The 56880-nt window shown below is 60.5% G+C and carries 46 protein-coding genes and 10 pseudogenes; 33 read left to right on the top strand and 23 right to left on the bottom strand.

What is annotated here, in order from left to right; translation table 11 throughout:
• Positions 1-427: 427 nt before the first annotated feature.
• Both RALTA_RS27110 and RALTA_RS29395 read right to left on the bottom strand, forming a co-directional pair.
• On the bottom strand, positions 428-1306 hold the full coding sequence (locus tag RALTA_RS27110; RefSeq protein WP_012354492.1) for an ImmA/IrrE family metallo-endopeptidase: 879 nt from the start codon (positions 1304-1306) through the stop codon (positions 428-430).
• Positions 1306-1668, bottom strand: coding sequence for a helix-turn-helix domain-containing protein (locus RALTA_RS29395; protein WP_012354491.1), 363 nt, complete (start codon positions 1666-1668; stop codon positions 1306-1308). Before RALTA_RS29395 ends, RALTA_RS27110 begins: the two co-directional genes overlap by 1 nt.
• Positions 1669-1801: 133 nt before the next feature.
• Here RALTA_RS29395 and RALTA_RS27100 point away from each other — a divergent pair, with 133 nt between their 5' ends.
• From RALTA_RS27100 to RALTA_RS31120, 6 genes are all read left to right on the top strand, one after another.
• Entirely contained in the window at positions 1802-2086 is a 285-nt protein-coding gene (locus RALTA_RS27100) for a DUF3892 domain-containing protein (protein WP_025586725.1), read from the top strand.
• Between the two features lie 28 nt (positions 2087-2114).
• A complete protein-coding gene (locus tag RALTA_RS30850) occupies positions 2115-2300 on the top strand; it encodes a hypothetical protein (protein ID WP_012354489.1) in 186 nt (61 codons plus the stop codon).
• A 170-nt stretch (positions 2301-2470) separates the two neighbouring features.
• On the top strand, positions 2471-2707 hold the full coding sequence (locus RALTA_RS27095) for a multiubiquitin domain-containing protein (protein WP_012354488.1): 237 nt from the start codon (positions 2471-2473) through the stop codon (positions 2705-2707).
• Positions 2682-3854, top strand: coding sequence for a ThiF family adenylyltransferase (locus RALTA_RS27090; protein WP_081479539.1), 1173 nt, complete (start codon positions 2682-2684; stop codon positions 3852-3854). The genes RALTA_RS27095 and RALTA_RS27090 overlap by 26 nt, the downstream gene beginning before the upstream one ends.
• A complete protein-coding gene (locus RALTA_RS29385) occupies positions 3851-4303 on the top strand; it encodes a DUF6527 family protein (protein ID WP_012354486.1) in 453 nt (150 codons plus the stop codon). The genes RALTA_RS27090 and RALTA_RS29385 overlap by 4 nt, the downstream gene beginning before the upstream one ends.
• A gap of 389 nt (positions 4304-4692) precedes the next feature.
• Complete coding sequence (locus RALTA_RS31120; RefSeq protein WP_012354485.1) at positions 4693-5544, top strand: hypothetical protein; 852 nt, start codon at positions 4693-4695, stop codon at positions 5542-5544.
• Here the strand turns inward: RALTA_RS31120 and RALTA_RS27080 are convergent.
• Positions 5519-7723 (bottom strand): annotated as a pseudogene (locus RALTA_RS27080) (SNF2-related protein); the annotation flags it as partial. The gene RALTA_RS31120 and the pseudogene RALTA_RS27080 sit on opposite strands and share 26 nt — an antisense overlap.
• An 832-nt stretch (positions 7724-8555) precedes the next feature.
• Here RALTA_RS27080 and RALTA_RS27075 point away from each other — a divergent pair.
• Together RALTA_RS27075 and RALTA_RS27070 are read left to right on the top strand one after the other, a co-directional pair.
• Positions 8556-8921, top strand: coding sequence for a toxin-antitoxin system TumE family protein (locus RALTA_RS27075; RefSeq protein WP_012354483.1), 366 nt, complete (start codon positions 8556-8558; stop codon positions 8919-8921).
• A complete protein-coding gene (locus RALTA_RS27070; protein WP_012354482.1) occupies positions 8918-9268 on the top strand; it encodes an HVO_A0114 family putative DNA-binding protein in 351 nt (116 codons plus the stop codon). The genes RALTA_RS27075 and RALTA_RS27070 overlap by 4 nt, the downstream gene beginning before the upstream one ends.
• A 912-nt stretch (positions 9269-10180) precedes the next feature.
• Here RALTA_RS27070 and RALTA_RS27065 read toward each other — a convergent pair.
• Both RALTA_RS27065 and RALTA_RS27060 read right to left on the bottom strand, forming a co-directional pair.
• The gene (locus RALTA_RS27065) at positions 10181-11647 is read right to left on the bottom strand and encodes an ATP-binding protein (RefSeq protein WP_012354480.1); all 1467 of its coding nucleotides are present in this window, start codon (positions 11645-11647) and stop codon (positions 10181-10183) included.
• 420 nt (positions 11648-12067) lie between these two features.
• A complete protein-coding gene (locus RALTA_RS27060; RefSeq protein WP_012354479.1) occupies positions 12068-12877 on the bottom strand; it encodes a PIN domain-containing protein in 810 nt (269 codons plus the stop codon).
• Positions 12878-13389: 512 nt separating this feature from the next.
• Here RALTA_RS27060 and RALTA_RS29370 point away from each other — a divergent pair.
• Together RALTA_RS29370 and RALTA_RS30990 are read left to right on the top strand one after the other, a co-directional pair.
• On the top strand, positions 13390-13536 hold the full coding sequence (locus tag RALTA_RS29370) for a DUF3096 domain-containing protein (protein WP_081479560.1): 147 nt from the start codon (positions 13390-13392) through the stop codon (positions 13534-13536).
• Positions 13537-13766: 230 nt separating this feature from the next.
• Positions 13767-13898 carry a hypothetical protein gene (locus RALTA_RS30990; protein ID WP_256461665.1) on the top strand — a complete coding sequence of 44 codons (132 nt, stop codon included), beginning with the start codon at positions 13767-13769 and terminating at the stop codon, positions 13896-13898.
• Between the two features lie 477 nt (positions 13899-14375).
• On the opposite strand, the gene RALTA_RS30460 is transcribed toward RALTA_RS30990, so the two are convergent.
• Entirely contained in the window at positions 14376-14570 is a 195-nt protein-coding gene (locus RALTA_RS30460) for a hypothetical protein (protein WP_116311481.1), read from the bottom strand.
• Between the two features lie 229 nt (positions 14571-14799).
• Between RALTA_RS30460 and RALTA_RS29365 the strand changes: the two genes are divergently transcribed.
• Complete coding sequence (locus RALTA_RS29365; protein WP_012354477.1) at positions 14800-14997, top strand: hypothetical protein; 198 nt, start codon at positions 14800-14802, stop codon at positions 14995-14997.
• Here the strand turns inward: RALTA_RS29365 and RALTA_RS31115 are convergent.
• Positions 14965-15171: an ADP-ribosylglycohydrolase family protein gene (locus RALTA_RS31115; RefSeq protein WP_370820324.1), complete on the bottom strand. Its 207-nt coding sequence runs from the start codon at positions 15169-15171 to the stop codon at positions 14965-14967. The genes RALTA_RS29365 and RALTA_RS31115 overlap by 33 nt on opposite strands.
• 574 nt (positions 15172-15745) lie before the next feature.
• Here RALTA_RS31115 and imuA point away from each other — a divergent pair.
• The 4 genes from imuA to RALTA_RS27040 all read left to right on the top strand — a co-directional run bounded on the left by imuA (position 15746) and on the right by RALTA_RS27040 (position 21442).
• Positions 15746-16453 (top strand): translesion DNA synthesis-associated protein ImuA, encoded by a 708-nt coding sequence (gene imuA / locus RALTA_RS27055; protein WP_012354476.1) that lies wholly within the window; start codon positions 15746-15748, stop codon positions 16451-16453.
• Positions 16377-17843, top strand: a complete 1467-nt coding sequence (locus tag RALTA_RS27050) for a Y-family DNA polymerase (RefSeq protein ID WP_012354475.1) — start codon at positions 16377-16379, stop codon at positions 17841-17843. Before imuA ends, RALTA_RS27050 begins: the two co-directional genes overlap by 77 nt.
• 5 nt (positions 17844-17848) lie before the next feature.
• Entirely contained in the window at positions 17849-21001 is a 3153-nt protein-coding gene (locus tag RALTA_RS27045; protein WP_012354474.1) for an error-prone DNA polymerase, read from the top strand.
• A 117-nt stretch (positions 21002-21118) separates the two neighbouring features.
• Positions 21119-21442, top strand: a complete 324-nt coding sequence (locus tag RALTA_RS27040) for a helix-turn-helix domain-containing protein (protein WP_012354473.1) — start codon at positions 21119-21121, stop codon at positions 21440-21442.
• Between the two features lie 264 nt (positions 21443-21706).
• Here RALTA_RS27040 and RALTA_RS27035 read toward each other — a convergent pair whose 3' ends face one another.
• Complete coding sequence (locus tag RALTA_RS27035; protein ID WP_012354472.1) at positions 21707-22156, bottom strand: zinc-finger-containing protein; 450 nt, start codon at positions 22154-22156, stop codon at positions 21707-21709.
• Between the two features lie 58 nt (positions 22157-22214).
• Complete coding sequence (locus tag RALTA_RS27030; protein ID WP_012354471.1) at positions 22215-23180, bottom strand: SOS response-associated peptidase family protein; 966 nt, start codon at positions 23178-23180, stop codon at positions 22215-22217.
• A 184-nt stretch (positions 23181-23364) separates the two neighbouring features.
• Here RALTA_RS27030 and RALTA_RS27025 point away from each other — a divergent pair, with 184 nt between their 5' ends.
• From RALTA_RS27025 to RALTA_RS27015, 3 genes are all read left to right on the top strand, one after another.
• On the top strand, positions 23365-23586 hold the full coding sequence (locus RALTA_RS27025) for a DUF2188 domain-containing protein (protein ID WP_018003845.1): 222 nt from the start codon (positions 23365-23367) through the stop codon (positions 23584-23586).
• 33 nt (positions 23587-23619) lie between these two features.
• Positions 23620-26157 carry a DNA ligase D gene (gene ligD / locus RALTA_RS27020; protein ID WP_012354470.1) on the top strand — a complete coding sequence of 846 codons (2538 nt, stop codon included), beginning with the start codon at positions 23620-23622 and terminating at the stop codon, positions 26155-26157.
• Positions 26158-26648: 491 nt separating this feature from the next.
• Positions 26649-27749 carry an IS5 family transposase gene (locus tag RALTA_RS27015; RefSeq protein ID WP_012354469.1) on the top strand — a complete coding sequence of 367 codons (1101 nt, stop codon included), beginning with the start codon at positions 26649-26651 and terminating at the stop codon, positions 27747-27749.
• Positions 27750-27891: 142 nt separating this feature from the next.
• On the opposite strand, the pseudogene RALTA_RS27010 reads toward RALTA_RS27015, so the two are convergent.
• The 3 genes and pseudogenes from RALTA_RS27010 to RALTA_RS31165 form a co-directional block, all read right to left on the bottom strand.
• Positions 27892-29190: pseudogene (locus RALTA_RS27010) on the bottom strand (Tn3 family transposase); the annotation flags it as partial.
• Positions 29191-29245: 55 nt separating this feature from the next.
• Positions 29246-30205 (bottom strand): IS5-like element ISRta5 family transposase, encoded by a 960-nt coding sequence (locus tag RALTA_RS27005; protein ID WP_012354468.1) that lies wholly within the window; start codon positions 30203-30205, stop codon positions 29246-29248.
• Between the two features lie 117 nt (positions 30206-30322).
• Positions 30323-31309, bottom strand: a pseudogene (locus RALTA_RS31165) (DUF4158 domain-containing protein); the annotation flags it as partial.
• 297 nt (positions 31310-31606) lie between these two features.
• Here RALTA_RS31165 and ltrA point away from each other — a divergent pair.
• Positions 31607-33319: a group II intron reverse transcriptase/maturase gene (ltrA, locus tag RALTA_RS26990; protein ID WP_018003737.1), complete on the top strand. Its 1713-nt coding sequence runs from the start codon at positions 31607-31609 to the stop codon at positions 33317-33319.
• A gap of 348 nt (positions 33320-33667) precedes the next feature.
• Here ltrA and RALTA_RS26985 read toward each other — a convergent pair whose 3' ends face one another.
• Positions 33668-35386, bottom strand: a complete 1719-nt coding sequence (locus RALTA_RS26985) for a tannase/feruloyl esterase family alpha/beta hydrolase (RefSeq protein WP_012354465.1) — start codon at positions 35384-35386, stop codon at positions 33668-33670.
• 324 nt (positions 35387-35710) lie between these two features.
• On the opposite strand from RALTA_RS26985, the gene RALTA_RS26980 reads away from it, so the two are divergent.
• The gene (locus RALTA_RS26980; RefSeq protein ID WP_012354464.1) at positions 35711-36361 is read left to right on the top strand and encodes a TetR/AcrR family transcriptional regulator; all 651 of its coding nucleotides are present in this window, start codon (positions 35711-35713) and stop codon (positions 36359-36361) included.
• A 383-nt stretch (positions 36362-36744) separates the two neighbouring features.
• Positions 36745-37431, top strand: a complete 687-nt coding sequence (locus RALTA_RS26975; protein WP_012354463.1) for a Crp/Fnr family transcriptional regulator — start codon at positions 36745-36747, stop codon at positions 37429-37431.
• 58 nt (positions 37432-37489) lie between these two features.
• Here the strand turns inward: RALTA_RS26975 and RALTA_RS26970 are convergent, their stop codons facing one another.
• Both RALTA_RS26970 and RALTA_RS26965 read right to left on the bottom strand, forming a co-directional pair.
• Positions 37490-38692 (bottom strand): acetyl-CoA C-acyltransferase, encoded by a 1203-nt coding sequence (locus RALTA_RS26970; RefSeq protein WP_012354462.1) that lies wholly within the window; start codon positions 38690-38692, stop codon positions 37490-37492.
• A 7-nt stretch (positions 38693-38699) separates the two neighbouring features.
• Positions 38700-39473: an SDR family NAD(P)-dependent oxidoreductase gene (locus tag RALTA_RS26965; protein ID WP_012354461.1), complete on the bottom strand. Its 774-nt coding sequence runs from the start codon at positions 39471-39473 to the stop codon at positions 38700-38702.
• 15 nt (positions 39474-39488) lie between these two features.
• Here RALTA_RS26965 and RALTA_RS30710 point away from each other — a divergent pair, with 15 nt between their 5' ends.
• The 3 genes and pseudogenes from RALTA_RS30710 to RALTA_RS26950 all read left to right on the top strand — a co-directional run bounded on the left by RALTA_RS30710 (position 39489) and on the right by RALTA_RS26950 (position 41433).
• Positions 39489-39692 carry a hypothetical protein gene (locus RALTA_RS30710; protein WP_018003739.1) on the top strand — a complete coding sequence of 68 codons (204 nt, stop codon included), beginning with the start codon at positions 39489-39491 and terminating at the stop codon, positions 39690-39692.
• Positions 39664-40146, top strand: a pseudogene (locus RALTA_RS26955) (AMP-binding enzyme); the annotation flags it as partial. The gene RALTA_RS30710 and the pseudogene RALTA_RS26955, both read left to right, overlap by 29 nt.
• Before the next feature lie 27 nt (positions 40147-40173).
• Positions 40174-41433, top strand: coding sequence for an IS256 family transposase (locus RALTA_RS26950; RefSeq protein ID WP_012354364.1), 1260 nt, complete (start codon positions 40174-40176; stop codon positions 41431-41433).
• A gap of 472 nt (positions 41434-41905) precedes the next feature.
• Here RALTA_RS26950 and RALTA_RS30845 read toward each other — a convergent pair whose 3' ends face one another.
• The gene (locus RALTA_RS30845; protein WP_018003705.1) at positions 41906-42514 is read right to left on the bottom strand and encodes a restriction endonuclease; all 609 of its coding nucleotides are present in this window, start codon (positions 42512-42514) and stop codon (positions 41906-41908) included.
• A gap of 556 nt (positions 42515-43070) precedes the next feature.
• Here RALTA_RS30845 and RALTA_RS26940 point away from each other — a divergent pair.
• Positions 43071-43643 (top strand): DUF1294 domain-containing protein, encoded by a 573-nt coding sequence (locus RALTA_RS26940; RefSeq protein ID WP_012354459.1) that lies wholly within the window; start codon positions 43071-43073, stop codon positions 43641-43643.
• 257 nt (positions 43644-43900) lie between these two features.
• Here the strand turns inward: RALTA_RS26940 and RALTA_RS26935 are convergent, their stop codons facing one another.
• The 3 genes from RALTA_RS26935 to RALTA_RS26925 form a co-directional block, all read right to left on the bottom strand.
• Positions 43901-44473: a PIN domain-containing protein gene (locus RALTA_RS26935; RefSeq protein ID WP_018003706.1), complete on the bottom strand. Its 573-nt coding sequence runs from the start codon at positions 44471-44473 to the stop codon at positions 43901-43903.
• A 2-nt stretch (positions 44474-44475) separates the two neighbouring features.
• Positions 44476-44937, bottom strand: a complete 462-nt coding sequence (locus RALTA_RS26930; protein WP_012354456.1) for an excisionase family DNA-binding protein — start codon at positions 44935-44937, stop codon at positions 44476-44478.
• 365 nt (positions 44938-45302) lie between these two features.
• The gene (locus tag RALTA_RS26925) at positions 45303-45704 is read right to left on the bottom strand and encodes a PliI family lysozyme inhibitor of I-type lysozyme (RefSeq protein ID WP_370820323.1); all 402 of its coding nucleotides are present in this window, start codon (positions 45702-45704) and stop codon (positions 45303-45305) included.
• Between the two features lie 193 nt (positions 45705-45897).
• On the opposite strand from RALTA_RS26925, the pseudogene RALTA_RS30840 reads away from it, so the two are divergent.
• Positions 45898-46273, top strand: a pseudogene (locus RALTA_RS30840) (ISKra4-like element ISBte1 family transposase); the annotation flags it as partial.
• 467 nt (positions 46274-46740) lie between these two features.
• On the opposite strand, the gene RALTA_RS26915 reads toward RALTA_RS30840, so the two are convergent.
• The gene (locus tag RALTA_RS26915) at positions 46741-47904 is read right to left on the bottom strand and encodes a porin (RefSeq protein WP_012354452.1); all 1164 of its coding nucleotides are present in this window, start codon (positions 47902-47904) and stop codon (positions 46741-46743) included.
• 308 nt (positions 47905-48212) lie between these two features.
• On the opposite strand from RALTA_RS26915, the gene RALTA_RS26910 reads away from it, so the two are divergent.
• On the top strand, positions 48213-48575 hold the full coding sequence (locus tag RALTA_RS26910; protein WP_012354450.1) for a CREC-EF hand family protein: 363 nt from the start codon (positions 48213-48215) through the stop codon (positions 48573-48575).
• A gap of 243 nt (positions 48576-48818) precedes the next feature.
• Here RALTA_RS26910 and RALTA_RS26905 read toward each other — a convergent pair whose 3' ends face one another.
• Both RALTA_RS26905 and RALTA_RS26900 read right to left on the bottom strand, forming a co-directional pair.
• Positions 48819-49088 (bottom strand): hypothetical protein, encoded by a 270-nt coding sequence (locus RALTA_RS26905; protein WP_012354448.1) that lies wholly within the window; start codon positions 49086-49088, stop codon positions 48819-48821.
• Positions 49089-49333: 245 nt separating this feature from the next.
• Positions 49334-50422 (bottom strand): patatin-like phospholipase family protein, encoded by a 1089-nt coding sequence (locus RALTA_RS26900; RefSeq protein WP_012354447.1) that lies wholly within the window; start codon positions 50420-50422, stop codon positions 49334-49336.
• A gap of 114 nt (positions 50423-50536) precedes the next feature.
• On the opposite strand from RALTA_RS26900, the gene tnpA reads away from it, so the two are divergent.
• The 4 genes and pseudogenes from tnpA to RALTA_RS26885 all read left to right on the top strand — a co-directional run.
• Complete coding sequence (tnpA, locus tag RALTA_RS29345) at positions 50537-50995, top strand: IS66-like element accessory protein TnpA (RefSeq protein WP_012354446.1); 459 nt, start codon at positions 50537-50539, stop codon at positions 50993-50995.
• Positions 50995-51345, top strand: a complete 351-nt coding sequence (gene tnpB / locus RALTA_RS26895; RefSeq protein WP_012354445.1) for an IS66 family insertion sequence element accessory protein TnpB — start codon at positions 50995-50997, stop codon at positions 51343-51345. The genes tnpA and tnpB overlap by 1 nt, the downstream gene beginning before the upstream one ends.
• Positions 51346-51376: 31 nt before the next feature.
• Positions 51377-51784 (top strand): annotated as a pseudogene (locus tag RALTA_RS26890) (transposase domain-containing protein); the annotation flags it as partial.
• 55 nt (positions 51785-51839) lie between these two features.
• Positions 51840-52933, top strand: a pseudogene (locus RALTA_RS26885) (IS256 family transposase); the annotation flags it as partial.
• Here RALTA_RS26885 and RALTA_RS29340 read toward each other — a convergent pair.
• Positions 52929-54166, bottom strand: a pseudogene (locus RALTA_RS29340) (IS110 family RNA-guided transposase). The pseudogenes RALTA_RS26885 and RALTA_RS29340 overlap by 5 nt on opposite strands.
• Positions 54167-54402: 236 nt before the next feature.
• Here RALTA_RS29340 and RALTA_RS26875 point away from each other — a divergent pair.
• Positions 54403-54624, top strand: a pseudogene (locus RALTA_RS26875) (transposase); the annotation flags it as partial.
• A 54-nt stretch (positions 54625-54678) separates the two neighbouring features.
• A pseudogene (gene tnpC / locus RALTA_RS26870) lies at positions 54679-55869 on the top strand (IS66 family transposase); the annotation flags it as partial.
• Positions 55870-56880 lie beyond the last annotated feature (1011 nt).

The following is a 56880-nucleotide window of genomic DNA, read 5'->3' as shown; positions in this document are numbered from 1 at the left end:
ACTGGAGTAGTCCGGCTAATTCCGGTTTCCTACAATCGGGTCATATGGCAAACGACAGCAGCAACAAAGGCGCTCCCCTCTCACGGTTTTTGACATAGCCCCCCCGTATGTCTATTGCCGATCGCGGGGCAACACCAAGGCCGGCCAGAAGGCAAGGCGCGGCGCGGGGCCGACCGACATTCCACGACCTTCCGCGGCAGATGTCGCCAAAGGGCAACGCGCTTCGTGTGTCTGGCGGCCAGTCTCGCATTGACGTTGAGCGCTGTTGCCGTTCCGAGCGCGACACGGGGATGGTCCTTTTGCTGCAATTGGATAGCCGATGGTAGTAAGTCGCCAAGCATACGTCCTTCCCGTTTATCGATATAGTGGGCGGCTAAACGCCGCCCACTATATCGATAAAAATTCGCTAGGCTGCATCGTCCGCCTACTATCGCTTGAATCGCGGGGTCCAAGACTCGATAAGAGATCGCTCTTCCTCCTCGTCTTCTGGGGAGGGTAGGTCGATGTCGTAAAGCACTGTCAGTGTTTTGCCATAGCGGCCAAGACCAACAACGTCTTCGCAGATCTCGATGCTGCGTCGGCCGCCGAACCAGTGTTGGAGATTTGAACCTTCTTCGACGCGGTTCCCGTGTCGCACATTGACCGGGTCCTGGTTGAACGCGTAGGTGGCTGTATTTTGCGGTACCGCTTTCCGCTTCCTAAGCCAATCAATCCCATCAAGATTCCTTAGCGCCTCAGACATAAAACAGTGGTCAATGATGCCGCTGCGGCTAACGATGATCGCCACAGCCTCGCGAGTGCATTGCGCATATCGAATTGCCGTGGCATGGATGGACGTCTTGCACAGCACCGCAAGTCTTTCGATAGCCGCAAGACCGACACCGGCACGCTCAAGTGCCGGAAAGAACAGATGGCGAGGCATCAGGAAGCTTGCGGCAAAGCGATCGGCCTCCGCTTCATACTTGTCTCCAGACAAATATCCTGCGCGTGACACATGCGAGCCGGCGTCGCCAACGATGACGGCATCTACGTGGCCGGGCAGGTAGTAGTGGCCTAGCTCGTGACCGACGCTGAAGTTCTCAAAGCCTTCATTCTCATGGTGCGTGGCATAGGCAATGGCGAAGTCATTGCCATACCGGACAAGCATTCCTGAGACACCTTCATTTTCCATGGGCTTCGCGACCACCTCGATGCCGCAGTCGCGAGCGATTGCTTTAGGGTCGACCGGAAGTGCAGCGATCCCAAGGCCCTTGATGATCTGTTCCGCGGCGAGAGAGGCAAAGGCATAGGGATCGGCTTTTATCATTATTTGCCTTTTTCCTGCGCGCGCTTGGCAAGCATGGTTATCAGATCGTCGGCCATCTTTCGGTCCGATGGTTGAAGTGACCCATAATGCCTATGAAGGCGATCCGCTCCAGCCAGAGCCTTGAAGTCCTCAACACGGCCTAGAAGGTAATCAGTAGTGACATCAAGGCTGTCAGCCAAGATGCGCAAGTTATCAAAGGATGGTTTTCGGGTGCCAGTTTCGAAGTGAGAAATCGCGGACGGCTGCATCCCGGCCTTTTGGGCTAGTTCGCCCTGGTTCAGGCCGCGATACTCACGCGCCGTTCGCAATCGACTTGGAAAGACGGCGGACGGTGAGGTGGGCGGGGGTGTTGACTGCGACATGACGAAAGCGTATAGTAAAAATTGACTGATTCGTCATGGCCCCGCGGGGCCTCTCTTTCGGTCAGGAGCATGACGAATTCGTCATATTGTAGATGACGCTTCTGGCAGCAGCAAGAAAGAAAGGAAGATTGTTATGGCTGACGCACGTGTAACTTGTATCAGTAAGCCCAACCCACAGAGCCCGCACGAACACATCACACATCTGGGTAATCCAGCCGCGGATTGGATGTGGACACGCGAACAGGTAATCCAAAGCATCGATGCCAAGACCAACACGTTCTATGTGTTGGACCCGTCTACAGGCAAGCGCGCCGACATTGGCGTGGTCCGGGACGCTGGGAAGGCACCGTATCTGCGCACACATGCGGACGGCCGCTGGAACAACAACCTGCTGGCGCTGAACCAGTGTCCGTTGTAGTAACGCCAATCTACCTAAGGAGGTCCCTATGGTGACCACGAAGAAGCCGGGTGAAAGCACCGGAAACAAGGGCGGGATCTACCAGGAGATTGGTCCGCGCGGTGGCAAGCAGCGGAACTACGCCACAGTGCCAGACAACAGGTCACTGCCCACGACGACTAAGCCTGGGCGTACCTGGACTCCAGTAAAGATCACGCCGAACAGCAGTCGCTAATCATCGCGTCACTTTCTACGGGCAGCTGGAATGCCCGGTTTGAGGCCGACACCGTTCACCAGTGCAATGGGGGCCGAGTTAACTTGCATTGAAGTGATGTGTTGTATGCATTGTTGTGCGTGCAATGACGCACGTTTAGACCTTTGAATTACTGCCTAACGAGGACCACTATGAATCCCCATGAGTTTCAGATTTTCATCAACACGGACCCCAAGAAGGTGACGGGCCCACAAATCACTTTCGAGAAAGTTTTGGAGTTGGCCAACATTAACGTGTCGGGCGTTGACCTTGGCTTGTATGACGTGGATTGGAAGCACGGTCATAAGGTGGGAAGCTTGACGCCCGGTCAATCGGTGGATCTCGAGAATGGGATGAAATTTGATGCTGGCAAATCGAACCGCTCCTAATGCCGACTTGCAGCGTCTCGTTGACGAGGGTTACGAGATCAGCCTTGAAGGCAGCCACCTGATCGTCCACAGGGTGCCTTATGTCAAGCAGTCCCGTACGCTTGGCTATGGGACTATGATTTCGACGTACGCCGAGCATGCCGGCGTACCCGCGATCCTCGACCACTGGGTGTTTTTTACTGGGTCGATTCCATACAGGGATGACGGTGTTTCGCTGGAAAGTGCGATGGTGGCTAATTCCACTCCCCAGACTGTGGCGGGGCGAACTGCACTTTGCCAACTTTCATATAAGCCGGAACCAATCGGCGATATGCTCAGTTGCTATTACAACAAGCTGACCCACTACATTCGCAAACTAGGCAGCTACGCTTCGGCCATTGATTCCACGGCTAGTGCGCGCGGGAGGGGTAGCTTTACACGCCGGGACACGGCGTCGGTTTTTCACTATCCGAACTGGGCCACTGCGAGGGCCGGGCTCGAAGCATACGAGGCCAAACTTGAGCTTAAAAAGGTGGCGATCGTCGGGCTAGGTGGAACCGGGGCTTATATTCTCGACGGTCTGGCGAAGACGCCGGTGGCAGAGATTCACCTGTTTGATGGTGATATCATCGAGCCACATAATGCGTTCCGGGTGCCGGGCGCACTGCCAATAGAAACTGTGTACGGTAAGCACAAGAAGACGGACCTTCTGCAGCAAACCTTCAGCCAGTTCAGAACCGGCATTGTTAGTCATCCGGAGATGGTGGCCGAAGCCAACCTCGGGCAATTGCACGATTGTCAGTTTGTATTTATTGCGGTCGACCATGGCCCGTCGCGCGGTCTCATCGCACGGTACTTGGCGAACGCCCGTATCCCGTTCATTGATGTAGGCATTGGTGTGGACAAGAAGCCGGATCTTCTCAAGCTACACGGCCGGGCGCGGGTAACATTGGTCACACCAGACACCGCGTATCTGGTTGACTCCCTTCCGACTGCCGATGATTCCGATGAGGCAGTCTATGGCAACATTCAATTGGCTGAGCTCAATTCGATCAACGCAAATTTAGCCTTAATCCGATACAAGCAGCATCTGCAGTTCTTTACGGATGAAATCTCGCCAAACGTGATCAATTATAAGTGCTCCTGGAACCAGTGCACCCATCAATGAAGATACGCACGATCCGCCCGGAATATGTGGAACATTTTCCAGCCAATTTAGAAGAGGGCGTCCTTTATATTAGTGAGGAGTTCGAGACTGCTGCCCATCTTTGCTGCTGTGGTTGCGGTGAAAAGGTTATCACACCGCTAAACCCAGCGAAATGGCGAATCCGGAAAGAGGGAGAGGCGGTGACCCTTTTGCCATCTGTTGGAAACTGGAAATACGCCTGTAAGTCACACTACAACATAATCCGGAACCAGGTAATCAAGGCCGGAGCATTCGATGCCAAAGCCATTGAATCGGTACGGCAGCGTGATCGGCGCGACATGGAGCGCTATGTCAGTCGAACCAATGCCGCGTCGGAAAGGCAGACTGGGAACAACCCTCCAACCTCGGGAACAGCGCCGGGACTTATTCGTCAGCTGATAGATTTGCTGCGCAAGTGGTGGAACACTTAGTTCTGCGCCTTTATCGGTAGGCGCCAGACCCCGCTAGTCGGTGGTTGAGGGGGATTTCGAACTACGATATAAGGGGCAATACCTGAAGCCGAGAGAGGGCGCTGTGGTGCACGCAAGGACCAAAACCGAAGTGGCAACCATCAAGCTAACGTTGCAATTCCGGGGGGGCTTGGGAGGCGGCGACCGTTGGAAAAGGTCGCCGATTTGCCAACATGTTTGAAGTGCTTATCCTTGGCTACCGCCAGTGCCACAGCATTGAGGTGCTGGCCATCGATCATCGGACGACGAGCCCGTGCCGCTCAAGAAGTCTGTCGCCAAGAAGGTGGTGAAATGAGGGACCTCGTTCCTCAGGTCGTCTCGCTGCCGCCGCTGCACGGGGGAAATATTCCATGAGTCAACCCGTGTTCTTCGAGGCCGAGCGCAAACGTTTCTTCAGGCCCCTGAACAGCTCACGTCGGGAGCTCGTTGTCGCTTGCTTGCGCGCTTTGTACGAGCGCCTGCACGGGCCAGCAGCCGACTATGCGCACACAATGACGCGTGACTTGCTACGCGAACTGCTCATGGCGGTCGTGCGTGACAACCCCGACCGGCTGACCACGGAAGCTGAGCCCGACGAATTCAGCAGCGCAGACGGTGAGCCAGTGCAACTGACGAACCTGCTGATGCGGGCCCTTCTGACCGACGGCTGGCTTGAACAGTTCGCAGACCGGCATGGCCTGGTCACGGCATTTCGATTCTCGCGCCCGGGCAAACTCCTTGCCGAGGCGCTCTGGATGCTTGACCGGCCGGGTCGAAGTCGCCAGCGAAACATGCGCGGCTGCCGCAATGCGCTCGAAGCAGCGCTTCAAGCCCGCGGCGATGCTCACGACCTGGTCGACGCCTACGAGTACGCCGAGAAGGTTATCGAGGACCTAACCGAAGGCATCGATTACTTCCAGGAACTCGTGCGCCACCTAATGCAGACAGCCTCGGTCCAACGGCAATGGAGCGAATTCGTCGAATTTCTTGACCGTTTCCAGCGCGAGTACTCCAAGCAGTTGACCGCGGACAATGCGATGCTCAACCGGGAAGCCATTCGACAGAACCTCGAGCGACTGCGCCAGGTAAACGATGCGAAGTTTCGTCGGATTGACGAGCAGTTGCACGACATCGCCCACTGGGCGGCAAAGGAGCACACTGGACCAACCGTCTACGAATGGCTACTGGGTCGAATCGAAGCAAAGCGTAGGTGGTCAGGATGAGATCATGCTCGCCGATCTGGTCAAAGCGCTCGTGACGCTGGGATCCGTGCAGAGCCAGCACGCGTAGCCTCGGAGTGAAGCGCTGCGCTTCCTCGCACCAGTTGTGCATGAGCGTGGTCGGCACGACGATCAGTGCTGGCCGGTCCAGCCTGCCACGTTCCTTTTCGGTGAGGATGTGTGCAAGTGCCTGGATGGTCTTGCCGAGGCCCATATCGTCGGCAAGCACGCCGGATAGCCCGTGCTCGCGCAGGAACTGCATCCAGGCAAGTCCCTGGCGCTGGTAAGCACGCAGGTCGGCCTTCAGCCCACGCGGCACTGGCACGTCCGTCACGCCACGACCCGCCATCAGACGCTGCGCGAGCAATCGGATCGATGCGTCGCCATGAAACTGCCAGCGCCCGGTCTGATCCAGGGCATGGAGTCGCGCCGCATCCCACTTGGAAATGCGCATGCCGGTGCCCAGCGAGTCGAACAGGTCGATCAGCACGCGCACGACCGGCTTGAGCCGGTCCGCCCGTAGGCGCAGCCGTTCGTTGCGATCGGTTTTCAGGTCGATCGCTTCGTCGTCAGCGATGGTCTCGAGCTGGCCTGACAGCCAGCGCGAGTCCCGACGAAAGAGGTCTGCCAGCAGTAGTTCCAGGCGCACCGTGCGACCATTGACGGTGATGCCCATCTCGACGTCAAACCAGCCATCGCCGGTCGGACGCAAGTTGCCGTCAATGGCCTCGATCTCGATCACGTTGTGTCGAAACGCGTCGGTCATGACGACGCGCCAGCCGCTTGCCCGGAGCGCGGGCAATACCAGCGTCATGAGGTCTGGCCAGCCGCCGTCATCCTCGGGGCCCAGCAAGCCAGGCGGAAACGCTTTCGGGCCCTGAGCGCGATGGGCCGGAATCTTTCGGAAACCGGCCTTCTGTAGCTCTGTCAGACGTTTGCGCTCGAGCTCAGTTGACCTTCGGATCTGTATGACTTCACCGCCAGCGGTTCGAACCAGGGTCGTGTTGCTGTTTGCGGGAAGGCTGTGACTCGCGTAATCAAAGCTGACCGTCGCAAAATCCAATCCGCCCTGGGAAGCAGACGGCGACCAGCCCGCGCCCCAGACCGGCAGGGTATCCAGAGCCAGGACTGGGACCGGTACGGAGTCGATCATCTGAATGGACGACGCGTCGGCCGCTGGTGGCGCAGGGAGGTCCGGGGCAATTTCACGTAGCACACTGCCAACGAGTGCCGCTTCGTCGAGCGTGATGGCCGGCATCGACAGGAAATCCGCGACCTGCTCCGCGGGCCACGGTAAGGCGAGGAGTCCGGATTCGCCCGAATGCGCATCCACATACCAGCATGGCTGGGTGGTCGTCAGCAACAGGGTGGCGGGTGGCTCGGCCTGCAAGACTGGCCGCACGCGTGAGTCGGCCTGCGCTTGCCACGTAATCTGTGCGCTGCGTGCGGGCCCGCTGTGCACGAGACAGGGCGTTCCGGGGTGCATCGTACCCACAGCGGAAGAGGCAAACAGGCGGCCGGTAGCGATCAGCTTCTCCAGGGTAGCGGCACCGGTTGTGCCCTCTAAACTGAAACCTCCGGAATAGGCGCCAGAGCGGCCCAGCCACAGCCCGCGCAGGATCGGCAGATCTTCCTCGGTGACAAATTTCGGCGGCTGGATCAGCGCTTTCTCCACGTTCTGCCACGGATCGTCCAGCGAGCGAATCGTCCCGTCAGCGCCCACGCGGGCCTTGTACAGAAAGATCTCGGCGCCGCGATAGGATTGTTCAATCACGTAAGCCAGTGCATGCGTGGCTTTGGCAGACTTTTTCTTGGCAGCGGGAGTGGCCGCCGTGCGTCGGGCGCGAAAACCTTCGAGCCAGGTCACCAGTTCGGCGCGCACGCCAGTGGCCGATGGCTTGGGCTGAAGCGCAAGCCCGGCGATCAGCAGCGCGGCAACGTGCTTGCAGTCAACGCCGACCGGACACGTGCATTCCCCTTCCACCCACATGTCTTCGTCGATGTCGTGGAAATACGCACGCACGTCGTACGGACGCGAACGTGTGCCTTGCACCAGACCCGCTAAAGTATCCCCGTCGATCCAGCGGAGTTCCGAGACTGCGCTCGCATAGGAGCGGGCCTTGGACACCGTGAAGGAGTCCAGCCATGCTGCGATTTGCCTGGGGTCGTAGGAGACAGACATCGGCCGAGGGCTTCAGGTTGACAACGCGGGGAGCATTCTACGCGGGGAGGCTGCCGGCGGATATGGAAACGATCCAGTTCCGTCAAGCCCGAACGGTCTGGACATGCCGGCGTCGGTCAGAGGGGAGGGCGCCGAGTGGCGCAGCCAAGGCGTCGAGGCCCGGCGCAGGGTGATCAGGATGGAGGCGTACGGGCGCGACTGCCGCCAGCGATGTATCGCCCACTTGTGTCCAGTCGTGGTGACAGCGGTCCCACCAAGCGGCGTCTTCGCTGTCGCTGGCCACGGGTCGAGGGCGCGCCGGTATTGGGTCTGGACGATGACCATGGTGGCAGAACGAATCGAATTGCGATGCGGGCTGTGCACGCCTCCGCTACGATGATGCCATGCTTCGAGCATGGTGCCCACGAGGTGCGCGGCTGCGCAGGCTGGCCCAGTCCGCAGCCGGGGACTGCCTGACGCCGCTGGTCAGTGGTCACATTGGGGGATTGCGGCGTCAGCTCTCCTCTGGCCGGTGCACCGAGGCGAGCGAAAGACCAGATGCCGGCACAGCCGATCCAACAGCGTTGCGTACCGCATGCGGTTGGCCTACCGGAGCGTCCGGTTCAAGGCCGCCTTGTTCGAGCGCACGGGGCGGAACTCGGTAAACGTGTCACCGCTGGTGTCACCAATTCGCGGGAGGGCGGCAAGAATGCGATTCCTGTGCGAACTTCGAAAGCCTTCAAAACGTTGTTTCTACTCCAAATGTGCGCCATTAGCATCATGGCTTGGTGACGCGCCGGCTAGATCGGGAACCCCGCTTTTTCTACTTTATCAGCAGGTGATATAGTTAGGTATGAAACGAGACACGGCTATTGATACCCTGCTTGACCTGCATGGTTCGATCCTCGATCAAGGGGGCGGTTACTGGATCAAGCTCGAAGCCTGGCAAGTCGAAATATCGAAGGAGATTCCCCATGGCATCAGGTACTCCCTCACCCTGCATGAGCCGTATGGCAAGAGAATTCTTGGGTATGACAACGCGCATGCAGTGAAGCCGCCCAAGAAATTTAAGTATGCCGGACGCATTTTGGCTTATGACCACAAGCACAGGCACGTGTCGGATAAAGGGGTGCCCTACGAATTCAAGGATGCACAGCAACTGATGAACGACTTTTTCGCAGACGTTGACCGCGTTCTGTCGGAGGTGAAGAAGAGATGAAAACCATTGTGATTGGCATCATGCCGCAAGAGAAAATCCGTGAGCGCGTGTTGGCAATTGCGCGGGGTGAGTACAGGCCGAAGGCCAGCGAGCCTAAGATCTGGTTCACTTCCATGAAGTCGTTGGCCGAAGTGCTGAGCGACGACAATCGTGCTTTGTTGAGGGTCATCACCGAGACCAAGCCGGAATCCATCTCAGAACTCGCACAAGCTACGGGCCGCAAGCCCGGCAACCTATCGCGTACGCTGAAAACAATGTCCAACTATGGCATCGTCGACCTCAAACGTGAGAAGAACCATGTGCGCCCGGTCGCCAAAGCTACGGATTTCCGAATCCTTGCCGCTTAACGACCCCCTCAGAGCCGCTGCGTGTCGCAGGGGCGAAGTCGCTGCGACCGTCGTCTAGCACGCAGACCTCACCGTCCAAAATGCCTCCGTCGAGGAGATTGGCGGGGGGCATTCACCAATGGCTCAGTTCGACCGCGCCGGCGAGAGAAACCAGCCCGGATGAGCCTTCTTGCCGATAACGCTCCAGCAGCCGCCGGAATTGCCGATCCGTGATCTCCCAGCCGTTCGGCGGCCACGCCTGGCCGCAACTGACCATCCACGACCGCCTGGACGATCTGGAGCCTGTCTAACTCACGCATGCTTACTGTAATGACCTCGGTTCCCGCCATTCCCGGGCCTATGAGCATCTCTGCTCCACGCCGCTCGAACGTGACCAACCGTGCCAGTCGACTACGTATGCAGGCGAGTCGTTAGCCCGGTGACAGCTAATCCCTCCCAACAGACTGTTCCGGCATGTCCGAGCCGATCCCGGAGACAGTCGCAGGCTCCGCCATAAAGTGCTTTCTACGCCACAGAGCGCATAAGAATACTTATGTTAAATGGTTATCGTGTCTGGATCGTTCAAGCGTCCGACGGCTTAGACAATGGGCTCAGAAACGAACGGAACCATTCCGTGGTAAATGCGCCGGACTTTCAAGTGTGAAAGTTAAGATATGGCGAAGGACTACAGGTAGTTGCGGGCGGCGTCTATGGTTGCCCGGGATGGGGCGCGCCCTGTCCGCTCCGAAGAGTTCTCCGAGAGGCTTTATAGGCACATTGCCTCGCGTTGAACCACGACGCATGGAGCACAGAGATGGTGCTGCTATCAAATGACCATCAAAAAGAGCGTGTCTCGTAACACATTGATTTTATTGGTGTTTCCACTTTTAGGCGATCCTGCGCAGCAAAGTACGAAGCTAGTTGTCAAATAAGCTATGCCCAGTACGGCACATACTTCATGAACTTGCGGCCTGCAGTCTCATCGTACGGCCGAAGCATGCCACCCTCCACGGCCTCCTTGATCAGTCGCGACGCCGTCGCACTGTTCTGGACCGGAATGCCGAACCGATCTCGCAAACTCGCATTGGTCATATAGTCGCGCTGGACGTACCGAAGGCATGCATGCAGGTAGCAAGCACGCACTCGGTCGGATTTGTCCATTTTCGTAAGTTCTTTGTGCGCGAATAAGGTTGCCCGCGTATGGTCGGAAACTGTCGAGAACTCCGGAGCGGGCAGCTGGTAAGCCTCCGTGACCGACACTACCTTATCCACGCCGCTTCCCCGTTCCTCGCAGATGCCGAAGCGCCGCATGAGGGAAGCAAGCCCTTCGTTCCGCGAACGCGGGGGCGTATCCAGGAATCTCTCGACATTGATGAGTGGACTACCAGGATTTGTCACCTCCATCCGGTCCTTAAAGATCTCTATCATCGGCCCTGCTCCTCCCAAGCCAAAATCCTGATGGATGAGCGCGTTGGCCGCAAGCTCCCGCACTGCCAATTCCGGATACATGGGAACATCCTTTCGGATAGCCTTGCCGATGATCTCGTTGGACGGCAGCAAAGCATTGATGTAACCGATCAATCCCTCAAAGCCAGCCGCGTACCCCTTCGCACCAACCTGCTCGCGAAGGGTGCTGACGCGATCTCTGCCTTCGTAGGCGATTACCCGCACTGCTTTGCGCCGCAGTCCACTGAAGTCTTCCAGGCGCTTGGCGAACAAAATAGCGCCAAGGTTGGTGATGTCCCAAGATCCGCTATCGTTGCGCCGGATCAGGCTTTCCGCGGCCAAGCGCTCCAAGACCTGGGAGCGGTTTTCCGGCAATGGAATTCCTGCCAGATCGAAGTACGCCGGATAGTCGAGGAGAGACACAACCTCCTCGTCCGAAGCGTCGCGGCGAGCGACCATTGCCTCGAATGGTGTCTCGTCAAAGATGCGCCAGAGCTCGCGCTCTTTTTCCGGAAATTCCTTCAGCTTCTTCTTCAGCGACCCGATCCTGACAAATTCATTGTGCATGAACTGAACCGGATGCCGGTAAGCGCGACCAACTTCGAGTACGACAACGCGTTGACCATCAACTTCCACGGACTCGAAAGAGAATAGAATTTTCGGGCTGAGCAGGCGCAATAGCCAGTTCTCCAGCTCTTCGTTGCCCACCTTCGCGGCCTTGGGGTCGAACATCGTGCCGACGAGTTCATGACTGGCATCGTCGACTCCCCATATCAAATACCCGTGGGCACGGTTGGCCAGAGCCGCAGAATTCGACAATGCCGAGATGTACTCACCGATTTGCTCGTGGTCCACTCGATTGCGCTTGAACTCAAGCCACTCGGTCTCCGTTGGCAGCTTACAGAGTTCGCGAACGAGGCTCGCAGGCCTCTCTTGTGCGGATGGTAGGTTCATGCTGACGATGAAAGGGGTGCGCTTTGCCTGCGGCGCAGACTAGAATTTTACCCGACCGAAATCGTCCGCTCGCTATTGGCGCATGAGAGCCAGGACTTCCGGTGCCGTCTGGTCTCTACGAATCCGCGGACAGGGCGAGGTTCCCGGCTTCTTGGGCTTGTAGCTGCAAGCGGGAAAGGACGAACGGAACTCACCGTAGGGACCGGTTCGAAAGGCCAGAGCCCCTTGCTTGCACAGGGGCAGCTCCTCTCTCGGATGCCTACCGGCATTGGCCGCATTCGGGCGGCCTCGACGCTGCGCGGTCGCCATTGGGATCTGGATGGTGCAGCCATGGCAATAGCCCCTGGCCGCGGCTTAGCCCGCACGCCGAGGCCGCCAATATTGCGGCGGCCCTATCGCGCTCCCCCGCCAACCGACGAGTCAGAAATGGTAGGTGATCGCCCCTTCGACGTCGCTGATGGAGCGGTTGGCGATGAGCTTGGCGATGATGGACTCAACCTCGCGCTCGGCGATGGCGTGCACCTTAAACATGGCGTGGATGTGCTTCGCCAAGGTCACTCGTCGGCGCGGCCGGGCAACCTTCTGCGAGCGGGCCAGGATCTGGCGCGTGAGCTCGGCGTTCGGCTTGGCACTGCCCTTCTTGTCGTTGCCTGACTGGGGCTGCGCGGCCTTTTTGGCGGGCGTTTTCACGGAGGCCGCCTTGGCCGCCTTCGGAGGCGTGTGGGCCGCAGGCTTGGCGTTCGCGCTCGGCTTTGGGAAAGCCGCCGGAGCCGGCGTCGCGCGCGCGGGCTGTGCGGGCGTGGGGCTCGGCTGAGCCGGACCAGAGGCTTGACCCTCGGCGGCCCCCGTGTCCGCCGGGCTGGCCCGAAACGCCTCGGCGAGCGCGGTCACGCGCCGCGCAGGAATCCCAAGCTTCGTGCCGAGCCAGGTGAGCAGAGAATCGAAACCCCGGTCGTGGGAAAGCACGAACACGGGCCCTTTCTCGCCCTTCTCCACCATGCGGCCGATCTCGAAGGCAATGTGGAAGTCGAGCGCGTTGGGCCCGATTCCGCTTGAGCGAACCCACCGGGCGCGCTCGCCTAGCGCCTGCAGCCCCATCGCCACTTCGATGGGGACCTTCTTCTGGATCTCGCCAGCGAACACCACCAGACGCGAGCCACACAACTGGGAGAAGTCGATGTCCTGGACGCTCTCGAAGTCGACCAGCACGACGGCGTCGGCGCTCATCATCTAATCTCCCGTCGCATCCCAGCCGATTGCGTCGATGCCGCGTCCGCCAAGGTGACGCGCCAGTCGATCCTCTCCCGAATGACCCCCATAACTCATGCCTCCCGATGTTTTTGGTTTCGACACCAATTTAACCCAAGGTGCGAGGTGTGAAGAGAGTCTTCGAAAGCCGGAGCTTGCGCTCTGACGATAGTGGCCAACACTCGGTCGAGATCACCCTTGATCGGGAAGCAGAAATAGTAGCGGCGACTGAGGCAATGGCCGGTTGAATCTGCGGTCGTTCAGAGCCGGTCGAGCACCAGGCCGTCGCCGAGTTTGGCTGCCAGGGTCGTCAAATTCTGGCAGAACTTCCGTTTTTCCTCTGGCACCCCTGGCTGGGCGGCTAGATCACTACCCTGACCCCGCATGGCGACAAAGGTGTCGCCGAGCGTGTAGGACAGCCTCGGCTATCCCGCCGTGCTGCATAGCGCGAAACTGGTGCCATCGCAGCATATAGCGAGGGCATCATGAAAGACATCACCATTGTCACCAGCGCTGGGCCTCTCATCTCGCTGATTGCCGGCATCCTGATTCTTGTCATGCCGCGACTGCTCAACTACATCGTCGCCATCTACCTAATCGTCATCGGACTGCTCGGACTGTTTGGCGGACATCTGCACTGAGCGGATGCTGTGACCTGTGCAGTTTTGTGAGGCACCGGAATTCGCCGGACTGCGATCCCCAAGAAATCAATGATTTGACAGCTAATTCCGTCGCGGCTGGGCCGTCTCAGAACCGGAGTTACGTGGACTGCGGTGAAAAGAAGCGCGAATTAGCCCGCAGGCACAGAATCTGCATGAGAAACGGGGCCTGTCTAAGGTCTAACTAGTACCAGTTCCCCATCAGGAGCACCATGAAGCCTCACATCCAGCACTCCCACCACGCCTATCGTGCCGGTGACACCCATCATGGCAGCCGGTATTACCTGATTCTAGGGGCCTGCATTCTGGCATTCGGCCTGCTGTATGTCGCGTGGTCGCTTTGACCAGTGGGCCGGTCAGTGAATTGCCCGGACAACAGCCATAGTCGGGGCGCAAGTTGGCAGCCTGCGCCGTTAGGGTCGTGCCGTCACAACTTCGTTCGTCTTCAGTGTGAATAATTGGTCGGCGTCTGCCTGCGCCAAGGCGCGTTCAGAACGTGTCTGATCGCACTGATACGTCTCAATCCTTTCCTTGTTTGGAGCGGTCCGCAGTACCAGCGTGACGGCCCCTTTGTAGTGCTCACCCCATCCGTTGTTCCAGTGAAGGGTAAATGCTTTTCCACGAACAACATTTGCTTGCATAGCACCGGTTCCTATTGTCAGATGCGACGACGCCGAGAGGTCCGGCACACATGCTTGGCGATGGTTGGGCCGAGAGGGAGAACCTGTTCAGGTTCCCAATGACCTGTCGAGGCGATCCGTTGCAGTATCGCCTGGATAGCTGGTAGTCGGATGTCGGTTTGTTGGGTCGATTTCTCAACCTTAGATCGAACCCGCAGCGCCAGTATTTCTGCCACAACCAATCGCGTCATCGTAGGCGGCAACCGGATTGACGCCGTCCCAGACCAGTTCGTTCATCGGCACGTCATCGTCATAGGCGATGATCAGTACGCCGGGCGGGAAGATTCCGCTTGTCACCACCTCCACCCGTGGGACCACTCGATAGCTGACGTACATATCTCCCCTTCACCGTCTTGGCGGTGCTTGCACGCTCTTGGGCGCTTGTTGAGAAGAATACCTTTCATCCGACCTGAGCAGCATACGCATTTCGGGTTAGGGGAATTCACTGAGTAAGATTTACGTCAGAAAGTCAACTTCCGGCGTTAGAATCCTTCCTCTAAATTTTCGCAGCAGACCACCATCGACGTGAGAGGCAGTGAGGCACAAAACTATCAGGGAGACACGAATGCTGAGTCCGCATGAATTTGCAACGCTGAAGGTGGTCAACGATGCGCCTGAACAAATCGAGTTGGACCGTGCGGACCTTCACGCCCTGCTGGAACGTCACTATGTAACCGTGGAACTTCTGGCTTCTGGGCGGCAGCTACCTCGCGTCACGCCGCACGGCCATTCATTCCTGCAAGCCGTTGCGCGAATTCGCTGATTGCGGACCCGCGAAGCTGACGCAGCCAGCGCGTCGGATTCCCGGCAGACCGAACTTGATGCCAGCCAGTCCCCCGCCGACGCACGCCGTGGTGTCGGTATCGTGACCGAATAGGATCGCGGTTGGACGACATCTTCGAACGACGTTTCCTGCATTGCCATGTGCGTAGACCAGACCGCATCGATGCAGTATCCGGATCCGCGTGGCTAATCAGGTTTCGGGAAGCTGCGCAGCACATCCACTCCATGCAGAAAAACCTTGCGCTCTCGTTCACCAGGCCAGTCTTGGTAAATCTCGTCAAGACCGCGGTCTGCCCATGACCACGGATCGGGAAGCTTGCATAAGTAGCCCCTTGCGACCAAACAGTAGACGCACAGACCGCCAGTGACCGGGGATAGGCGTGAGTAGGCCGTGACTGAAGGCGAGCATCTCGGACCAGTTCTTCGTCGCTGCCGGTATGCCACATTGCAAGCGGCAAGGTGGCGGGTTCTGTGTGAGACCCTCGGCAGCAGTCGAAAGCAAAAAGCGGCGAACCCTGTTGGGAGCGCGGCTTTTCAAATAAATGGTGGCGAATCCGGGATTCAGACCACGGTCTACGCGCCGGCTAATCGGTAGTCGAGTGAAATATAGCGCACCTTTAACTCCGACTAATTCCGGCTTCATACAGCTTTTCGGGTCCGAGCGGCGTGGCGTTCCGTCTAGGTGACAACTGTATAAATATACAGTACTCTGGTGACAGGACTTGCCAATGCTCACCGTCGCCCCTGAAACCATCCATCCGTCACTTTGGGTCGCCTCACAACTGGCCCGGGACAACGCGCGCACCGCCTCGACGGGCTATACCGCGCTGGACAAGGAGTTGCCGGGCGGAGGATGGCCCATCGGCAGCCAGGTGGAACTCTTACTGCAGCAACCTGGCATCGGCGAACTCCGGCTGCTGCGCCCCACGCTCGTGGCCCGATCTGGACGTCCGATCGTGCTCCTGGCGCCGCCGCACGCCCCACAAGCCCTTTCATTGGTGAGCTGGGGAATATCGCCGGAGCGGCTGCTGTGGATTGATGCGCAACGGACTGCCGATGTCCTTTGGGCGGCCGAGCAGACCTTGCGGGCCGGGACTTGTGGCGCCTTGATTCTCTGGCAGTCCCACCTTCGCAACGACGCGCTACGGCGCCTGCACCTGGCCGCACAAACCTCGGACACGCTCTTCTTCGTGGTGCGCCCCGCTGCGTGCGCGCGGGATGCCTCGCCGTCACCGTTGCGCCTGGCCCTCGAGCCTGCCGTCGGCGGCGTCACCGTCAACTTCGTCAAGCGCCGCGGGCCGCAGCAAGAGACCCCTCTGCTCGTCGCGCTGGAACCGTCCCCCATTTTGTTGTATCGCCATGCTGCGCCTGTGGATCTGCCTACGCCTGCCGTCGCTCCCTCTCGAAGTCTTCCGGCCGACCTGGTCCACCACTGAACTGGCCGTTGCCGTCCTCGACAAGGAACGGGTCCATCTCGCTACGCCCCTGGCCCTGGCTGCGGGCGTCAAGCCGGGCATGCGCCGCGGCGGCGTGCAAACCATCGCGCCAGCCGCCATCCTGTTTGATCGCGATGCCGGCAAGGAAGAGGACGCACTGGCGAGAGTCACCATGGCGACGCTGCAGTTTTCGCCGAATGTCGCCGCTGCAGATGAAGCTGCGGTCCTGATCGACGTCAGCACCACGCTACGACTCTTCGGTGGCCCGCGCAAACTCCGCCGACGGATCATGGGGACCGTCCAGACGATGGGCTTCAGCACGATGGTCGGCAGCGCCCCGACGGCGCAGGGAGCGTGGCTGCTGGCGCGCACCGGCGGTGGCACCGCCTTGACTACGGCGTCGTTGCAACGCAGGATGGCCGGCCTGCCGATTCACGCCTTGCCCGCCGCGCGCAAGTTTGCCGACTGGTTCGAAGGCCTGGGCTGCCTGACGCTGGAGGACCTGCGCCGCCTGCCTCGCGCCGGTCTGCAGCGCCGCTGCGGCGCTGACTTCCTGGATGCCCTGGATCGCGCCTACGGGGAGGCCCCGGAAATCTTCGAGTGGGTCGAAGCTCCCCCAGCATTCGATGCGACGGTGGATCTGCCGGATCGCATCGAGAATGCCGAACAGACGCTGGCGTATGTTCGCGGCCTGTTGGTGCAGATGGTGGGTTGGTTGACCGCCCGGCACCTGGCCATCAAGCGGTTCCATGTGGCATTGCGCCACGAGCGCGGCCGCGCGGCCATCCCGCCGACGACGATCGAGATTGCGCTCGCCGAGCCCAACTGGCATGAGGAACATCTGATCCGCATCCTCAAGGAGCGGCTCGCCCTCGTTGTCGTCGAAGCCCCGATGATCGCCGTGGCCGTGTCCGCGATCGACACGGAGCCCATGGCACCGCCCACGGAGTCCCTCTTCCCGGAACCCGGCGGGACGCATGCCGATCACGCCCGGCTACTCGAGCTGCTCAGCGCGCGCCTCGGCGCCGACAGGGTTCGCCAGCCCTGCTTGCAGGCAGACTACCGCCCCGAGGTGGCCAACGCATGGCGACCGGCCACCGAGAAGCCTGCACGCGTGTCCCTGCCGGCAGCCCTGCCTCGACCAACCTGGCTGTTGGGCAAGCCGGTCCCGCTCATCGAGCGGGATCACCGGCCGTTCTACGGTTCGCCCCTGCATATCGTTTCGCCACCCGAGCGCATCGAAGCCGGCTGGTGGGGCGGCCAAGTGGTCACGCGCGATTACTTCGTGGCGCAAGGTAAGGACCACACCTGCTACTGGATCTTCCAGGAGCGGATGGGCAGCCGCGAAGGCGACGAATCGCGGTGGTACCTCCATGGTCTCTTCGGATAACCGCCATGGGCGAGATTCTCGCAACAGGCCTGCCCGACTATGCGGAACTGCATTGCCTGTCCAACTTCTCCTTTCTCACGGGTGCGTCCCGTCCGGAAGAGCTGGCGGAGCGCGCGGCGCAGTTGGGCTACCATGCGCTCGCGATCACGGACGAATGCTCGCTGGCTGGGATCGTGCGCGCGCATACGGAAGCGAAGAAGGCCGGCATGCGCCTGGTCGTGGGGGCCTCCTTCCACCTGCAGAATGCCGACGGCTCCCCTGCCCTGTCCGTTGTGGCCCTGGCTCGCAACCGGGAAGGCTACGGCAACCTCTGCGAGCTGATCACGCTGGCCCGCATGCGCGCCGCCAAGGGTTCGTATGTCCTGACGCCACGCGATCTCGCCGCGCCAGAGGCGCCCCACCAGCACCTCAAGGGCCTGCCCGACTGCCTCATCATCTTCACGCCGGATTACGGTGCCCCGGCGGACAGGCTGGACCTCCAGGCTGCGTGGGTGAGCGCGACCTTTGCCGGACGGGCCTGGATGGGGCTGAACCTGCTGTACCGTCCGCTGGACGACATCCATCGTGGCACCGTCGAGGCGGCGGCGGCCCGCCACCATCTGCGCGTCGTGGCCACCGGCTGCGTCACCATGCACGTGCGCTCGCGCAAACCGATGCTCGACGTGCTGACGGCGATCCGTGTTGGCCGTCCTGTTCCGGAGTGCGGCTACGACCTGGCACCGAATGCCGAGCAGCATCTGCGCTCGCGCCTGCGACTGGCCAACATCTACCCGCACCGCTACCTGACCGAAGCGGTCCACATCGCCAATCTCTGCCAATTCTCCCTGGATGAGTTGCGATACGAATACCCTGACGAGGTGGTTCCGGACGGCACCACACCGGCCGATTACCTGCGCACCGAAACCTATGCGGGGGCCCACCGCCGCTTCCCGGCTGGCATCCCACTTGCCGTGCAGCAGCAGATCGAGCATGAACTCGCGCTCGTCCGGGACATGGATTATGAGCGGTACTTTTTGACGGTGAGCGATATCGTGCGCTTTGCGCGCTCGAACGGGATCCTCTGTCAGGGTCGCGGCTCGGCGGCCAATTCCGCGATCTGCTACTGCCTGGGCATCACGGAGGTCGACCCCGCACGCGGTAATCTCCTGTTCGAGCGCTTCATTTCCAAGGAGCGCGGTGAGCCACCGGACATCGACGTCGACTTCGAGCACCAGCGACGCGAGGAGGTCATCCAGTACCTGTATCGCAAGTACGGGCGAGACCGGGCCGCGCTTGCCGCCGCGGTGACGACTTATCGCCCGCGCAGCGCCCTGCGCGACACCGGCAAGGCGCTCGGCGTCGATCCTGCGATTGTGGATCTGGTGGCCAAGTCGCATCACTGGTTCGACGGGAAAGCGGACCTGCTGAAGCGCTTCGCTGAAAGCGGCGTGGATGCGGAAGCCGAGTTGTCCCAACGATGGGCGCACATGGCCGTCTCGTTGTTGGGTTTCCCCCGCCACCTGTCGCAGCACACGGGCGGCTTCGTGTTGGCGCGAGGCAAGCTCTCGCGCCTCGTGCCCATCGAAAACGCCGCGATGGCAGACCGGAGCGTGATCCAGTGGGACAAGGACGATCTGGACGCCTTGGGTCTGCTCAAAGTCGACGTCCTGGCGCTCGGCATGCTGTCCGCCGTGCGACGCGCGCTCGACCTCGTTGCGGAACAGCGCGGCGAGGCCTTCGAGCTGCAGGACATTCCGGCGGAAGACCATGCAACTTACGAGATGATCTGCCGTGCCGATACCGTTGGCGTGTTCCAGATCGAGTCGCGTGCGCAGATGTCGATGCTGCCCCGCCTGCAGCCGCGCACGTTCTACGACCTGGTCATCGAGGTGGCGATCGTGCGACCCGGACCCGTCCAGGGCGGCATGGTGCACCCTTACCTGCGCCGGCGACAGGGCTTCGAGCCAGTCACCTATCCGAGTGCCGCGATGGAAAAAGCGCTGTCGCGCACGCTCGGCGTGCCGATCTTCCAGGAGCAGGTGATGCAGGTGGCCATGCTGGCCGCCGGCTTCTCGGCCGGGGAAGCCGACCAGCTACGGCGCGCTATGGCCGCGTGGAAGCGCAAGGGTGGCATCGACAAGTACTACGATCGGATCGTCTCGGGCATGCTCGAGCGCGGCTACGATCGCGAGTTTGCCGAAAGCATCTTCCGGCAGATCCAGGGGTTTGGTGAGTACGGCTTCCCGGAAAGCCATGCAGCCAGCTTTGCGCTGCTCGTCTACGCCAGCGCCTGGCTGAAATGCCATGAGCCCGAAGCCTTTCTCTGTGCGATGCTGAACAGTCAGCCCATGGGCTTCTACACGCCCTCGCAGCTGGTGCAGGATGCCAAGCGCCACGGCGTTACCGTATTGCCTGCCGATGTGGCGGTGAGCGGTTGGGATTCCGCACTCGAACCCTTCCACGCAGGCTCACGGCCGGCGGTGCGATTGGGCCTGTCCCTCCTACGCGGCATGCGTCGCGAGGCCGCGCAGCGCATCGAGGAGGCCCGCGCGATACGGCCGTTCGCCAGCACGGCAGAGCTGGCGCGTCGCGCCGCACTCGATCGGCACGACCTGCAGGTGCTGGCCAGCGGCAATGCGCTGGCGTCGATCACGGGCGGGCGCCGTCAAGCCCTGTGGCAGGCCGCCGCAGCGGTACCGGACAAGGACATGCTGCGTGCCACCGAGCTGGCCGAGGAGTCCGCCGAATTGGTGCCGGCAACCGAGGGCGAGGAGATCGTTGGCGACTACCGGGCGATGGGCCTGACACTGCGTCGCCACCCGCTTGCCTTGCTGCGCCCGATGCTATCCGCTCGACGTTTCGTGTCCGCCGCAGAGCTGGCGCAATACCAGCCGCGGCAAACCGCTCGTGCCGCAGGCCTGGTCACCGTGCGACAGCGCCCGAGCACCTCGAATGGCGTCATCTTCATGACGCTGGAGGATGAGACCGGTGTGGTCAACGTGATTGTCTGGCCAGGGGTCTTCGAACGCTTCCGCAAAGAAGTCCTCGGGGCGAGGATGGCCGGCATCTATGGTCAGTGGCAATGCGAGGGCGAGGTCCGTCACCTCATCGCTCAGCGCGTGGTGGATCTCTCGTCGATGCTCGGCCGGCTCGATACGGCCAGCCGGAATTTTTGCTGACAACGCAGTACCCTGCGGATGTTCCGGGGACGCCCAAGTGTCGTGATCGTGCATTGAAAAGCACCTTGATCCCTTGCATACTGTCTCGCAACGGAACCTACCGGACGGCAGTACCGCTTGGCCTATCGTGACGGGGGCGATTGGATGCTAGCTGATAGCGAAGTGCCGCAATACCCGAGGGGCGACCTGCGACGCATGCTTGCAGTCCTCGCCGCGATCGACGAGATCCCCGACGCGACCCTGGTCAAGGTGGCGGCGCGGAGCGGCATCGACAAGAAGACGGTGACAATGTTGGTTCGGCAAGCGGCTGAGCAGGCAGCGGTTCGTATCGAGAAGCTCGGTCCCGTTTATCGATTGACCGATTGGGGGCCGGTGCTCAAGAAGTCCGGTGCCAAAATAGCCTTGACTGGTGCGCTAGCCGCGCCAACGACGCAGCCATGACGGATCTCACGCGAAGGGGGCTGTGAACGCTTCGAGGGTCGCTGATCACTTTGCCAGGCCGTCAACATGCTGCGTTGAAGCGATCGCGCCGGGAGATTGGCGTCAATATCCATTGGCGATTCATGTCTCACGGGATGGGCGCTGGGCCGGCATAGTGGCGGTGTCCAAGCGGCCCGGCATCTCGAAATGTATCGTCTCCATAACGCGGCAACCGAGAACCGTCGACGTCATCATCTGGCGCGGCGCCGAACTGGCGACTTCGGTTCAAGCAGTCCGATCTGAATGACGGGAAGCCTGAAACTCTGCGATGAATTGGATCGCCTGTTCGCATTGTTCCAGCGACAATGCATGAATGCTTGGCGTTGCGACGGCCATACCAAGCGACGCAATGACCCATTTCATGGCTTTGCCGCGAGCCGCGAAAGCATTGACGCCGTCGCGCCGCATCTTTGCCGCGACCAAAGGCTCAAGCGCATCGTGCAGCTGGCTTTTGCGCTCGCGCAACGCCGCGTTGGCCAGTCGACCGAGGGGCGCGTTGTGCTTGCTGCGTGCCCGCACGCCGATCCAGGCCTGGCAGGCGGTGCAAATCCACACAGGTCCGTGATCTTCGAGATAAGGATACGTTTCATCGCCCGCGCGTGCCAAATTCGCCTTGGCGCCGCAGTCATCGCATACCGGCTGGGGAAGCACAGGAATTGGGCGGCCAACGCGCATGGTCTGACCTCTGCAGCGCAAGTTGAGAAGTGAGGAATTTTACGGGATGCGCTCGACGCTACGCGGCCAGACGGTGCTCGTAGAAGGGACGGCTGCGCTCTTCGAGAACGGCATCGAGTGCCGCTAAATTCTTCGGATCTGGGTGCAACCATGCGTCGACGCTTTCGCGCTGGATCGGAACGACGCATCGGTCGTGACCAGCGGCAGCCACTTCGGCCGGCGGTTCATCAGTGATTGCGGCGAACGAATAGAGGTCGGCTTCGCCCTCCCCTCCTTTTGTGCAGGACCACAGGCAGGCCACCAGCATGTCCTGCTGCGGCTCCGGACGGAACTCCAGAACCACGTTCTCTTCAACCTCGCCCGGCGCAAGATCGCGATGCTCCATCTTATGGCGCGCGACGTTCTCGTAGAAGGCATTGACGATCACGATGCCGTGCTTGTAGCCGTAGAGCTGGCGCCAGGCCTTCTTCAGATTGTCGCGTCGCGCATTGTAGGTCCCGGGCTTCTGCCGTTCCATTGCCGCAGTCCAGCCTGGCAGGCGGCATTGATAGCGCATCGGAATGACGGTGAACTGGCCATCCTCAACGACGAGCACGGGCGCGTAGTGTCCTGGAAATATCCGCGAATCGCGAGGCAGCAACTCTGTGCGCTGCAGGTCGGCGAGGTTGCGCTGGGCGCGAGAAGTTTTGTCGGTGGCGATGCGCTGGTCGTTCTCCGCCTTCTTCGTCGGCTTGGTGGCCAGCGTGCGCTCGGCAGTCGTCAGACGCGTCTTCTGCTGGAACAGCTCTGCCTCAAAGACGCCAGCCTGCTCTTGTTCTGCTGCGGCGATCAGGTCCGCAATGGCACACTCACCCTCGTTGGTCGGCGCCTCGAATGCCGCACGCATGGCCCTGGGTAGCTTCGACCAGCCTCCATCACGTCGCTTTTCCCAGAAAAGATCGATAAAGCGCTCAAGGCTGATGAGTGCGCCGAAGTCGCGCACGTACTTGCGGTAGCTGGCCTGGATCTGCGCCGAATAGCACATGTTGGTTTCCTCCAGTAATCCTGTAGCGGCTCGGGATGCTGCCCTCCCCCAATTCTACGGTCATCCGAATCAATGCAGCAAAAAGCGGCGTCTGTTGCACGCGGCTTGTCGGACGCCGCCGGATAGCGGAGTGGTCGCGAAGCGCCGACGCTGACAGCATTCAGAGACAAGTTAGGAGATGAACATGCCAGGCAAGAACATCCACGTCGTACCCGCTGGCGACGGCTGGGCGATTGAGCATGAGGGCGGCGGCCAGCGCCAGGAATTTAAGCGGCAGGAAGACGCGATCGCGGCTGGCACGGCGAAAGCGCAGCAGGAACAGGTCGAATTGCTGATCCACGGCCGGGACGGGCAGATTCGGGAGCGCAATTCCTTCGGCCACGATCCGCGCGACATCAAGGGCTAGCCGGCGTGCGGCTGACAAGGGACCGTTCATTCGATGGCCACAACCCACGCGAGGCGCAGAACCAAGCGCGGCGAGACGGAGCCATCGCCGCCGCTTGAGCGCTATGAGAAGAAGCGCGATTTCAGCATCACCCCTGAGCCAGCGGGACGGAAAGCGCGGCGAAAGAAGCCAGCACGCTTGAGCTTCGTCATCCAGAAGCATTGGGCTCGCCGACTGCACTACGACTTTCGGTTGGAGCTCGATGGCGTGCTGCTCAGCTGGGCCGTGCCAAAGGGACCGAGCTACGATCCTGCGGAAAAACGTATCGCCATCCATGTCGAAGACCACCCGCTCGACTATGCCGCATTCGAAGGCGAAATCCCGCCCAAGCAATACGGCGCCGGATCGGTGATTGTTTGGGACCGCGGCACCTGGGTACCGGTCGGCGATCCCCGCGAAGGCATGGCCGCGGGCAAGCTACTCTTCGATCTCCACGGCGAAAAGCTTGCCGGCCGCTGGGAACTGGTGCGCATCGCCAAGCCCGGCGACAAATCCGAGCAGTGGATCCTGTTCAAGAAACGCGACGCGTGGGCGCGCACGTTGTCGGAATTCGATGTGCTGACGGCGCTGCCGGACAGCGTCATCGCCAAGCCCTTGGGCGCGCTCAATGCAGAGGATGGCGACAAGGAATCTGTCGCGGTCCTCGACGAGGATCCCGCCACCGCCGTCAAGCGCGCGCCCCGTGCCCCGCTGCCCGCAAAGCTCGCCCCGCAACTGGCCACGCTGTCGCCAACACTTCCCGCCGGCACCGGCTGGATCATCGAGAACAAGTTCGACGGCTACCGGATCCTGGCCAGGATCTCCGACGCCGGGGTCACGCTCTTTACCCGAAATGGGCATGACTGGACCCGGAAGCTGGCTTCGCTGGCGGCGGAGATCGAGAAGCTGGACATCTCGGAAGGCTGGCTGGACGGCGAGATTGTCGTGCTGCGCGACGGCGTGCCGGATTTCAACGCCTTGCAGAATGCCATTGACGGCCATCGCAATGACGCCATCGTCTACTTCGCCTTCGACCTGCCCTACTTGGAAGGCCGCGATCTGCGCAGCTTGCCGCTGGTGCAGCGCCGGGCCCAACTGGCCGCGCTGGTCGCGGAGCGCACGGAGCGCGTTCGCTTCAGCGAAGCCTTCGACGCGCCGGCGACCCAGATGTTTCAGGCGGCGTGCCAGCTCGGCCTGGAAGGCTTGATGTTCAAGCGCGCAGATTCGCCCTATGTCTCGGCACGTACGCAGAGCTGGCTGAAGGCGAAGTGCAAGCTGCGTCAGGAGTTCGTCATTGGTGGCTATTCCGATCGCGAAGGCTCCCGTACTGAGGTCGGCAGACTCTATCTTGGCGTCTACGCCGACGGCGAACTGCGTTACACCGGCGGCGTCGGTACGGGCTGGGACAGCGCCGCGGCGACGGACCTGCGCAAGCGGCTCGTGAAACTGCAAGTGGACAAAAGCCCATTTTCGACGGAAGCCCGAGCGAGCCGTCGATGGGGAGGCCGCCGCGCCACCGCTGTGCAATGGGTTAAGCCGACGCTGGTCGCCGAAGTGGAATTCTCCGAGTGGACGCCCGAAGGCCATGTTCGCCACGCCTCGTTCAAGGGCCTGCGCACCGACCATGCCGCGAAGTCGATCCGGCGCGAAGCGGTTCAGACCGCCGTGACACCCCACGGCATGGCCGCGATCAAGGTCACGAATCCCGAACGCGTGATCGACAAGACCGAGGGCATCACCAAAGTCGAACTGGTGCGCTACTACGAGAGCATCGCGATGCTGATGCTGCCCCATCTGAAGGACCGCCCGCTATCGCTGGTGCGCGCCCCGGAGGGCATCGATGCCCCGACGTTCTTCCAAAAGCATGCCGAAACCGCGATGCCGGGGCTGACCGAGCGGCCGGCGTCCCTATGGCCGGGACATGCCGCGCTGCTGACGGCCGACTCGGCCGAAGCGATTGTCGCGGCCGCCCAGATGAATGTGGTGGAGTTTCACACCTGGAACTCCACTGCCCGCGACATCGACCATCCTGACCGGGTCATCTTCGACCTCGATCCCGGCGCAGGCGTCGCTTGGGAGACGATGCTCGAGGCCGCCATGTTGGTGCACGCGCTGCTGGACGAACTGGGCCTGCAGTCGTGGCTGAAGACGAGCGGCGGCAAGGGGCTACACGTCGTCGTGCCGCTGGCACCGCAGCATTCCTACGATGAGGTGAAAGCCTTCTCGCGGGCTGCAGTTCAGCATCTGGCCGCCACCCTGCCCCAGCGCTTCACCGCACGTTCCGGCGCCACCAACCGCAAGGGAAAGATCTTCGTCGACTACCTGCGCAATGGCTTCTCGCAAACCACCGCCGCCGCGTTCTCAGCGCGTGCCCGGCCCGGACTTGGGGTCTCAATGCCTGTGTCGTGGGAGCAGTTGCCGAAACTCAAGAGTGGCGGGCAATGGACGATCCGGGATGCCCGTGAATATCTGAGCTTCCAGGTCGCGGACCCATGGTCGTCCTATTGGGAAACCCCACAGATGTTGACCGACGCGATCGAACGGCTAAGTTAAGCCACGGCGCATCCAGAGCGGCGTACCGTCAATGACGTGGCGCTTTTTTCATGATTGCCAGGGAGCCCAATTTGAATGAATGTCCAAAAAAGGCACCAGAGAGCCAACTTTCGGAAACAGGGTGCGCCTCATGGTGGCCGGTCTACCAAGTTGCGAGACTAACCGCTGGTTCTTCCGGATGATGCCGATCTCTTCGTCACTGATGGCCAATAGCTCGCTCACGGTTTTGGCGATCGCGCCCCGTAACGACCTCGCGCATTTGCGCACGACGAAGCGGTGCAAGCTGCGCTCGCAAAATGGCAGTCCTTTGTTACCCGGATATCCCTGAATGATCACCAATTTGCCTGATCAGGAGTCTGTCGAATGCATAACCGCGACTGCGCCTGGCGCAAGGTGACCACCCTTAACAGGCCGCTGAAATACCTCCAGCGGACGTCAGCGCGACGACTGGCTGAAGCGTTGCTTTGAGGATCCCATCCAATCCCACATTCATGCGCGGCGCAGATACCTTCACGGGAAGCTTGTTCACTATGCGGAGGCTGGAGGATTTCGTGCCGCAGTCCCATCCGCTGCGCTCGATCCGGACTATGGCCAACCAGGCGCTGGTGAAGATGGACCGGCTGTTCGCGCAGATGTACGAGGCCGATATCAAGGGTGGCCGCCCCAGTATCGCGCCGGAGAAGTTGCTGCGGGCCATGCTGCTGCAGGTGCTCTACAGCATTCGCTCTGAGCGCCAGCTCATGGAGCAGACGCAATACAACCTGCTGTTTCGCTGGTTCATCGGGCTGTCGATGGACGACTCAGTTTGGGTGCCCACGGTCTTCACCAAGAACCGCGAGCGACTGATCAAGCATGATGCGGTGATCCAGTTTTTCAACGAGGTGCTGGCCATCGCGCAGAAGAAGAACTGGCTGTCGGGTGAGCACTTCAGCGTGGACGGCACGCTGATACAGGCGTGGGCAGGCCACAAGAGCTTCGTGCGCAAGGATGGCGACGACCAAGACGATGACGCCGGCGGCAGCTTCAAAGGTCGCAAGCGCAGCAACGAGACACACGAATCCAAGACCGATCCCGATGCCAAGCTCTACCGCAAGGGCAAGACATCCAGTGAGCTGCGCTACATGGGTCATACCCTGAGCGACAACCGCCATGGCCTGGTGGTTAGCGCCATGGTGACCAAGGCGGACGGACACGCCGAGCGGGAGGCCGCAAAGGTCATGCTTAACGATGCCAGGCAGGTGATTGAAGACCTGAATGTGGAAGTCACCGTGGGCGCGGACAAGGGCTATGACGCGCACGAGTTCATTGAGGCCTGCCTGGAAATGAAGGTGACGCCCCACGTGGCGCAGAACACATCGGGTCGTCGCTCGGCCGTTGCTGATGCCATTGCTTCCAGCGCCGGTTATGCCGTCTCGCAACAAAAGCGCAAGCTGATCGAACAGGGCTTCGGGTGGGTCAAGACCGTGGGGCGCATGCGTCAGGTGATGGTGCGCGGTCTGAAGAAAGTCGATCAGATGTTTGTGCTGAGCATGGCCGCCTACCACCTCGTGCGCATGCGCTCGCTGGGACAAATCCGTCCGCAGTTGCAGTAATCGCGCTAATGAGGCCGGAATGGGCGCCAAAACGCGGAAAAAGCCGAGGCAGTGACGTCCGGCTTCCGGATTGTGAAAAACAGCGCTCCCAGCCTTGCGGGGAAAACTCATCGCTAGCGCGATGAGTACTTCAGCAGCCTGATAGATCGAAGCCGAGCAGCTTCGACACAGCCATTCCCACGTTCGTATACCCATGCGTATCAACGGCAAGCGCGAGCAGGCCGCCGTCCTCGCGCGTGTCGCTGTGGCGCACTGCCCCTTCGATTGCAACCCCCGCCTGGCGCTCGTTAAGGACGATGGGCTGGTTGTACACGATGCCATGCTGGTCCAGGACGTGCGTGTAGATACCTACTGCATGGGTGCGCCTACGCGGGTCGACACGAGCGTAAAACAGATGAGGTGATGTATCCAGGCTCATCGAGTCGCTCGAGGCTCGCTGGCCAGTTCCCCACAACTCTGTAATGGGGTGCGTACGTTGAAACTCGACCACGCGCGCGTTGGCGCGCGACAGCCGGCCCGACATTTCGAGCACACGCATTGTGTTCGAAATCGCCGCAGCATCGACTTGCTGAATCATGGCGGCAACGCCTTTCGCATCGATCTCGGTGCCGTGTGCCATCAGCGCGCCGTAGAGCGAGACAAGTTCTTTGGCATCGCGTGCCTTCCGCGCCAGCAGTACTTCGCTAAATCCCGTGTGGACATCCACCTCCATCATGAGATCCGCAAACTGAGCTGCGCCGATCGCCTTGAACAGCAGGTCTCGTGTGCGCCTCGGTATCCCGTCCGTCGGTAGCGCCTCAAGTGTCGAGAGGTGCAGAGCGCCATCCTTGCCGATTGTCACGCGTCCGGCTTCGCGAGCCTCCTCCAGCGCGGCGAGACTGGCCTTCAAATTCTCAGTCAATCGCTCGAGAAAGGGATCCGCGGTAGCTGGTAGACCCAATAATGATAGGTGCCGGTCTCGCTCGGACTCCCATTCTGACGGTGGAATCAACATCTGGTCACGTTCACGAAAGGACAGACTGTGGTTGATCCACACCGACCCGCGGCGCAGATCTTTGCGCAAGCTCGTGATCGCGGAGGCTTCCAGAGCGTGCAGTGCACGCTTTCGATCGTCGCAGTCGACCAAAGCGCGCCAGTTGGCGCTAATCGGGACGCCGTGTTCAATGGGCAACTCCGTCGCGCCGTCATCGCGCAGCCTGGCGATAAGCTCGAGTTGCTGTAGGCTAGGTTCTGTGTCCCGACCCGAGAATTCCAGTTCACATAGGGGTGCAAGGAGACTACGGATGCGTCGGTAATCATCAGTCAGCGTTTCGCGCACGCTGGCCGCATGGCTGGCTGGAGGCTTGTCCGGTAGCTCCCCAAGAAGTGCTCCTATCTCTGCAAGTCGGACTTCTGCCGGGCGCGTGTTGTCATGAACGAGCGCTTTGATCACGACCAGTTGTGGCGTTGTTGCATAAATCGAGATTGAAAACAGGGGCTCCTCGGTGAGGCTGAACTCAGGCGATACAGACGGATTGCGGGCGAGCGAGCGCGACCATGCGGTTGAGCACGCCCGCACGGATGGCCACTTCGGTGGCCTGCGACCCGATTTCGCGTGCCCACAGACTGTGTCCCGTCAGCGTCTTGAGGCGGTACATCAGGGTCTCTGCCAGCGAGCGCCGGTGATAGCCGCTGGCGGCTTTCCATTCGCGTCGACTGCTCTTCTCGATGACATCGATGGCCTCGTTACGCCAGGCTGCACCCGGCGTACTTTCGGACCATGGCTTCGCTCCATCGCGTGGTGGAATCGAGGGCTGTGCATCCCGCGCGGCAATCGCCGCGTGGCACGGCTTGCTGTCGTAAGCGCCGTCGCCTCCGATGGTATCGATCGGTGTATCAGCGGGGATTTGATCGAGCAGGTCGGCCAACACTTCGCCATCGCCAACGTCCTGATGGGTCATCAGCGCGGCACGGATTTGGCCGGTGTTCGCGTCCATGGCGAGATGGACCTTGCGCCAAGTCCGGCGCTTGGACCAACCGTGCTTGCGAACCTTCCACTCGCCGTCGCCGTAAAGCTTCAGTCCAGTGCTGTCGATCACCAGATGCAGCGACTCGCCGGTACGAGAGGCGGGCAGCACGACGTTCAGATTTTGCGCGCGGCGGCTCAATGTCGTGTAGTTCGGCACTGGCAATGTTGGGAAGGCCAGGGTGCGCAAGCTCTGCGCGAAGCCTTGCAGCGCGCGCAGCGGCAGGTGGAACACCTGCTTGAGACCGAGCAGACCCTGGATCAGCGCATCCGTATAGACGAGCGGGTGGCCACGCTTGGGCGACTGGGCTTTAGCCGGTGGCACGAGCAAGCTCTCTTCGACCCACATCGTCACGTCTCCTCGGGCTATCAGCCCCTTGTTGTACTGCGCCCAGTTCTTGACGCGGTAGACCCCCTTGGGCTCGGCTTGCTGTCGGTTGTCCTTGCGCATCGTCCCGGAAAAAATCCAAGACACTACGCCGCATCGTCAGAAGTTAACAGAGCCAGCGTTCCAGCCGTTGCGCGTAAACGTCAGCCCAACCGACCCCGGATTTATGCAACAACGCCCCAGTTGTTGTCGATATTCAACAGAAGAGCGAGCCTGTTTCGTTGTGGTCTTGTTGTAGGCGTGCCGAACCAGATCGGAAACGCGGCGCCCTATTTGATAGAGCAGAGAATCGGTCAACTCGAGCAGCGTCACGCGCAGGAAAAATACCAGCTCAAGAGTGCGCGCCGACCCTTTGAGCTCGCGGGTCTTCACCGGACGGCGCGCCTGAATCCGCTGTGCCCACGCACGCTGCTTATCGATCGGCACGGTGTCCAGCGTCCATGTGTGTACACCGATCTCCTTGAGAAACCGAATCTTTTCCAGCGTTTCGGTGATCGTCGTCGGACTGTGCCGGGCCGGCGGCGTCTTGAGCCAGTCGAGAACGGTCATGTCTGCGGCGTCGTGTTGGCTCGATAGCGCTGCATCGGCGCGCCTCAGTTGCGTCTCAGGGACGGTCGCCTCGATCAGGGCGAGCGTGTCGCGCTCGGTCTCAGCCCAGACCGATCGTCCGAGATCTCGCAACGTCCGGTCGGCGGGAATCAGAATCCTTCGTTCGTACAGCCAGCAGTTCGCGTGCTGGAGTAGTTCGTCGAGCGTGAGCGACTCCTTGGCATTTTTGCGCATCCATGCTTCGAGGCCTGCCCATTGGTCCGGGCCGATTGACTTCAACCCCAGATGCCGTCAGGCCCAGATCAGGTGGTCATAGAGCGTTTTGTACCGGCGATATAGGGTCCGAAGCGATGCAATGGTCGGCGTCGTCAAACCGAGCCGCTGGCCGATGTAGTGGAGCAACTGGCGCGGCAGCGTACTGACTTGGCCGAGGCTATGCCCACTTGCGCGCAGGAATACCAGTTGGATGGCCGCCCCAGCGCGCCGGTCGGGACGAAAGCGCTCATTGAGCGCTGCGACGTCGCTGTCGGTCAGTGCGAAATATCGCTCCACATCGAAATCCGACAACCGCGTCGGCAACCGGTCCCTTCCCACATAGCGAAATCCCAAGCCCGGCATCTCTTGCCCCCATCGAGATGGCGCGATACGAATCGCGGGCGCATATGTTACGCCCTCCTCTCATTCGTAGCCGTCAACAAGTGTGGGCTTGTCGGAAAGCGTTGTGGACAAAGGCTTTCGGGGAAACCGCCAGATTTTGCACGAAAAGTACGATTAGTGCGCCAGGAGACTGGCAGAGAGTAGTCGATGAAAGTTCGATACAGGAAAGGAATAGCGAACCACCCTGGCCCCGAGTCATGCGGCGGCACCCGCGAGGGTGCAGCCGAAGCGTTGACAGGGGAGAGTGCAGGCCAGCCATTGAGCCGCGAAATCATTCTGTCTGGAGCGCCGACGCTGTTGATCGAAGCGGAAGGCAACATCGTCGAGGGCGCTAAACGCGAGTTCTCGGCGGGCTCCACGCGGTCGAAGACCCTGAGCATGCACAGAAGCTCTCTGCACAGGAACTGGGAGATCTCGCCAGTGCCCACCGAGCAGCTGGCGGTGGGCGGGTCGGGGAAGGCCGATGGCCGTACGCCCGACATCGACGCTGGCGAGAAGTCAGATGCTTGCGTAGTACCGAGGAACGATCCGAACAACGACGCGGCCGCAAAGCCGGCGTCTGCGGAGGATCGGGAGGGAAGGCGAGCAGCCAAGAGGAACGCCGAACAATCTCCCGCGCCCCGGACACAGAGCCGGTCCCGCGCGTCGACGGGGTTGAACGGCGTACGCGAAGCAGCCTGTGCCCAAAAGGCATCGGGCAAGAAGGTGCAGTTCACCGCGCTGATGCACCACATCACGCCGCGATTGCTGATCGACAGCTTCATGCATTTGAAGAAGTCGGCGGCGGCCGGGGTTGATGGAGTGACATGGCACGACTACGAGGAATGCTTGGTCGAGCGGATAGGCAAGCTCTGGGACGCGGTGCAAGCTGGCCGCTACCGTGCCCTGCCATCAAGGCGAGTGTACATACCCAAAGCGGACGGCAAACAGCGTCCGCTAGGCATCGCTGCGCTGGAGGACAAGATCGTCCAGCAAGCGGTGGTGACAGTGCTCACACCAATCTACGAGTCCGACTTCCTTGGGTTTTCCTACGGGTTCCGGCCCGGACGTGGCCAGCACCAAGCGCTTGATGCGCTGTGGGTGGGGCTGCATTGGAAGAAAGTGAACTGGGTGCTCGACGCAGATATTCGCTCGTTCTTCGACACGGTCGACCACGGGTGGATGATGCGGTTCCTTGAGCACCGAATTGCGGATAAGCGCCTGCTGCGGCTCATCCGCAAGTGGCTGACGGCCGGCGTCATCGAGAACGGGGCGAAGACGGAAATACGGGTAGGTACCCCACAGGGGGCGGTGATCTCACCGCTGCTCGCGAACATCTACCTGCACTACGTCTTTGACTTATGGCTCCAGCGATGGCGTCGCCGCGACGCTAAGGGTGACGTGATCGTCGTGCGATATGCTGACGATAGCGTTGTGGGCTTCGAGGCCGAGGCTGATGCCTCGCGATTCCTGGAGGCCTTAAAGGCACGATTTGCTCAGTTCGGGCTGTCGCTCAACGAACAGAAGACGCGAGTGTTGCAGTTTGGTCGCTACGCGGCCAGCCTACGCAAGCGCGCTGGCTTGGGCCGGCCGCAGACGTTTGACTTTCTTGGGTTCACGCACATTTGCGCGACCAAGCGGTCGAATGGCGGTTTCATCGTCAGGCGGTTGACATCGAGCAAGCGGATGCGTGCCACACTCAAGGCACTGCGGCAGGCGCTGTACCGGCGCCGGCACGAACCGATCGCAGTGGTCGGCACATGGCTACGCCGTGTGATGCAGGGCTACTTCAACTATCACGCCGTCCCGGGCAACAACCTGCGATTAAGTAGATTCCGTTCTGGGGTCTGCCGAGCCTGGTTACATGCCCTCCGGCGACGTGGGCAATATGGGCGAATGTCCTGGGCGCGATTCCTCCGACGGGTCGCGCCATATGTACCGTCAGTTCGCGTTCTACACCCTTACCCAACACAGCGCTTCTTCGCGTCATGACTCAAGGCAGGAGCCGTATGCGGTAGCCCTGCACGTACGGATCTGTGCGGGGGGCGGGGGGTAACCTCCGTCCCTACCGCGATCCCCGTCACACCCTCCCCATTCCCACCAAGCAGGTGATGACGTGGTGCAATGGCGGTAGCCGGCCAGTCTCAGCCATTCGCGTCTAGGCGGTGAATGGCTGAAGTCAATCCTACTTCGGCCTTCAAGAACTGCGCAGCCGGCCTATTTTTAGTTCCGCTCAGCGCGGAACAAGGGATGAAGTCCAATTACCACCAGATCCTCGACATGCATTGGCCCGACGAAACGTCGGGCCAATGTGGTTGCTTTACCTGTGCATTCGATGGTTCAAGCAGTACAGACGTAACTTGTTGCACTGTTCGGGTCGCCCCCGACATACTTTGGCCACGCGGGATACTCGCATACCGGGCGCTTTCTACCGGTAGTTGGCGGAGTAACATCGGTAACGATCAGATCATGGGGTTCCACCCCTTTTGTCACCCAATAGTCCAGGGCCGTCAGGCTGTCGTAACCCCCTTCAAATTGGCCGCCGAAGCCATGCGCTGCGCCCGGGAGCAAATAGAACTTCAGGAACGATGAGAGCTGGGACTGCCCATAGGCTGCAAGCAGGCGGTTGTACAAGTCAACGGACATCTGCGCAGGAATAAACTGGTCCGCCTGCCCATGTTGCAGGATCAACTTTCCGCCTTTGTTTTTGAAGGCATCGAAATTGACGCTCGTTCCGTCTATCAACTGACTCACCGCTTGTGTCCGCGCGGTCAGGGCGCCGGGATTCGTGAACCCGAAGGTAAGGATGTCGAGGCTCGGGTCGCGAGCAATTGCATACTTCACCAGGGCATTCGGGAAGGCATAGAAGAACGATGCCTTTGCCACATCAGCCGTGGCCGGATCCGCAACGGCGTCCGCTGCTGATGAACCCAGGGACGGATACAGCGGCCCCCAAAAGTCGGCACCAGCAAGTACTTTGTAGCCCGGGATGGTTCGAATACCATTCGCGAAGTCGAAGGTAGTGATGAGCGGCGTGGCGATTGTCGCCACGGTATTGAGTTGTGCATCCGACAGACACGTGTCTCCAGTGTCTGCACCGCCTGGACAGCGCAGTGTAGCCGCGTCAAATCCGCACGCGCCTGGATTGCTGATGACACCATCCGCTACCCCATCAAGGGTATCGCACTGCGACATGACCGCGTCTCGCAAGACCTTGCCCTTAGCGGCATTGATAAACCCGCCGGGTGAGAGGGAGGCTTGCGAAATTCGCCCCATCTGGAATGAGAGACCAAGCAGCCCGGACGCAGGATAGCTGGCGATGACGCCATCGTAATCAGACGCATACTTTTGGGCCGCAACGAGCCCCATCCGACCTCCTCCAGATCCCCCAATGAAGTAGCTCTGGCTCGCGGATTGCCCATATCGCGTCTTCATCAGAAACGTCGCGACGTCGTGCGTCTTTTTTATGTGGCTTCCTGCATAGTTTGCTAGTGCCTCATCGTTTGACGCGAAGGTCCCGACGAAGTCATTGGCTGCCTGGTGGCCAGCATCGCTACCGTAGGTGACATAGCCTCGAGCCAACGGGGCAAGGACACCGCTCGGCTCGCCATACGGCGAGAATCCCGATGCGGCGAAGCCAGTCGTGTCAGGAATGACTCCATCAAGTCCACCACCGCCAAAGTGGAGCGACTTCCCGTTCCATGCCGTAGGAAGGTCAACTTCGAATTGGATGTCGGGTGCAGAAGAGTCAACGGGATGAATGCCGCCCAGTACTTTGCAGAACTCACCGCTCGTATTGCCGCTGTCGCTCGCAGCGACCAAAGTTGCAGAAGTTATCGTTGCCCCCGTAGAGGCCAAGCCAATATTTCCTGCTGGAATGGCAATGCCCTTCAACTCGCCGCACAGTTCCGTCGGTGACTTTTGCGCAGTCGTTGGGCCAGGTGCACCGACTGATGGGGCGCTCTCTTCACCCCCACATCCAGCCAGCGAGATCGCCAATGTTGAGAGGACGGTCAAAGCCCCAACGCTACGCCAAACCTTATCGCGAGCATGATTCATAGTTGTGTCTCCTTGCCATGTTGTACGCAGTGCTCCGCGGTCCCATGCACTTCACTGCCGACTCCGATCGGCCATCGTGCATCGACGCGTGCATCTGGATTGCCAACTCCAGTGCTCACGGAACCCACAGCAGGAACAGTAACGATCGTCGCGTGCGAAGATTGTCTTGCATAGGACAAAGCTGTGCGTGCGTCAGGATGCAGGATCATCAGAGGCAACGGGGTTGCGTCGTGGGCACGGGGTGACAGTGCGTGGCATAATCGGCGCACCGCCATCGCGTGGACCGCGGTCCCCATGCGGAAACAGAACTACGGCAGATTCGACATGCAAGATCTTCCGAATGGACACCGGGTCCGGATCCGACGCCGTGGCGCCGACAAGCATCCCCTTATTCTTAAAGCGGCGCGCGAACTTGTGGCGCAATCAGGCTTTCGCGAAGCGCAGATGACTGCGATCGCGGATGCTGCCGGCATCGCGATAGGGACGCTTTACCGCTACTTTCCCTCCAAAACAGAGTTGATGATCGAAGTCGTCAAATCGGCGGCACAACGCGAAGTCGAAGTTGTAGCGGGAATTGCGATGCGAGACGGCGCCGCCTGCGAGAAGCTTGGCGCGGCCGCCTGGACCTTTGCCAGCCGGGCGCTCCGCGGTCGACGACTGGCCCATGCGCTCGTCGCTGAACCTGTAGAACCCGACGTAGAGTCAGCGCGCCTGACTTATCATCGGGCCCTCTCCCGAGTCTTCAAGACAATCATCGAACAAGGCATCACCGAGAAGGCATTCCCCGCTCAGAACGCCGCTGCTTCAGCAGATTGCATCGTTGGCTGCCTGTTTGAAGGCCTCGTCGTGCCGCTAAGCAATGAGGCCGCTGAGGCGTCGACGTCCCTGAGTGCGCATGCCACCGCAATCATCACATTCTGCCTGCGCGGAGTTGCGGGGCAAATGCTGTCCTTCCCTCCCCCGAGCGCCGCGTAGTAACGCAGGGCCGCCTACCTGGTTTCGCGCAAATAGGAATCCAAATTGCACTTAAGAGTGCCACGCGACCGATGACGAGTAGCGTAGTGCACTTTTAATAGCCTTAAAGCCGGGAAATTTCCTGCTTTTACTGAGCATTAGGGCTTGACATGGGCCGTTGAGCCGCTTAGCCTTAAGTGGAATCATGATTCGCTTAAGATCATCCTGTCGGCGAATCGGCGCTCCGCAGCCGAACGCGACGCAAGGTTGACTTCCGTTCGTGCACACCGTACGCAGCGAAGAAGAGCCTTCCCACGGGCAACCAAAGAGAACTCGCTATGCAATCGCTATCCCCCGGCTTCGGGAGACAGATTTCTCGGCCGCCGCTGCCCGCTGAGACGACCATGCGCGCGTCGCTCGCGTCATTCTTTGGGAATTCCGCTTGGTTCGATCGCCTGACGGACCAGGAAAAAGCGCGCGTCATGACGGACTCCTTTGAAAAGCACCTGACCGCCGGAGGCACGGCCTGTCACCGCGGCGCCCCGGCCGATCATTGGCTTGGAGTTGTCGAAGGTATTGTCAAAGTAGATACTGCATCCGCATGCGGAAGAGCCATTACTTTCGCCAGCATGCCCGCGGGCGCATGGTTTGGCGAGGGTGCTGTCCTCAAGGACGAACCACGACAGTATTCGGTAGTGGCATTGAAAGACAGCCGGATCGCCTATGTACCGAAAGCGACTTTCCTCTGGCTGCTCGAACAGAATCACACATTTAGCCGATACGTTATCGATCAGCTCAACGCACGTTGTGGCTACTATGTCGGCCTAGTGCATAACCTGAGGCTTCACGAAGCAGCAGGTCGTGTGGCGTTCTGCCTCACCGAATTGTTTCACCGTCAACTCTACCCTTCGACCGACCGGACCCTGGCGCTGTCGCAGGAAGAAATTGGACGGCTCACAGGACTGTCGCGCCAGAATACCAATCGAGCGCTTCGCGAACTTGCTGATGCAGGCATGGTTGCAATGGAATACGGCGCGATCCAAGTGATCGATCTTGAGGGACTTCGGCAATTCGCCCACATGGGCGACTAATCCACGTTTGCGACAGCAGTCGTGCTGCATCGCGTCGGAGATGCAGCACGACCGATGATCAAGCCATCTCAACGGCGACGGCGGTCGCCTCACCACCGCCAATGCACAGGCTGGCGATCCCTCTACGGCCGCCAGTTTTCTTAAGCGCTGCCAACAGCGTGACCAGGATCCGCGCACCCGAAGCGCCGATGGGGTGACCCAAGGCACAGGCGCCACCGTGGATGTTGATCTTGTCCCGGTCCAGCCGGAGATCGCGCGCGGCCGCCATTGCGACAACCGCGAATGCTTCGTTGATCTCCCAAAGATCGACTTCCGATGCGGACCATTCCAGTTGCCCGAGCAGCTTCTGGATCGCCCCGATTGGCGCAGTGGTGAATGTCGCCGGAGTTTGCGCGTGTGTCGCGTGACCGACGATCCTCGCAATCGGTTGCAGCCCCATCGTCTCTGCGACGGATTGCCGTGCAAGAACCATTGCGGCAGCCCCATCCGAGATCGAACTCGAGTTTGCAGCCGTCACCGTCCCGTCTTTCCTGAAAGCAGGCTTCAGGGTGGAAATACGGTTCAGATCAGCCTTGCGGGGCTGCTCATCACTTCTTACCTGCACCCGCCCCTTGCGACCCTCCAACGTGAGTGGCACGGTCTCCCAGTCAAAGTCCCCGGCTTCCATTGCGGCTTGCGCACGCAGCGTGGACGACACCGCCCATTCGTCTTGCGCATCTCTTGTGAATCCGTACGTAGCAGCACAGTCCTCCGCAAAGGTTCCCATCAAGCGTCCGCGCGTGCCTTCGCTGTAATGGTCTTCAAGACCATCAAGGAACATGTGGTCCAGGACCGTCCCATGACCCAGTCGATACCCGCCTCGAGCCTTCGGTAACAGGTAGGGCGCATTGGACATTGACTCCATGCCGCCCGCGACCATGATGTCGTTGGTCTTCGCCACAAGCAGGTCGTGCGCCAACATGACCGCCTTCATACCGGATCCGCATACCTTGCTGATCGTGGTGCACGGCACGGCGAGACTCAGGCCGCCGTGAATGCTGGCCTGGCGCGCCGGAGCCTGGCCGACGCCAGCCGGCAGCACGCATCCCATGAGCAATTCCTGGACAGACGTTACATTCACGTTCGCGCGCTCCACGGCCGCACGAATGGCAGCGCCTCCCAGTTCCGGGGCCGTCAATGGGGACAACTCTCCCTGAAAACCGCCCATTGGCGTTCGCGCTGCAGACAGGATGACGATGGGGTCGATGTTTGAGTTCAGCATGATTCCCTCACTTTGCTGCCATACGGATGGCACCGTCGAGTCGAATGACCTCACCATTGAGGTACGAGTTGCCAATCACATGCTTGACGAGATCCGCGAATTCCTGCGGCTTGCCCAACCGCGGAGGAAACGGTACAGACGCACCGAGCGACTTCTGCACTTCATCCGGCATGGCCAATAGCAATGGGGTAGCCATGATGCCCGGCGCAATCGTGACCACACGTATCCCGAAGCGCGCGAGTTCACGCGCCAGCGGAAGCGTCATTGCCACCACCGCGCCCTTTGAAGCTGCATAAGCGCTTTGGCCGACCTGTCCGTCAAAGGCAGCAACAGATGCCGTGTTGACGATAACGCCGCGCTCCCCATCGCCTGTTGCCTGCTGTTCCGCCATCAGGGCGGCCGACAACCTCAGCACATTGAACGTGCCGGCAACATTGATCTCCAGCACGCGCTGGAATGAGGCCAGCCCGTGCACGCCGCTCTTGCCAATCACCTTCTCAGCGGGCGCAACGCCTGCACAGTTGACGAGTCCTCGCAACGGTCCAAGCGCCTTGGCATAGTCGAAGATTTGCTTGACGCTTTCCTCTTTCGTGACATCAGCCCGGACGAAAATGCCGCCCACCTGCCTGGCAACAACCTGTCCCGAGTTCGAGTCAAGATCGACGACGACCACTTTCGCCCCTGCCTCCGCCAGCGCCATTGCGGTGGCGGCCCCGAGGCCCGATCCGGCCCCCGTCACTACGAATACGTCTCCGACCCCAAGGGCGTTGTTCCCAGCCATCGCGGTGCGTACCTGATGAGACTGGATAGCCCTCCGCTGGTTATTGATATCCTCGACCCCCTGGCGCCGGCGGGAGAGTTGATTGGCGAGTTCGAATATGAGCAGTTTCTTCAGCAGGGCGATCCGGCTTTTCCGGGTCTCTATCCCGAGGATGAATGGGACGCCATCGCTCTGAACTACACCTCGGGCACAACCTGGATTGTATGTCGCGGATCCTGACACGATGAGTGCTGTGCCGTGGGATGGCAAGACTCAGGGCGAACTCATGTTACGTGGCAATATCGTGATGAAGGGGTACCTGAAAAACCCCGAAGCCACCCAGCGCGCGTTCAGTGGCGGGTGGTTCCACACCGGCGACGTGGCAGTGGTGCATCCGGACGGATACATCCAGATTACCGATCGATCGAAAGACGTCATTATCTCGGGTGGCGAGAACATCTCGTCCGTCGAGGTCGAAGATGTCTTGCACCAGCACCCGGCGGTGCTGATTGCCGCGGTTGTGGCGCAACCTCATCCCAAATGGGGAGAATCGCCCTGCGCGTTCATCGAACTCAAGGATGGGGTGAGCGAACCTGCCGAGGAGGGAATCATTGCCTTTTGTCGGGCACGACTGGCGCACTACAAATGCCCCGTGCGCGTTGTTTATGGGACCTGTCAGAAATTTTGTGTTTAGGGCATAACATGTCGCCAAGGAGCATGTATGCCACGCAAAACCAAGACCAGCCAGGCCGCCGACCGTGAGCTGCCGACCATTCCCGAGGACCTGATTGCCCATTTCGTTAAGGGTCCGATGACCGCCGAGGCGGTGCAGGACGCCTCGATGGCGTTCAAGAAGGCCCTGATCGAGCGCGCCCTGGGGGCCGAGCTCGGCCATCATCTGGGCTACCCGGCTGGCGCCGAGCGCCCGGCCGGCACGGCCAACCAGCGCAATGGCAAGAGCGCCAAGACGGTTCTGACCGACGACGGGCCGCTGCGGTTAGACATCCCTCGCGATCGCGACGGCAGCTTTGATCCGATCCTGATTCCCAAGCACGAGCGGCGCTTCACCGGGTTCGACGACAAGATCATCGCCATGTATGCGCGCGGCATGACCTTGCGCGAGATCCAGGCGTTTCTGGCCGAACAGTACGGCACCGAGGTCTCGCCCGAGTTCATCAGTTCGGTGACCGATGCGGTCATGGACGAGGTCACCGCCTGGCAGGCCCGTCCGCTGGAGGTGATGTACCCGGTGGTGTTCTTCGACGCGCTGCGGGTCAAGATGCGCGAGGACGGCGTGGTGCGCAACAAGGCCGTCTACCTGGCCTTGGGCGTGCTGCCCGACGGCACGCGCGACATCCTGGGCCTGTGGATCGAGACTACCGAAGGCGCCAAGTTCTGGATGAAGGTGTTCAACGACCTGAAGACCCGGGGTACCCAAGACATCCTGATCGCGGTGACCGATGGCCTTAAGGGCATGGAACAGGCCCTGGCCGCGGTGTTCCCGAACACCACCCTGCAGACCTGCATCGTGCATCTGATCCGCAACAGCCTGGAGTACGCCAACTGGAAGGAGCGCCGCGCCGTGGCGGCGGCGCTCAAGCCCGTGTACACGGCCCCCACGGTCGAGGCCGCGCTGGCCGAGTTGGCGGCCTTCGAGAACGGGGAATGGGGTCGGCGGTATGCACCGATCGGCGCATCCTGGCGTCGCGCCTGGGATCAGGTGATCCCGTTCTTTACGTTCCCGCCGGCGATCCGCAAGATCATTTACACGACCAACGCGATCGAGAGCATCAACGCGCAGCTGCGCAAGATCATCAAGACGCGCGGTCACTTCCCCAGCGACGAGGCGGCGACCAAGCTGCTGTGGCTGGCGCTGCGAAACATCACGGTGAAGTGGGGCAGTTCAACCCATGACTGGAAGGCTGCCATGAACCAGTTTGCGATCCTCTACGAGGAACGCTTCACCCACCCTTATCGTTAAGATATTGCTGGCTCACCGTTCCATCGACGGTGAGCCTTTACCTGCCCTGCACACAAAAAAACTGACAGGCCCTGTTTATGGGCCGCTACCCAAAACCGGAACCGGAAAGATTCAGAAGTACCGGCTACGTGAAATCGCTTGCAGCCGCGATGCCATCACTGATCTGGCTCGCTCGCAGTGAATCCGTCCCTCCTTTTATCACCCGATTGCTTCCAACACTTGAGCAGATGACCGTTCTCCGCCGTCGCAGCCATTCGGTAGCCCGCTGGCAAACGTCGGAGAAGGGTCGGAAAGAGCCCACCGGATAGAAAGTGCCAGGTTCTTGCCGCGCTCTGGGCGATTCACGAGGCATGACTCGCTTAAAGGAGAGTGTCAGTATCAATGCAGAAAACCGGCGCTCCAGCCTGCCGAACAGCCAGCCTTACCTGAGAGTGACCTTTGCCTGAAAGCGCGATGATTATCCAGCCGGTTCTTAGACGTTGCGGGAGAGCTTGACCCTGCAACCGGGATAGTTCAGGCAACCCCAGAATGCACCAGCTGGTCCCTTCCGCTCGACCATCTTGATTCCGCAGGCCGCGCATGTCGGCGTGCGATAGTCCCCCCGAAACGCCTGCTTCAGCAGCGTCGCTTGCTTGTACTGATCGAGGGCGCGTATCCGTTCGACAATACCCGCACCATCAAGCAATTGAATGCCGGCTCGCTCCGCCGACTCCTGCACCGGTCGCCCGACATAGCCAGACAACGACCAGAAAACGCCCCGACGCACCTTGTGTTCGTGCATGACACCGGCAAGCGCGCGGACCTGCTCCACCTTCACCGGCTTGCGCCATGCCTTGCATTGGACCACGGCCACGGGACCATCCCGGCCAGCCTTGTACAAGGTTGCGTCGATGCCGCCATCGGGACCGTGGGGCACGGTCTTGACGGTGAATCCCATCGCCTCGTAGTACCCAACACAAAGCAGCTCAAATCGCTTCCACTCCAGCTGCTGGAGGGCATCGAGCGTCCAGCTATTGATTTCCGGCTTTTCCGCTAAGGCGGCTGTCCGCGGCGGCGGGCCGACGTCCTCCCTGGACCCCATGGATTCACCGGAGGATTGGGATGACTTCCACCGCGACGACGATCGACTCGTGCGAGAACTCCGAGCCCTCACGGGGATTTCTTGCTGCCCTGCCCTTTCCCTACGCCGCGCACGGATGTATGACAGCACACCCAGAAAGCCGAACATGGCGGCAGGCATCCAAGCTAACGACTGGCTTAACACCGCAATGCCCGTCAACAATGGGCTCGATCCGAATATCGCTGGGACGACCCCGCGCAACACGATGTAGGCACCCACTGCGAGCGCTGCAGATACCCACCACGGCGCATCGATCAATATCTCGCTAAGCGACGGCTCCTTCCTTCTGCGACCCATTTCTCTACCTGTTGTTGTTATCCACTGCAGCCCGCGCCATCCCCCTACCGGCAAATCTACCCGATCTGACACGCACAACGGGTTGCAACGAGCCAACACCCCACCGACTACGGGTGGCAGAGCCGCCAGCCCCTACCCGGTAACTTCGCGAACTCCCGCCATAGTTTCGCTTGACGGCATCCCTTAAACTGCATCCTTCGCGCAACATCACACAAAAACCATGAGAAAAGCAGGTCGGGTCAAGACGTGGCATGCAGACAAGGGCTTTGGTTTTATCAACGTCCACGCGGACACGGATGTGTTTTTTCACATCACCGCCCTACAAACGCGTGCCGTGACGCCAACGTCTGGCGACCGCGTGAGCTTCGAACTCGGCAAAGGCCGGGACGGCAGGCCACAAGCCTTGAACGTTGCCATCGTCGGCGCAACGAAGGCGCGGTCGGACACGAGTCTTTGGCCGGTGTTCGCGGGTCTCGCGGCGTTGGGCCTCATCGCCGGCGGCGCCCTGATGGGTTATTTTCCACACCAGGCCGGCCTGGTCAGCCTCGTGACGAGCCTCATCACGTTCTTCGCCTATGGCGACGACAAGACGCGGGCCAGCCGGAATACGTGGCGCACGCCTGAGACCACCCTGCACCTGCTGGCGCTCTGCGGCGGTTGGCCGGGCGCGCTCGCCGCCCAGCACCTGCTGCGACACAAGAATCGCAAGCGGGCGTTTCAGGCGATGTTCTGGGGCACTGTCGTCGTGAACATTGGCGCGATGGTGCTTTGGCGAGCCGTCATGGCGGCCTGAGAAAGGGAAAGCCGAAGGCCGCGGTGAGCCATGTCCCGGCAAATTGCGGCTTACGGGCGTTATGTCGAATGTGCCGTGACAGACTTTCCGGGGTGAAAGCCGTCGCCGGCTTGCACGACCTTGTTCCAAGCCCGGTGCAGCATCTTCTTGCTGAGGCATCTGCCCTGCCGTATACGTATATGATCGTCGCCGGCTTGCCACGACGTCTGGGGGCCGAGCATCGGTCGCCGGGACGGACTGGCTACCTGCACGGGGATTCAGATTGCCAAACTGTACTGCGTTAGGATCAACACCGTTTGCGTCAGGCCTTGCGCCGAAAGGGTGGTCAAATACTCCGAAGGAGACTTCGGTGGATTCTTCAGAGATGCACGGTGGTCCGCCACTGCCGCTAGGACCTTCCCTGCATTCAGATCAAAGAGGTCCACGACGAAATCGTCCGGGTGGATCGCTTCGACGTTGAACTCCTTGAGCGCTGCTTCCGGAAAGTCCTTCATATTGAAGGTGATGATTGCCTCCGAGCCGCTATGAATTGCGGCCGCGACCACATGTCGATCGTCAGGGTCAGGCAACTCAATGGACTCAATAAGGTGTTCATAGCCGAAAACTAGCGAATCGCGAACGCTTCGGTTCATCAGTTCGCGCGTGCCTGCAAGACGATCCGCGGAAAGCTCCGGCCGCCGCGCGAGGAGGTTGCGAACCCACTCGTCATGAATTTGATTCGTCCATTTTGCACGGTACAGGTCGGTCAGCGCGAGCCGCATCAGCAGATCGCGCAGCGGAGCAGGATAGAGAACGCAAGCATCGTAGACGACAGCGAAGTTGGAGGTCATGCTCAATAGCCCATGTCCAACTCTTGGGCCTGCGCTGCGAGTTCGTCTAGTGCCTTGCGTCGCTCGTCATCAATGCGCTGCTTGTAGCTGACAACGTCCTGGTAGAGGACGCGCCGATGCGTGTTGACTTTACGGAACGGAATCTCGCCCTTCTCCAGAAGTTGAACCAAGTATGGGCGAGAGACGTTAAGCAGGTCCGCCGCCTCTTGCGTCGTCAGCTCGGCGTGAATTGGAATGATGGAGACGGCGTTCCCTTGGCCGATTTCGGCGAGAACCTCGACGAGAAGCCTCAGAGCAGAGGTGGGCAATGTGACACTATGCAACTCGCCCTTGTCAGTCTTGAAATCGAATTGCTGCGTATCGGATCGGCTGTCCAGTGCCACCGCCAGGCTACGGCTCGATTCCCGAGCGATAGCGCTTTCGTCTGCCGAAGGCAGCGTCGTGTTAGTGATGGTTGCGTGCATGGAAGTCCCCGGATCGTACGTGTGACGGTATGATAATTCGAAATAATCGAATTCGTAATATCCGAAACGGTGAAAACTCAGCGAAGAGGATTTTTAGCAACGTGCGCGCGTAAGAACTTGTGCTTTTTTATGCACAAACGCACGGTGCTGTGTGCACAGCAGAGGAAAGGTGCAGACGCATGGGACCCCCCCGTGGGAGGTTGCGCAATAGACAAGCGCGAGGCGGCGTCATACGAGTGATACGGGCTAGTTATCGAACCTTATCGCAGCTTTCGTGCAATGTCCGCCGTCACCCACGTCCCAGCCCCAGCGCGGGTCGATGGCGCGGTCGCCACTGAGGAGACCGCGCCCCGCTGCTCGGCGCGCTACTTGGGCGAGCACGCGCCCCGCCGGCACGCCGCCTTCAGCTCGGCGATCTCATCGTGATGGGTATCGGTTTGGACGCGCGTGAGAAGGCGTACGCTGCCGGCGTCGATCCGCAACGCATCCACTTCCAGGTATTTTCCCGAGCCGGCGGTGAGCTTGGAGAGAACCAGCGCCTGGATGCCGTCGCCGGTGATGTCGGCGAACTTCGCGCGCAGCTTACCGTCATCTCGAAAGATGGTGCCATTGCGCGAGAATACCGCGCCGGCGTCGAAATGCAGGAGCTGCGCATCCTTGAACACGGCGACGCTGTAGCTGCCCATCGAGGCCGCTTCCAGATCGCCCTCGGACAGCACAGCCACCCGCTGGTCCGGCAGCGTGATCGCGACACCATCCTTCGCCATCGCAGGCAGGCCCGCGAACCCGACCGAGGCGGCGGCGCAACAGATCAGAACGCCCTTCTTCACAGAATCCTCCTTAGGCATGGCTCAGGGTCATGCTCGGCATTGCACACTCAGCCGAACGAAGAATCAAGAGGCGTGCGGGACGGGCGCGTGCGCGCGGACTCTGGTAAAGGCGCTGCGGGGCGCCAAGTAGCACTCATGGCATGGCTGCTTCTATCCAGATTACGCCGACTGGAAAGCCTGGGCTGGGATCTGGTACTGAGGCCAGCGCCGAAGAGGCCAAGCTCGTTGACAAACTGGAGGAGTTCATCGTCTACCTGGACAACAGTCGGAGCTGCATCGTAGTGAACTACGGTGACCGCTATCGGCATGAGGAGCCCATTGCATCAGGGTTCGTCGAGTCTGCCGTCAACCAGGTGGCCAGCAAGCGATTCGTGAAACGGCAGCAGATGGCTTGGCGGCCCCGGTTCGCGCACAACCTGCTACAAATCCGGACAGCTATGCTCAATGACCAACTCCGATCGTACATTGAACGATGGTACCCCTTCATCGCCGGAGAAAAGATCGCCGCAATCCAGGCCGCCACTCGAATCGATGGAAATCCGGTAACGGACCGTCGCAGCTGGAGTGAGCCTTATCTCCCTCTCCTTCAAGCCACCGAGACACATGGCCGAAGTCTGGGCGCCAAGAATGATCGCCCCCGGTTTGGCGTAGAACCGCGCCACCTCACCGGATCTGAGTCGGCCAACTTCCTTCCCATCGACTGACAGGACGGTATCGCAAGCGCTGCCGTAGAACCCTTGGTCCCGGGTCACGACCAGCGTTGCAAACTCGCCGGGTGGCGGCGTTTGCAATCCGCTAAGCCGCTCGGAAGGTGCTGGCGCCGCCTGACTTGCGGCTATCGGCGTGGTCGAGCATGCGGAAACCAGCATGGTCACCACGCAGGCAGAGACGATTGTGCTTCGGATTAACACGTGGCCCTCCAGAAGGCTGCGACGCAATGCGTGCAGGAACTAGGCGACGATTGCGGGTCGGCTCAGAATTTGTGCCGGATACCCAAGGCGACGCCGAACATATTGCTCTGCCCGTTGCCCAGCACATAGCTGTTACCCAGCGACAGACTGTTGGCAAAGACGGTCGCGAGCGAGTCAAGCATCAAGCCGGCGTTCTTGGCATAGGCAGTGGTCACGTAGACATCGGTACGCTTGGACAGCGAGTAGTCGGCCACGAAGGAGATCTGCCACGGATTGGCCACGCTTGTATTGCCGTAAAGGTTCTTGAGATCGTCGTAGTTGTACTCGAGCGTGAGTGCCAGCGCCGGCGTGACCTGATAGTTGGCGCCGACCCAGTAGAAGTCATCGCGCTGGATCAGGGCATCGGCCGCATTCCTGTTCTGGCCCCAACGGTAGCCGCCCATGATCTTGGCCGGGCCGAAGGCATAGCTGGCGCCTACCGCGGCTTTCTTGATGGTGCCGGTGCCGGTGCCGATGGTGGGATTCCACTGGTCATAGCCCGCGGTCGCGGCGAACGGGCCGAACGTGTAAGCCAGCGCCCCGCCATAGGCGGTGTCGCGCCGGAACTGCCCCGGGACTTCGCCATTGCCGCCGATCGGAATGGGGAATCCTACCGAGGCGGGCAAGGCCACCCCGACGCCGAAGGACCAGTGCGCGAGCGCCGTCAGTCCCCCGAACTTCCCGGTGTACTTGACGGTGTTGTCCGCGCGGTAATTGGGGCCGGATTGCATGACGACCGGCTCATACTGCGTGGCATAGGCGGTCGGAGAGAAGTTGGCCAGGGCCTCGAACATCGAGGTGTATTGCCGGCCAAGGCTGACCATGCCAAGACGGCTGCTTTGGACGCCCACGTATGCCTGGCGGCCGAACAGACGGCCGCTTTGCTGCGACAAGCCGTTGTCGATGCCGAAGCCGCTTTCCAGCACGAAGAGGGCCTTGATGCCGCCACCCAGGTCTTCGTTGCCGCGCAGGCCCCAGCGGGAGCCGGATAGCCCTCCCGAAGTCAGACGGTAGGCATCGTTGGCCGGTCCCGGATTAAAACCATTGGCGGCCGTCGGCACGACGCCGGCGTGGTTGACGTATTCCACGTTGGCGTCGATCACGCCGTACAGCGTGACGCTTGACTGCGCAACGGTTGCCAGTGGCCATCCAAGCAATGACATCAAGGCCATTCTTTTCAGTGCCATGCCCGCTCTCCTCTCGTTCTTTTTTGTTGGTGGTTCAACCACGGCTTCAGTCGCTGCATGGCTGACCTTACGGCATGCTGCCAGGCAACCTGTTCGAGCATAGGAGCGTAATACGCTCTCCGCCAACATTCGATGACTGGAAACGCTCGAAACGGAAAAACAGTGTCGGCCGGTTGCAACAGTCGCCAGTGAAGCGCTCCCGGTGCGGAGCGCCTAGAATGCTGGTGAGCCAAGGCTCACAGGAGTTTGATCAGAAGTCGTTTTGGTGTCTGAAGTCCAAACACACATAACGTATCGAGGAGAACGACATGTCCGCATGCAAATTGCCCGCATTTGGTTTCGCAGTCCTGATGGCACTGACTTCGATAGGCGCGGCCGCCCAGACACCCCAGGGATCGCAACCGGGTGCGGCGCCATCCGACGTTCCCGCAGCGCCCCCGACTACGGCCCAGGCCAAGGCTTTTATCGCCGAGCGCTTCAAGGCGGCCGATGCCAACCATAATGGCAAGCTGACTCGTGACGAGGCTCAGGCGGGAATGCCAAAGGTCTACGAAAACTTCGACAAGATCGACGTGAAAAAGCAGGGTTACGTCACCGAGCGCCAGATCGGTGCCTACTGGATGAAGAAAACCAAGGACCAGATGCAGAAGGAAGATCCGATCTGGAACTGAAGGCGCTACGGATTCTTTTTAGCCGCAGAGGATGATGGAGCGGGAGAATTCGAGCCGTATCTTCCGCCCGCGGTGGTCCCGCATGCACCGAATCGATACTAAGATAAGAAACGCCCCCGACCTGCAAGGCAACGGCAACCGCAACCGCTTTAGGGAGACCGCTAGTCCCGGCTCAGCCCACGGCATTGGCGTCGCAGGACAGCTACGCTGCTGGCGGGCACGGCGGTCGACCGATACGGCTCTTTAGTACTTGGTGTCCCGCTTTTCCTGACGGCCCTCCTGCTTCGTGTCGCGCTTGTCCTGCCGGCACTCAGCGTTGCTCTTCTGATTTTCAGCCCGGCAGTCGACCTTTCCCGAACGCGCCTGCTGTTTGGCTGCCTGGTTTGCGTCTCTGCCTTGTTGACGCTGCTGCGACTGCTCGGTTGCCGGGGCAGCGCCCGATAGCGCCAGAAGACCGGCCACGGCCAGCACCCTGCCGGTCTGGCTCCAACGTCCGTTTTTCGATTCGACCATTTTCACACTCCTCCTTGCTTGGTCAGGATGACGCTCTGCTCTACTGCCAGGCCGCATTCGCATGCTCGTGTCGAGCAGACTTACGCAGCCTCTGTGAAAATTGATCATCCCTCGCTACCATTCCATATTGGCACATGACCGGCGACAAGGACGAATGGGATGCGGACATCATTCGTCAGAATAAAGGTTGGGCCGCATCAGGTGCTAGCCATAATGCAATCGGCAGGGAATCCGACATCTGAGGGCTATTTCGTTATAGCGGCCGGCAAGGCGAACCCAGGCGGGGCCTTAGCCCAAGGGTAACCCTTCGACGCCATGTTATAGCCAGTGTCATAGAGCGCTCGCATGTAATCGGTGTCGAACTCTTCCTTGTGGGGCGCCTTGAAACTCGCCGGGATGAAGGCAAGATTGAAATCAACACCATCACGCTCTGCAGTCGCATAAATGCGGTAAAGGTCGCCGATACCCTGGCTTTGAATCAACGAAGCGACCGCGCGAGAGGCAATGCTCATTGTGGAGCGCTCAACTTGCGCCCAATCCGCATCGAGTCTGGCGTTGCGGATCACATAGAGTTTGCGCTCCCGCTTGACTCCGACCGACGCCGCCTCGTCGTTGATGCGTATCCCAGCCGGATAAGCGAATACCTGTGCGACGATTCCCCCGTCAACGTGCATTTCTTGATAGGGCTTTCCGTCGACTACGACGTCGACCATCATCGGTGGGAAGCCGCCCGGGATCGAAGCTGACGCCACCATGACCTTTACGAACAGATCTAATGCCTTGGGGCCACCATAGCTTGCGATCTTACCCATGTCCCAGATGATTGCGCGCCTTGCATCAAGGTCGGCAGTGGCGACCAACAGCATGCGACCTTTTGCGTACTCCGCTGCAATCTCTTTCAGGAAGGCCTCCGTCACGGATTTTCGCGTCAGCCTTAGCAACGGCGCATTATCCGCCATGCCATCGCTCAGCACGCCTGCCAGAAAGCTACGCGGTTCCAAGACGTCTTTCGGGGAAATTGTCGTGTAGACCTCTTTCAGAGTCCCGTCGTACTTCGGCCCGAGGAAAGCGAAAGGGGCTATCAGGGCCCCGGTACTGATGCCGGTGACGAGCTTGAACTCCGGTCGCGTCCCAGTTGCGGTCCACGCATTCAGAAGGCCAGCGGCAAATGCACCATTGTCGCCACCACCAGAAATCGCGACGAACACCGCCGGTGGCATCGGGCCTTTGTGTCCCTGCCGCGCAAGGTAATCCCGTTCTCGTCTCAGTGCCTCGAAAGCCGCTTCAGTGAATTCGGGAATGTCAATCCCTGCTGTGTAGCGTACCCCGGGCATGCCAGGGATTTCAGCTCTCGCTGTTACGTCGTAAGCGACCGAGAAACGGCGTCCTAGTTTTGTAGGGTGAGTCTTGGCAGGCTTGCGTCCGCAAACACTTTGCGGACGCAAACCATGATCACTGACGATATTGATGTTGACTGCTTTCCACTGCGAGTAGTGCGTGTCCGGCGCAATGGGAAACGCGATTACGAGCCGGTGGCCAACCGGCGTTTGATTGAGCTGTGTCTTCGGCCTGGCGCATCGGTGGCAGGCATAGCGCTCAAGGCTCAAGTCAATGCCAATCAACTGCGCAAATGGATTCGGCTGCATCGGGAATCGAGGGCAGTGGAACACGGTTCGCTGGCGGCGTTCGTGCCGGTTGTTCAGGGAATCCGATCTCCTGAAGTCGAAGCTGTGGTCACTGCGCCGCGTCGCACGACGGCTGTGGCAGTTGAACCGCAACCTCAGCCGTCGCGACCAGTCGCGCTGCTGAGTGCGAAGTTGCCAAACGGCGTAGCGATTGAGCTCGCATGCGGTGAGCGTGACGGTGAACTCGTAAAGGCGATGATCGAAGCGTTGGGGGCGAGCTGATGTTCCGCTTCGACGAAGGGCTGAAGGTCTACCTGCACCGGGAAGCTGTGGATTTCCGCAAGAGTATCAATGGTCTGTCGGCGCTGGTCGAGCAGTCGCTGGGGCTCGATCCGTTCGCACAAGCGGTCTACGTGTTTCGCAATCGACGAGCCGATAGGATCAAGCTGCTTGGCTGGGACCGGAACGGATATTGGCTCTTTTTGAAACGACTTGAGGCAGACCGTTTTGCTTGGCCGCGTGGGGCGGCAGTGGCGACGCTCTCGGTCGAGCAACTTCACTGGCTGCTGGACGGCATCGACATCAGTGCCGTCCAGCGGCACCCGCCGCGACATTACCAACGGGCCGTGTGAACGCTGCATGACATCGACGGTCAAATCCGCCATGTCGTCAACGCCTGTCACGATTACCGCCGCGGAACTCCAGCTCTTGCGCAATGCCGCCAAGGAGCGCGATGCGCTCAAAGGCAAACTGCGCGTGGTGACGGTCGAGCGTGACCTGCTGCTCGAGAGGCTCAAGGCCTTCCAGCGCAAGCTGTTCGGCGCCACGAGCGAGGTTCGGGGATCGCAGCAGAAGGACCTGTTCCTCAATGAAGCCGAGACGCTGGCACCAACGGCGGCGACACTTCCGGCACAGGAAGAAGAAGGTACGCCAGAGATTGAGGTGGCCGGTCACAAGCGCAAGAAGCGCGGCCGCAAGCCGTTGGACCCGGCGCTTCCCCGCGTGCCAATGCGCCACGAACTGCCGGAGTCAGAGCGGGTGTGCCAGCATGATGGACAAGCTCTGGTTGAGATGGACCTGTCAGAAATTTTGTGTTTAGGGCATAACATGTCGCCAAGGAGCATGTATGCCACGCAAAACCAAGACCAGCCAGGCCGCCGACCGTGAGCTGCCGAGCATTCCCGAGGACCTGATCGCTCATTTCGTAAAAGGCCCGATGACCGCCGAGGCGGTGCAGGACGCCTCGATGGCGTTCAAGAAGGCCCTGATCGAGCGCGCCCTGGGGGCCGAGCTCGGCCATCATCTGGGCTACCCGGCTGGCGCCGAGCGCCCGGCCGGCACGGCCAACCAGCGCAATGGCAAGAGCGCCAAGACGGTTCTGACCGACGACGGGCCGCTGCGGTTAGACATCCCTCGCGATCGCGACGGCAGCTTTGATCCGATCCTGATTCCAAGCACGAGCGGCGCTTCACCGGGTTCGACGACAAGATCATCGCCATGTATGCGCGCGGCATGACCTTGCGCGAGATCCAGGCGTTTCTGGCCGAACAGTACGGCACCGAGGTCTCGCCCGAATTCATCAGTTCGGTGACCGATGCGGTCATGGACGAGGTGACCGCCTGGCAGGCCCGTCCGCTGGAGGTGATGTACCCGGTGGTGTTCTTCGACGCGCTGCGCGTCAAGATGCGCGAGGACGGCGTGGTGCGCAACAAGGCCGTCTACCTGGCCTTGGGCGTGCTGCCCGACGGCACGCGCGACATCCTGGGCCTGTGGATCGAGACTACCGAAGGCGCCAAGTTCTGGATGAAGGTGTTCAACGACCTGAAGACCCGGGGTACCCAAGACATCCTGATCGCGGTGACCGATGGCCTTAAGGGCATGGAACAGGCCCTGGCCGCGGTGTTCCCGAACACCACCCTGCAGACCTGCATCGTGCATCTGATCCGCAACAGCCTGGAGTACGCCAACTGGAAGGAGCGCCGCGCCGTGGCGGCGGCGCTCAAGCCCGTGTACACGGCCCCCACCGTCGAGGCCGCGCTGGCCGAGTTGGCGGCCTTCGAGAACGGGGAATGGGGTCGGCGGTATGCACCGATCGGCGCATCCTGGCGTCGCGCCTGGGATCAGGTGATCCCGTTCTTTACGTTCCCACCGGCGATCCGCAAGATCATTTACACGACGGATGAAGTTGACAAGGCCGGGGGGTGCTTTCGCTCGTTTATGGCGTCCGTATTGGTGGCCACGGAGCGCGTACCGCACTTGCCTGCGGTCGCGCTTGCTTCCAGCGCGAGAACAGCCGTTGGTAAGCGTGCTCAGCTTGTTCGCCTGCCGCACGCTCCAGATCCCGGACGGACTTCAGATTGTAGGCGGCGGCAGACCCCTTGCGGCTACCGCGACGCGCAGGCATGCCTGCCTGCAGTTCCAGCTCACGGGTCTTGCGCGCAGTCAGCGCCGGGCGGTCCCCGCGAAGGCTTCGTTACGCGTGAGGACGTGCCAGACGATGATCGCCACCTTGCGTGCCGTGGCAACAGCCGCGATCTGCTGACCGCGACGATCCCGGATACGAAGGAAGAAGGCTCGGACGGGGCCGGCCGTTTGGGCTGCGGCCCAGGCAGCGTCGACCAGCATGGCACGCGCATAGGAACGTCCGCGCTTGCTGATGTGTCCGTGCTTTGCTGGCTGCAAGCCGGATTGGTAGACCGAAGGATTGAGGCCAAAGTAGCTGACCAGTTTCTGCGGCGAACGAAAGCGAGCGATATCGCCAATGGCCGAGATCAACCCGATCGCAACGGTGGTGTTGATGCCGGTGATGGTCAGCAGCTTGCGCAGCCTGTCGTCCTGAATAGCGGATTGGGCCAGGACGCGCTCAACCTGCTGCAGATTCTCTGCCAGCCTGTCGAGCTCATGCAACCGCTGGTCAATCCCGATGCGCTCGTCCATGGGTAGCGGCTGAAGGCTCAGCCAGGCCCGCCCTTTCTTGCCAAACAGGTCTGTCGCAGGACACCGTGCGATGAGATGTGCGGCAAGGACAGCGTGAATCTCATTCTTGAGCCGCGTCCGCTGCCGCACGATCTGGGCGCGGCGCGACACCTGCCGTCGCATCGCTTGCGTGGCCTCGTCTGGAATCCACACCTCGGGCAGGAAGCCACTCGCATAGAGTTGCGCAAGGATCGCGGCATCGATCTTATCCGTCTTGACGCGCGCTTCTGCGATCAGGCGGACTTGCAACGGGTTGGCGACAATCACTTTGCCGACATGACCTGTCAGCACGTTCGCGATGGCGATCGTGTTGCCGGTCGCCTCGAGTACCACGTGGTCGTCGGGCTTTAGCTTGGCAGCAAAGTGTTCCAGCTCGTCGCGTCGCAGTCCGACGCGCCCGCCGGCGCGTAGCCGGCCATTCTCCAAATAGGCGATCTCGGCCACCGATCGCGATACATCCAGTCCTATCACTCGCATTGGCGTCTCCCATGGGAAACATCGCAAATGGGAGCCGGTGGGACAGCACGACAACTACGGATTCGCGCTCGCAGCGCAACCGGGCGGGTCGCAGGGGCGGCCAACTACTAACACGAGCTCGCAGCTCAACGTATATGAACGGCCTGCCCACCCGAAGTGCTCCCCGGTGCCCCTGTCCCGGATGGTCGAACCATACACCAAGTTACACGGTGAGGAGAGGAAGGGCACCGGTTCCTATCATGCCGGTTACCAACGCGATCGAGAGCATCAACGCGCAGCTGCGCAAGATCATCAAGACGCGCGGTCACTTCCCCAGCGACGAGGCGGCGACCAAGCTGCTGTGGCTGGCGCTGCGAAACATCACGGTGAAGTGGGGCAGTTCAACCCATGACTGGAAGGCTGCCATGAACCAGTTTGCGATCCTCTACGAGGAACGCTTCACCCACCCTTATCGTTAAGATATTGCTGGCTCACCGTTCCATCGACGGTGAGCCTTTACCTGCCCTGCACACAAAAAAACTGACAGGCCCGTTGAGATTGGCGTGGAGATCAGCGAGCAACTCGACATCATCCCCCAGCAGGTCCGAGTGATCCAGCACCAGCGTGTCAAGTACGCGTGCCCGTGCTGCGACGGCAGTATCAAGGTGACGCCCGCCCCCGCACGCATCATCCCCAAGGGCTTGCTGACTGAATCCGCGCTAGCCTGGTGCATCACCTCCAAGTACCAAGACGCGCTGCCACTGTACCGCCAGGCCGCCTTGCTGCACCGCTTCGGCGGCGACCTCTCGCGCAGTACATTGGCCGCCAGCGTAGTACGTGTCGGCGAGGCCGTGCAGCCCATCATCAACCTGATGCGCGACCATCTGCTGGACGATGACCTTGTGTACGGCGACGAAACTACCGTCCAGGTGCTCAAGGAGCCCGGCAAGCTTGCCCAGACCAAAAGTTACCTCTGGGCGCAGATGAATGGATCGGGCCCGCCGGTACGGCTGTTTGCTTACAGCCCAACGCGGTCAACGAAACATGCTGCGGAGCTCTATGCCGGCATCAAGCCAGGAACGGTGTTGATGACCGACGGGTACGACTCGTACGACAAGGTCGCGCACGCGAATCGACTGATCCATCTTGGATGCTGGGCTCATGCCCGTCGTTACATGATTGAGGCCGAGGAGGCTCTGCCCAAGGAGCAGCGCGGTGGCGAACATCCAATCACGCAGTTCATCGCGCTCATCGCCAAGCTCTTTGCTGTCGAGGCTCGGACTCGCGAGATGAAACCAGAGCAGCGCCAGCAGATCCGTGCCGAGCAGAGTCGGCCTGTGCTAGACGAAATCGAAGCCATGCTGTTGCAGCACCTGCACACCGTGTTGCCGCGAAGCAAGTTCGGCGAGGCACTACACTACTTCCATAACCAGTGGCCCAAGCTCGTCCGTTACGTCGAGAACGGCGCCTGGCCGATATCGAACAATGTGATTGAGAATTCGATCAGGCCGTTCACCGTAGGGCGCCGGAACTGGCTCTTCTGTGACACCGTGGCTGGCGCGAACGCAAGCGCGAATCTGTACTCGATCATTGAGACCTGCAAGGCCAATGGCGTCGATACGTACCGCTATCTCGTCGCCTTGTTCAAGGCGCTGCCGCTCGCGAAGACCGCTGACGACTACGAGGCCTTGCTGCCTTGGAATCTCAAGACATCCGCTGTTTAGCCGACCTCGTATCCGGCCGCAAGAGGCGTTGTTAGTCGACCGCTTACGTTACGTCAGCGGGGACTGCCGGCAAGCGTGCCGGGGTAGTCGAGCACCCCTGCAGTACGACCAGGACCAGGGCAGCAGCGATCAGGGAGGGAACAGCAGATGTCAAGGCTGCTCCGCCGATAACCCTGCGCAGGCACTCCGCTGCTGCGAACAATCTGCTCATGACGTCGCCCTCGGTTGCGCTGAGTGGCCTGATCCGTGCCGCGGACGGCTATAGCTGCCTTTAAGCTTTCATCAAGGCTCTCACCTTTTATAGGCTACACGCTGAACGATCGGGTCCGGCCCTGCTAAAAGATGATGGGGACATTTCCTTTAGTTGCTAAATTCGCCCGCCTGGCGAGGGAAGCACTCACGGAATCCGTCACTGCCCTTTTCCGCTATTCGCGCGAGGTCACGGGCAGCGTCCGAAGAATGTGCGGCGCAGGCCTGTCGATGGCCGCGGACAGCGCTCCGTTTCGTGCAGGTGAAAGAGGCGCGGCCGTCTGTGCTGAAGCCATAGGCAGAAAGGCGCCAGCACCCCAACCATGGCTAACACGTCATCGTGGGTGGGTGCCTCTGGCCCGCGCGCATGCTCGCGGGTAATGCTGCGAAGATCACGGGAGTACATGGATTTCCGAACAAACCTTCGACTGTGGCGCGATCTGCAAGTCATACTGACCGGAGCAACGGACAGGATACTGAGATGGCTAACCCGTCTCGGACTGGTGAAACTGGGACGCAGCGACGTAACCCTTGTATGCGACCATGCGCAGTTATTTGTCCTCGCCTGCCGGTGCCGTCGGCGAGGAGGCGCGACGACAGTCCATCCGGTTTCCGGAGCAAACATCAGCAGAACTACTCCGCCGAAGCTTGGAGAGAAACTGGCCCGTTTCAGTGGTTCTCCCCGGCCCCGCACGGCGCCGCGGGCTTACCTCGTGCAGCCCCTTCCCCAAGATTTCCACACTCATGTCGCTTGCGACTAGT

This window comes from Cupriavidus taiwanensis LMG 19424, assembly GCF_000069785.1.
GTDB lineage: Bacteria > Pseudomonadota > Gammaproteobacteria > Burkholderiales > Burkholderiaceae > Cupriavidus > Cupriavidus taiwanensis.
Note: the sequence above shows the minus strand (reverse complement) of the source record. Positions and strands in the feature narration are given on the sequence as shown.

Bases quoted from the DNA above. Each gene is read 5' to 3' on its own strand.
- RALTA_RS27110 (WP_012354492.1), bottom strand. From the start codon at position 1,306: ATGATAAAAGCCGATCCCTATGCCTTTGCCTCTCTCGCCGCGGAACAG.
- RALTA_RS29395 (WP_012354491.1), bottom strand. From the start codon at position 1,668: ATGTCGCAGTCAACACCCCCGCCCACCTCACCGTCCGCCGTCTTTCCA.
- RALTA_RS27100 (WP_025586725.1), top strand. From the start codon at position 1,802: ATGGCTGACGCACGTGTAACTTGTATCAGTAAGCCCAACCCACAGAGC.
- RALTA_RS30850 (WP_012354489.1), top strand. From the start codon at position 2,115: ATGGTGACCACGAAGAAGCCGGGTGAAAGCACCGGAAACAAGGGCGGG.
- RALTA_RS27095 (WP_012354488.1), top strand. From the start codon at position 2,471: ATGAATCCCCATGAGTTTCAGATTTTCATCAACACGGACCCCAAGAAG.
- RALTA_RS27090 (WP_081479539.1), top strand. From the start codon at position 2,682: ATGCTGGCAAATCGAACCGCTCCTAATGCCGACTTGCAGCGTCTCGTT.
- RALTA_RS29385 (WP_012354486.1), top strand. From the start codon at position 3,851: ATGAAGATACGCACGATCCGCCCGGAATATGTGGAACATTTTCCAGCC.
- RALTA_RS31120 (WP_012354485.1), top strand. From the start codon at position 4,693: ATGAGTCAACCCGTGTTCTTCGAGGCCGAGCGCAAACGTTTCTTCAGG.
- RALTA_RS27075 (WP_012354483.1), top strand. From the start codon at position 8,556: ATGAAACGAGACACGGCTATTGATACCCTGCTTGACCTGCATGGTTCG.
- RALTA_RS27070 (WP_012354482.1), top strand. From the start codon at position 8,918: ATGAAAACCATTGTGATTGGCATCATGCCGCAAGAGAAAATCCGTGAG.
- RALTA_RS27065 (WP_012354480.1), bottom strand. From the start codon at position 11,647: ATGAACCTACCATCCGCACAAGAGAGGCCTGCGAGCCTCGTTCGCGAA.
- RALTA_RS27060 (WP_012354479.1), bottom strand. From the start codon at position 12,877: ATGATGAGCGCCGACGCCGTCGTGCTGGTCGACTTCGAGAGCGTCCAG.
- RALTA_RS30990 (WP_256461665.1), top strand. From the start codon at position 13,767: ATGAAGCCTCACATCCAGCACTCCCACCACGCCTATCGTGCCGGTGAC.
- RALTA_RS30460 (WP_116311481.1), bottom strand. From the start codon at position 14,570: ATGTACGTCAGCTATCGAGTGGTCCCACGGGTGGAGGTGGTGACAAGC.
- RALTA_RS29365 (WP_012354477.1), top strand. From the start codon at position 14,800: ATGCTGAGTCCGCATGAATTTGCAACGCTGAAGGTGGTCAACGATGCG.
- imuA (WP_012354476.1), top strand. From the start codon at position 15,746: ATGCTCACCGTCGCCCCTGAAACCATCCATCCGTCACTTTGGGTCGCC.
- RALTA_RS27050 (WP_012354475.1), top strand. From the start codon at position 16,377: ATGCTGCGCCTGTGGATCTGCCTACGCCTGCCGTCGCTCCCTCTCGAA.
- RALTA_RS27045 (WP_012354474.1), top strand. From the start codon at position 17,849: ATGGGCGAGATTCTCGCAACAGGCCTGCCCGACTATGCGGAACTGCAT.
- RALTA_RS27035 (WP_012354472.1), bottom strand. From the start codon at position 22,156: ATGCGCGTTGGCCGCCCAATTCCTGTGCTTCCCCAGCCGGTATGCGAT.
- RALTA_RS27030 (WP_012354471.1), bottom strand. From the start codon at position 23,180: ATGTGCTATTCGGCGCAGATCCAGGCCAGCTACCGCAAGTACGTGCGC.
- RALTA_RS27025 (WP_018003845.1), top strand. From the start codon at position 23,365: ATGCCAGGCAAGAACATCCACGTCGTACCCGCTGGCGACGGCTGGGCG.
- ligD (WP_012354470.1), top strand. From the start codon at position 23,620: ATGGCCACAACCCACGCGAGGCGCAGAACCAAGCGCGGCGAGACGGAG.
- RALTA_RS27015 (WP_012354469.1), top strand. From the start codon at position 26,649: ATGCGCGGCGCAGATACCTTCACGGGAAGCTTGTTCACTATGCGGAGG.
- RALTA_RS27005 (WP_012354468.1), bottom strand. From the start codon at position 30,205: ATGCGCAAGGACAACCGACAGCAAGCCGAGCCCAAGGGGGTCTACCGC.
- RALTA_RS26985 (WP_012354465.1), bottom strand. From the start codon at position 35,386: ATGAATCATGCTCGCGATAAGGTTTGGCGTAGCGTTGGGGCTTTGACC.
- RALTA_RS26980 (WP_012354464.1), top strand. From the start codon at position 35,711: ATGCAAGATCTTCCGAATGGACACCGGGTCCGGATCCGACGCCGTGGC.
- RALTA_RS26975 (WP_012354463.1), top strand. From the start codon at position 36,745: ATGCGCGCGTCGCTCGCGTCATTCTTTGGGAATTCCGCTTGGTTCGAT.
- RALTA_RS26970 (WP_012354462.1), bottom strand. From the start codon at position 38,692: ATGCTGAACTCAAACATCGACCCCATCGTCATCCTGTCTGCAGCGCGA.
- RALTA_RS26965 (WP_012354461.1), bottom strand. From the start codon at position 39,473: ATGGCTGGGAACAACGCCCTTGGGGTCGGAGACGTATTCGTAGTGACG.
- RALTA_RS30710 (WP_018003739.1), top strand. From the start codon at position 39,489: ATGAGACTGGATAGCCCTCCGCTGGTTATTGATATCCTCGACCCCCTG.
- RALTA_RS26950 (WP_012354364.1), top strand. From the start codon at position 40,174: ATGCCACGCAAAACCAAGACCAGCCAGGCCGCCGACCGTGAGCTGCCG.
- RALTA_RS30845 (WP_018003705.1), bottom strand. From the start codon at position 42,514: ATGGGGTCCAGGGAGGACGTCGGCCCGCCGCCGCGGACAGCCGCCTTA.
- RALTA_RS26940 (WP_012354459.1), top strand. From the start codon at position 43,071: ATGAGAAAAGCAGGTCGGGTCAAGACGTGGCATGCAGACAAGGGCTTT.
- RALTA_RS26935 (WP_018003706.1), bottom strand. From the start codon at position 44,473: ATGACCTCCAACTTCGCTGTCGTCTACGATGCTTGCGTTCTCTATCCT.
- RALTA_RS26930 (WP_012354456.1), bottom strand. From the start codon at position 44,937: ATGCACGCAACCATCACTAACACGACGCTGCCTTCGGCAGACGAAAGC.
- RALTA_RS26925 (WP_370820323.1), bottom strand. From the start codon at position 45,704: ATGGCGAAGGATGGTGTCGCGATCACGCTGCCGGACCAGCGGGTGGCT.
- RALTA_RS26915 (WP_012354452.1), bottom strand. From the start codon at position 47,904: ATGGCACTGAAAAGAATGGCCTTGATGTCATTGCTTGGATGGCCACTG.
- RALTA_RS26910 (WP_012354450.1), top strand. From the start codon at position 48,213: ATGTCCGCATGCAAATTGCCCGCATTTGGTTTCGCAGTCCTGATGGCA.
- RALTA_RS26905 (WP_012354448.1), bottom strand. From the start codon at position 49,088: ATGGTCGAATCGAAAAACGGACGTTGGAGCCAGACCGGCAGGGTGCTG.
- RALTA_RS26900 (WP_012354447.1), bottom strand. From the start codon at position 50,422: ATGCCCGGGGTACGCTACACAGCAGGGATTGACATTCCCGAATTCACT.
- tnpA (WP_012354446.1), top strand. From the start codon at position 50,537: ATGATCACTGACGATATTGATGTTGACTGCTTTCCACTGCGAGTAGTG.
- tnpB (WP_012354445.1), top strand. From the start codon at position 50,995: ATGTTCCGCTTCGACGAAGGGCTGAAGGTCTACCTGCACCGGGAAGCT.